The organism is Parabacteroides caeci, assembly GCF_023656795.1.
Lineage (GTDB): Bacteria > Bacteroidota > Bacteroidia > Bacteroidales > Tannerellaceae > Parabacteroides > Parabacteroides segnis.
Genome location: NZ_JAMOKT010000039.1, coordinates 1 through 57,671, shown reverse-complemented (window position 1 = coordinate 57,671; position 57,671 = coordinate 1). Strand labels below are relative to the sequence as shown.

Genomic DNA, 57,671 nt, shown 5'->3' with positions numbered 1-57,671 from the left:
CTCGTTTTTGATATTTCCGGTAAATTCATTACCCAAATCGGTAATTTAGGAAATGGACCTGGAGAATATCTAACACCTTCAAACTTCAATATTGACAAAGAAAAACAAACTATCACAATTGCAGATGTAGGTCAAAGTAAACTCTTATATTACGATTTAAATAATTATCAATACATAAATAGTCAAAAGGCATTCTATTTTTCTAATTGCAGCTGGTTACCAGATGGAAATATAGCTTGGGCAAAAGAAAATTGTTATGATTCAGGTAAAAGAGATCCACATTATGTAAAAATAACAGATTCTAATTTAAACACTGTCAATTTATTATATCCTACGGATTTTAAACCTGAGTACTTAATGGTTGCCGGATCATTCTTTTATACATTTAACCAAAACTGCTATCTTAATTTACCTTTCATTCCAACAATATATAAAGTAACTTCTCAAAAAATAACACCAGTTTATGAATTAGATTTTGGCAAACAAAAATTCGCATCAATGGAATGGTTAAAAAGGGAGGCTGAAAAAAATTATTATGGAACAATATCCAAAACAGAATATATATCTGCACAAACAGTAAAAGAAACAGATGACTATATTTGTGTCGTATATTATGTACAAGGTCTAAATGCATATATTGGTTTTTATAATAAAAAAAATGGCGACTCTTTTAGATGCAAAGGCTCCGATTTCACAAAATATACTGATGTATACGGAATTAGCCAAGTCAAAGGGACATATGATAATTATTTCTTATTCTCCATGTTAGCTTGTACACTAAAAACATATAAAAGTTCTCTACCGGAATTACAACCCATTATCAAAAATATAAAAGAAGATGATAATCCAGTCATTTGTTTATTAAAGTTCAATTAGAATTAAATAAAGGTTGTATATGATATATATATTATTATTTCCACTTCTATTATTAAATCTAAAACAATGAAAAAAGTATTTATAACAGGAATAAACATACTATTAGCCGTTTTTCTTATGGCTTGCGCTTCATCGGATAGTAAACGTCTGGAGCAAGCACTCTTGTTTGCCGGGGATAACCGGGGCGAACTGGAAAAGGTATTAAGCCATTATGAGAATAATCCGGAAAAACTGGAAGCTGCCCGTTTCCTGATCCGTAATATGCCCCGATGGTACGGATATGAAGGATGGCAACTGGATTCTATCAAACCGGTATTGATACAAAAAGATAAAGGAGAAGCCGTTCCTAAAGAGGTGATAGCAAAATGGCAACGGGTTTCTTTCTATTCACTGCCGAAAGTATATGACGCCAAAGTGATCACGGCTGATTACCTGATCGAGAATATCGACCTAGCCTTCGATGTATGGAAAAGGTATCCATGGAACCGGAATCTGGGATTCGATGATTTTTGCGAACTGATCCTTCCTTACCGGATCGGAGACGAACCGTTGTCATCCTGGCGGAAGCTGTACCATGATTATTATACGGCCATACTCGACTCGGCTTATCAGGGGAATGATGTGATTGAAGCCTGTAAAGCCGTCGATAAAGATCTGAAAAGAGTTTATTACCGTTGGAATACGGATTTTAGCATACCTCATCAAAGTGCGGACTTCCTGTTCTATCATCGTGTCGGTTTCTGTAGGGAGGCTTGCGATGTCACACTTTATGCCATGCGTGCCTGCGGTATTCCTGTCGCCAGTGAATATTTTGTTTATTCTCCTGAATACCAACATCCTCACTTCTGGACAGTGCTACGCGATACGACCGGAAAGTTCATCCAGTTCGGTTTCAATGAGTTTGAAGCATCCCGCATAAATCCGGGTACCGACGGTAGAAAAAGAGGGAAAGTCTACCGCTACTGCTTCGGAGCACAGGATGAACTGTTTTCCGGAATTACAAAAGATAATAAAGTGCCGGCCTTATTCAGGGATCGCTTTATCAAAGATGTGACAGCCAATTATTTCGGTGAGAATAAAGTATCCGTCTCCGTGCAGTCTGCATACGAAGATTATATCTATCTGGGCGTTTTCAGTCCGGGCGGATGGATTCCGGTCGATATCGCACACAACAACAAGGGAAATGTGACTTTCCGGAATCTGGAACCTGATGTTATTTACCAGCCTTTGATCTCGGACGGGCAAAACCACCGGGCGGCAGGTTTTCCGTTTATTTATAAGAATGAAACAGTTCATTTGCTAAAGCCGGATACGACTTCCATGAAAAAAGTTGTACTGAAAAGAAAAATGTCGCTTATGCCAACTATTGCCGAATTTCTTTATCGGGCCATTATCGGATCGAAAATAGAAGTGAGCACAGAGCTTTCTTTTACCCGACCGGATCTGGTATATCAGTTCAATGATACATTGAATTATAATTATTACGAACTGACTCCACCGGATATTAACAAGAAATACAGATACATAAAATATATCGCTCCATCAGGAAAACAAATGGAACTTAGTGAGCTTTCTGTTTTCAAAGATTCCTTATGCAAAGAACAGATTCCATTAAAACGAATGAATGATATAGAACCTGTACGGGCATTGGATCATATAACAGACGGAGACATACTCAGCTATTTTCAGGCAAGAGATACTTCTTGTTTTATCACATATGATCTGGGAAAAATGACAACGATTGGAAAAGTCGTTTTCTCACCACGAAATGATGACAATTATGTCTGGCCGGGAGATGAATACGAGCTCTTCTATCAGGACGGAGTAAACGGGTGGAAATCGCTCGGGGTTCAAACGGCTACCGGCTGGGAACTGAAATATCGTGCCCCGGACAATGCGTTGTTATGGCTGCGCGACCGGACCAAAGGACGGGAGGAACAGGTGTTTATTTATAAAGAGGGGAAACAGTATTTTACGGTTGATTTATGAAATACAGACAATATATAAGTTACTCACTGCTAGCCATCAGCGGAGTTTTTCTGCTGTGCACCGTTTTTGCCACAGACACAGGGTTGGCTAACGGGCTGGTCACAGGGAAAGTTCTTTGGTTTCATCTGGCGATGTTGTTGTTGGCAACATGTAGTCTCGTGGCAGCTATTCTGACGAAACCGGTAAAACCGTTTGTCTTTTCGGTCGCAGACGGATTGGTGTTGGTTTTGGCGGTTATCGTTGCACTTACTTATAACCGGCAACTGGATCCCGAACCGGAGAAAATGCTGTTTGGCGGGCAATTAGTCGTATTGTGGTTTCTGCTGCGGTTCCTATTGACCGGATGGCCGCAGTTACAGCTATTTTTCCTGGCGGTGGTTGTTGCGACCGGAGGGATTGAAGCCGTGTCAGGAATGCGGCAGTTACATGGATTCGAGGGATCTAACCATTCCTTGTTCAAGCTGACCGGGGATTTTTATAATCCGGGACCTTATTCGGGGTATCTCGCAATCGTTTTGCCGGTTTGCCTGTGGATGATTTTGGAATGGGGGAAGGAGAAGAGAGCGCACAGCCGTGCGTCTCTACGGTATTTGGGATGGATCGGTTTGCTGGCGATCATCGTCGTGCTTCCTGCCGGAATGAGCCGGACGGCATGGATAGCGGCTGCCGTCTCATGCGGATGGGTGTATTGGGTGCAACGGATCGGATGGGAAAAGACTAAAAGATACATGAATGGAAACCGGACCTTAACTATCGTATCTTCTATTTTGATCCTGATCTCCATAGCCGGTGCATTGGCGGGTATTTATCTGCTAAAAGCGGATTCTGCCAATGGCCGGCTACTTTTATGGAAAGTGACGGGGCAAGCTATCAGGGAACAGCCCTGGGCAGGAACCGGGACGGGTAGTTTTCCGGCTGCTTATGCAGAAGCACAGGCGGAGTATTTTACTTCGGGAAAGGCTTCGGAGACAGAGATGATGGTTGCCGGATGTCCTGAATACGGATTTAATGAATTCTTACAAATTGGTTTGGAACAGGGGCTGGTGGGTTTAATGGTTTTTGTATTGTTGTTAAGCTATTCTTTGTTCCGGGGGTAAAAAACAGACAGGCGGGAGCGGCCGGAGGGATATTGGCGCTGATGGTGTTCAGCCTGGCATCGTATCCGTTGCAGTTGCCGGAGTTCTGGGTGGTGTTGGTGGTGTTGATGGGGGTGGCTAATAGTAATACTCCGGTTGACGCTGACACACCCCCTACCCCCTCTCGAGAGGGGAGGAAGATACTTTCTGTCGCTATGATAGGGGTGCTGGCTATATGTTGCGGGTGGATTTTCCGGCAGCAGAAAGGGTATTATGAAGGATATAAAAAATGGAATACGTTGAAGATGTTGTATAATAGTAAGGCTTATGAGGCGGCAGGTGAAGGATATGAGGAACTGGTGCCGTTGATGGGACATAAACCGGAGTTGCTGTTCGAGGCAGCACAGTGCCTGAGCAAATCGGAACGGTTTGAAGAAGCGAACTGGTTGTTGGAACGGGCAATGAAATTGAGCGGTGATCCGATGATACATTATATGGCGGCAAAAAATGAGCAGTCGATGGGAAACTATCAAAAAGCGGAAAATTTATTGCTGCACGCGATCGACATGTTACCGGAACGGATCTATCCGTATTACCTGCTTACCAAACTTTACTCGGAACCAGGATTCTTTCAAAAAGACAAGTTCCTCAAAGCGGCAAATGCCGTACTGGAAAAGGAGCCAAAAGTGAAAAGCACGGCTATCCGGGAAATGCGGGAAGAGGTCAAGATATTAATTCAAAACAGAAAATAAATTTCATTCGGCATAATATTTTCAATAGGTAAGAAGTTTTTTATATCTTTACAAGCAAGGTGATTAAGCAAAAATACCTGAATTGAAATCTATCAGTGAAAATATAAGTGAAGAAGATAATCCGGTTATATGTTTGATGAAATTAAAGTAATATGAAAAGCATTTATACAATCTTAGTTATGTTCCTGACAATAATGGCTGGATGCGGTGGTAACAAAAAATCTGGTTGTCAAAAGGAAGACTCTGATGCTATTACTATACCGGATACTTTTATTACGATTGACGTTAGTAAAAAATATCCTCTAAAAGAGTTAATTCTTCAGGATATTATGGATGTGGAATATATTGCATTAGAATCCACGGACGAATTTCTTTGTCAAGGCATCGTACAAGCCATAGGTAAAGAAATCATATTAGTAAAAAATGTCATCAACGATGGCGATATCTTTATCTTCGACCGAAATGGCAAAGGTTTGAGAAAGTTTAACCGGAAAGGGCAAGGTTCTGAAGAATATATATTCAACCTAAGTGCTTTCATAGATGATAACAGCGGTGAAATATATATTGATGAAATAATAAGAAACGTTCTGGTATATGATTTTCAGGGGAATTTTTTAAAAAGTATCCCCAGAGACGATAACAAATGGATTAATGCAACGAATTACAACCAGGATTATTTGATTGCCAGGGAATCTCCTTCCATCCAGATACAAAATAAAACGGATAACCAACGTTTTGTTATCATTTCCAAACAAGACGGGAACATTGCCAAAGATTTTCGAATCTATTTTAAGAAGAAAGTAGAATGGGGAATAACCAACCGCGCAGGAAATGCAGGGGGTGCTCCTCGTCTTTATCCTATCGTTCCTTACGATGATAGTTGGTTGCTAACGGACCCCTCGTCCGATACGATATTCAAACTCTCACCGGATTACAATCTGACTCCTTTCATAGCCAGAACACCATCTATACAATCGATGAAACCAGCCGTATTCCTTTTACCATGTATATTTACCGATCGCTACTATTTTATGGAAACAGTAACGATGAATGCCGACATTTTAAGAAATGAGAAATTCCCAAAGACACATTTAATGTATGACAGAATAGATAATACATTATTCGAATATACTGTATTCAATGATGATTTTTCTGAAAAAGTCCCCGTGAACTTAACTATGCAGGAAACTACAAATAGTGAAATCGCCTTTTGTCAAAAATTAGAACCTCACGAACTTATTGAGGCTTACGAAAAAGGGCAATTAAAAGGGAAGTTGAATGAAATTGCTGCGGAGTTGGAAGAAGATTCAAATCCCGTAATTATGCTGGTAAAATATAAAAAATAACTTCTATACCCTTCCATTCCCTCCTATTCCCTTTTAAACCCATCTATCTCCATCTAAACCGTTTTTGTGTTTCGGCTGGAAGTTACTTTTGTAATGTTTTCGAAAACAGATGAAGTAATTTCTATTAACACTTAAAAAATTAAAATTATGTCAGTAAAGTATCGTTTAGTCGAACGTAACAACATGGGGAAAGACAAAGAAGAAACCCCGAAAAAGTTATATGCACAACCGGTTTATTCGGATTTGGTAGGATTTGAAGAATTATTGGGTGAGATCAGTGAAGCCGGTATTCCTTCTAACCAGGTAAAAGGGGTTATGGACCGTATGAACTACCTGATCAAAAAACATTTGGCAGCCGGACGACGGGTACAGTTCGGTGAATTCGGGAACTTCCGTTATGGAGTTGGTTCTACCGGAGCTGCTGAAAAAGAGGAATTTCAAACCAATATGATAAAAATTCCACGAATCATTTTCAGTCCGGGAGCGACCTTGCGTAAAGCTCGTAAAGATGCCAATTTCGAGAAAAAGGAAGAGATTGTTACCAAAAATGACGGCGGTGGCAACGGCGGCGGCGACAGACCGGAAATTGAATAGACGATCAGATTTCAAGTTGCTGTAATGTAAAAAGGGAGTGCTTCTACGTTTTGAAGCACTCCCTTTTCTTTATTCTTTTAATTGCTCCATAACCTTTTCCAGCTCTATACCCAGTTTATCTAATTCCTCCGAATAAGCATCCGTATCTTCGTTAAGCGATTTGGCTATCATCTCGTATATTCGGACACGAAGTTGGCAATACTCAATCAGTAATTTGTTGGATTTCACATACTCGGAAGGGATATCCGGGATTTCATTTGTTTCTTTTACCAAATCGATATTTTCTTTCCATTTGGGAATACCGGTTTCTTCTATAAATTCAACAACCTCCTTTACCGGTTTCTCTTCTATCATATCATAAAGCCTGATTGCCAGAGACTCATTTAGTTCAAACCGTTCCATCTTTGCATTATACCGGTCACTGTCCCAGTCTTTTGTACCCAGCCAAAGACCTCCCAATATGACCGCAATAAGTATTAAACAACAAACAGCCCCTACCCCGGTAGCCCGCCAGTTTGAATAAAACAGGCCATTCCCAGTTTTATGAGCTTTCAGCTCTTTCCCCTGCAATTTGTCTACAATCACATAAATAATGGCTGTATAAATTGTCGGAATCAAAGCATTCGGTACTTTTTCCATAGCAGACTCCGGTATCATTAAAATTCCGCCAAAAAGCAGAAATGTTGCAATAATACCGATTACCAGGGCATTGAATCCCTGTCTTTCATTGCCCAAAGCAATACAATTTTTCCGTATCAGGATACCGGCAGCAAAAGGACCACCGAAAAAGGTTGCCACAGCAATGGCATTCTGTGAGTAGAGTTTTTTGTTTTCTTCCATAATCCATTAAAATCAATGAGTAGCATTCGTTTTCAAAGGCAAAGATAAATTAATTTACCCAATTACACTCTTTCAATCAAAATAAGAATCATTTCCTTTGGCTTTGTCCTGATATTTACATACATTTGTTGGCAGTAACCTTGTTAGAATGAAGACTTTAGACAAAATCACATATTTATGAGACTACACTTATTCTATTTCGTTCTATGCTTCATCCTTTTGTCCTGCCAGTCTGATAAATATCACTGGAAAAACCAGGATGACAGAATGGTTCTCATGTCCGGAAAAACGGTTGTCGGAGAGTTGAACCCTTCCGTAACAAAAGGAATGGACCGTACAGATCAGATTGAAATGCTCGATTCCTGTACGTTTAAGATCACCTGCCAATACACAGCATTGGAAGACATGGAAACAGCCAGGATTAACCTGGATTTCGTACACAAATCCGCCTCCGATTACTGGATGATACCTTCCGTCTCTTACAACGGAAACAACTGGGGACGGGGAAAAGAGCCCAAAGGCGCACAGCAAAACGGGAAATGGCGAACTTATTCCTACCGCAGCACACCTATTCCCGGAGCAACCTACTCGGAAGGGACACGGTTTGCCGTTGCCATGTGGAGCGACGTCCCCCAGAATGAAAAAGAGAGTATCTCCTGTTCCCTGATGCCGGACAGGGAGACCACTACCCACCGGCTTATCTGGCCGGAAGAAGAAATGCCGGTCATGTATGCAGCCAGGGACCGCTACAAACCGGGATATCAGAAACAGGAAAAATTATCCAAAGGGGAAACGGTTACATTGACCGCTTATCTCTCCGTCTGCGACGTGCTGCCCCATCATTATGCCATGCATAACTTCTTGCACGAAACCTGGGAGCGTGCCGACAAACAAGAGACAGCTATTTATCCACCCGCCAAAATATGGGAACTGGGCCTCCGGTATGCTAAAGAATATCTTTGGACGAAAGAGGGTGCTTTCAGTGGATTTACAATCGGTTTCTCGCCGGATAAAAGCGGGGAATGGAGTAAACGGAAAGGATACGAAATAGGTTGGTGCGGACAAAATGCGTCTTTTGCCAATTCACTGCTTTTCGATTATATCAAACATAAAAACAAAGAATCTCTGGACAAAGGGGTAGCCACCCTCGATGCATGGGCAAAACTCTGCCGGCTGCCCAACGGACTTTTTATCACGAACTATGACCGTATCTCCGGCCAGAGAAGCCAGATCGACAATGTCGTCATAGATGCCTGCAACCTGGGAACGGCCGCCCTGAATTATTTCGAAGCGACTGAACTGGTGAAAGCCTGCGGACTGGAAAGACCGGATTATGAAAGCCTGGCTTTCGGTATCTGCGATTTCGTCAGAAACGACCAGCAGGACAACGGAGTATATGGCCGCGGCTGGTATCCGAACGGAGAATGTTTCTACCGGGAAGGGACTATCGGTTGTTTCATGGTTCCCCCCATGCTCGAAGCATTCACGCGTTCGAAAGACTCCACCTATTTATCTTCCGCAACCCGGGCTTACGATCATTATGTGAGCGAGCTGAAAACAAAAGGATATTCTACGGCCGGGGCTTTGGATACCTGGTGTATCGACAAGGAGTCATCCATTTCCCTCCTGCGCTCGGCTTTAATGCTGTATAACCTGACAAGCAACAAAGAATACCTCGATGATGCCGTTGCCGTCTCCTATTATCTGTCTACCTGGTTGTGGCATTATAACGGCGTTTATCCGGAAAACGACAACTTCACCCAATACAACTATAAGACCTTCGGTGCGACTTCTGTTTCCGTGCAGCATCATCACCTGGACCCATACGCTTTGTTCTGGGTGCCGGAATGGTTCGAACTGACGAAACTGACGGGAGACAGCCAGTGGAAAGAAAAAGCGATTGCCATCTGGAATAACGGTTGCCAACTGATATCCGACGGTACACTGGTGATTAACGGACGTGTCCGCCCTGTCGGTTCCCAGAATGAAGCCTATCTGCAAAGTCACTGGAACTGGGATGCCGCGCCTCATTTCGACCGGATCAATTCATGGCTGGTGGCCTGGCCCGGTGCTTTCAGGCTGGAAACTTTGAGGAAGTTGGATGCCATCGATACACCACAAATACAGTAAAAAGTGGAGAAAGGGCAGCTGAAAATCAATATTCCGGCGAAATCCATCGTTGTACTGGAAGTGAAGTGAATTTTTCAGGGTAAGGATATTTTATTTCGGCCGGCATCTCAAATCAGAAGAATATTATCTTGCCGTTCGTAAATAGTTTTCTACCTTTGTCAGCAAAATGAAAAATACACTATCTAATTAAAATAAAAGAATTATGAAACCTACATTATTTCTATTGGCAGCCGGTATGGGCAGCCGCTATGGAGGATTAAAACAATTGGACGGACTAGGTCCTAACGGAGAAACAATTATGGATTACTCAATCTATGATGCTATTCAGGCTGGTTTCGGAAAGCTTGTCTTTGTTATCCGTAAAGATTTTGAACAGGATTTTCGTGATAAGATCATCTCAAAATATGAAGGTCATATTCCTTGTGAATTAGTATTCCAGGCATTGGATAACCTCCCCGAAGGATTTACCTGCCCGCCGGAACGTACAAAACCGTGGGGAACAAACCATGCCGTAATGATGGGTGACGGTGTGATCAACGAACCGTTCGCTGTAATCAACTGCGACGACTTCTACGGCCGCGACTCTTTCCAGGTAATGGGTAAGTATCTGGCTGCACTGCCTGACGGTTCAAAAAACACCTATGCAATGGTAGGTTTCCGTGTAGGAAATACATTGAGCGAAAGCGGAACCGTTTCACGCGGTATTTGCGGTACGGACGAAAACCAACTGCTGACATCAGTCGTTGAGCGTACCAAAATCCAGCGTATAGATGGCGAAGTAAAATATATCGACGACAACGGCGAATGGACAGCTACTCCCGACACAACTCCGGTCAGCATGAATTTCTGGGGCTTTACTCCTGATTATTTCGCTTACAGCAATGAATTCTTCAAAACTTTCCTGAGTGATCCGAAAAACATGGAAAACCTGAAAAGTGAATTCTTCATCCCGCTGATGGTTGACAAACTGATCAGTGACAAAACTGCCACTGTAAAAGTTTTGGATACAAACAGTAAATGGTTCGGTGTCACATATCCGGAAGACCGCCAGGAAGTAGTCGACAAGATCCAGGCACTGGTTGATGCCGGTGAATATCCTGAAAAGTTGTTCTGATAAAACAGAAACATTACATAAAATTCCCGGTGGAATTACTATTTTTCAGTTATTCTGCCGGGAATTTCTTTTATTCTAGAAAAAAACGTAATATTGTCTCAAATTAGGAATTTGTGTACATGAACTTCAAAGAAAAGACAGACACAGAATTAGCCACACTACTCATTCGGGACAATGAAGCGGCTTTCAGTGAGTTATATGTGCGCTATAAAGATAAATTATACTATTTTTGCCTCCATCTGCTCAAATCGAAAGAAGAAGCGAACGACATTGTACAGGAAATATTTATCCGTTTGTGGGAATCGCGCTCCTTTATCAATCCGGAGTTGTCCTTTTCTTCTTTCCTTTATACGATGGCTCGGAACCGCATACTCAATTATTTCCGGGATATCGATATTGATGAGAAAGTGAAACAAATACTGTCTGCACAAAAAATTACGGAGGAAGAAGCGATTGACTCCAAAATCATCTATACTGAATATCAGATGATTCTCCAGAATGCAATCAGTCAACTCCCCCCGCAACGTCAAAAGATTTTTAATATGAGCCGTATCGAAAGTATGTCTCATAAAGAAATTGCTGCCGAATTAGGTATTTCAGTCAACACCGTACAGGAACATATTTCTGAGGCACTCAAATTCATAAAAGTCTATTTCAGCAAGCACGCAGGCATTTCTATAAGCCTGTTGCTAGCAGCTTTTATCCTATACAAATAATACTCAGTTTTTACTGAAAAAATCACCGGTCGTTTTCACTTCCTCCAGCTTTTCTTCTATCAGGGAGGTCAATTCCTTCACAACCTCCGGATATTTGGTTGCCAGATTATATTTCTCAGAAGGATCGGCATTAATGTTAAACAGTAACGGTAATTCTCCTTTAAAATAATCCAGTCCCAATTGGCTGTATGTTTTTACATGCAGCTTCCATTGTCCTTTACGTACCGCCATCAGCTGATGGTCGATACCAAAATAGAAATACGGAGTTTCCGGTTTCGGAACCACATTTTCGTATCCGAGATAAGAAGCTATATTCTTTCCGTCAATAACGCGGTCGGTTGGAATTGTTGCCCCTCCCATCCATACGGATGTAGCGAAAACATCCATGGAAGTAATAACTTCTTCATTCACCTGCCCATTCAAATGGTCGGGCCAGCTAACAAAACAAGGTACGCGGACCCCTCCTTCCCAGGTACTGCCTTTACCGTCACGGAAGATACCGGCCGAACCGCCTTCCTCGTTCCGGGGCAACCAGGGACCGTTATCACTCATAAACCAAACAATCGTATTCTTGTCTATTCCTTCTTTTTTAAGAGCAGACAAAATTTCTCCCACTCCCCAGTCGATTTCTTCCACAGCATCGCCGTAAGTACCTCTTTTGGATTTGCCTATGAAAGCTTTTCCGGGATATAACGGGACATGGGGCATTGCATAAGGAACATATACAAAAAAGTTTTCTTTCTTATGTTTCTTAATGAACGATATAGCTTTTTCCGTGTAAAGGGCCGTCAGTTCCGACTGGTCCGGATTCATTCTAAGCGTATCATTCCCACACATCAAAGCAATATCCGGATATTTCGGGGGAATCATATCATTGCTATACGGAAGGCCGACATATTCATCAAAACCATTCTGCAAAGGCAGATATTCTTTCTTCGTACTACCTAAATGCCATTTACCATAAATAGCCGTAGCATAACCTTGTTCCTTCAGAAGTTCGGCTATTGTCAATTCCCGAGGATGAATACCTCTCTCCGCATCCGGACTCAAGACCCACCGGAAACCGGCACGAACCGGATAACGTCCCGTCAACAAAGAATAACGGCTTGCCGTTGAAGCCGGCGATGCACTGTAATAATTCGTGAAGCGCATACCATCCAGAGCCATTCGGTCCAGATTGGGTGTTTTTATATCCGGATGCCCGGTCACTCCTATATCACCATACCCCATATCGTCACAATAGATAATAACGATATTCGGACGGTCATTCTTATTTTCTTTAGCTGCTGCCTGACACAAAGGTACCGACAGCAAAGCCAAACTTATTTTTATATGATTATTCATTCGTACTTTTATTTTTAGACGCGAGCTTCTCATGTTATTTGAAAACCTGTACCATCGGACGGCCGATCCATACCTGCGGTTGTTTCAGGTTAAAAATATGAGCGATAGTAGCGGCTGTATCAAACTGCATCATACTTTCTGTAAATTCATACCCATTCTTGATTCCTTTTCCGGAAATAATGAAAGCTGTTTCCATTTCCTGCATAGTCTTACCACCATGTCCTTTTTTGATTCCTCCGTGGTCGGATGTAACAATAAAGATCGTATCATCCAATATTCCGGCTTCTTTAACAGCTTCTACTATCTGGGCGATATAGCCATCCAGAACTTTCAACATATTATAGTATTCAGGAGTATCATGTCCGTCTGCATGCCCCACATGATCCGGATTATCAAAGATAACCGCACACAAGTTCGGTTTGGCCGATTTGATATAATTGACTGCATAACGGGCTGTCGCATCCGGTTCTTTCGATGCTTCCGCTACATGTTTGTCATAACTCAATGCCAGTGTATCTATCACATAACGAATACCTTTCCATTCGCAAACGCAACCGATCTCCGCTTTGGCATCCGATTCACGTAAAAGGCCGAATACTGTTGGAAATATGCCGTCTTTACTCAATACACGCGACGGCAGTTCAGGTGTCCGTGACCCCCATTCCGTATATCCGTGTAGTTCAGGACCGGCCCCCATAAACATAGAAGCCCAGTTCACTGCGCTGGAAGAAGGCAGCACGCTTCTTTTTTTCAAGGTATAGGAACCTTCAGCCATTAATTTCTTCACGGTGGGCATTTCAGCTTTTTCCACACTATAAGCGCCCCAACCATCAAGACCGATCAATACGACATGTTTAGCTTTCCATTTAGCAGCAAATGAAACATTGGCAAATAGAAAAATAAAAGCAACAATATATAAATATTTTCTAGTGTTCATAATATTTGTATTAAAGTATAAAGGTTGTCCCTATGACAACATTGTCCGGAAACAACCTTTAAAGTAGTAATTGATGTTATTTATTCAGCGGTTTCCCAACCGGGGTTCTGTTTTAGTTTAGGATTCAAGGCAATTTCCTGTGTTGGAATCGGTTCCAGATAATATTTTTCCAACCAACCTGATGGTTTGGCAAACAGGATAGAATATCCTTCATCAGCACCTCCAAGAATATTGAGTTTACTACCATAGTCACTGCTTTTTACCCATGCACCTAATGGTTGTTTATTCACATATTCTCCTTTCTTCCAGCGTTTCAAATCACGGAAACGGAAACCGTCACCCATCAATTCGATACGACGTTCACGACGAATTTCCCACAAAACAGGATCTACGCTCAAATCTCTGTTTAAATCAAAGGATGCATCTATTTCCGAAACATTCATAGCAGGAATAACCGCACGAACACGAAGTTTATTAATAGTGGCATCAGCTACAGATTGAGAGAATTCGCCCAATTCAAATTTAGCTTCAGCATAATTCAACATTACTTCTTCTATACCGAAAAGCAAATAATCGACCGTAGAGGAACGCAACGCCATATTATCGACGTGACGGTTATAATATTTCCAGAAATAGAAACCTAAGTGAGTAACCAGAAATCCCTGTCCGTTCGGATAGTTACGGAAGTGTGGAAAACCAGAAACCTGATAGCCGACGAAGTTAGAAACCGGCAAGCTCTTACCCGTTGCCGAACCACCTATTTCTTCCATAAAGTCAATATATTCACGATCGCTGGCCACTCCGGTATGCTCCCAACCGAATGATGTTCCGGCAGCACCAGTCAATTTCACTTTATACGGAGGAACTACCGTCCAATATAAACGACGGTCACGATGACGGAACTGAGCATTCAAATCTTTATCACCTTCATATACCTTACTGGTAGAAACCGGACGTCCGTCTGAACACAAATAGCTGTCAACTGCATCTTTTGTCAGGTCGACATACCAGGCTGAAGAACGGATAACACGTGTAATACTATGTGTTACCATATCCGTTTCATATTGTTTTGCCAGGATCACACCTGCTTTTCCGACCAATTCTTCGGAGTTGTAAAGGTCATCATAATTAGGCATGATAGAAGGATAAGCACTCATCAACTTTTCTGAAGCATTAGCACAAGCTCTTAAATACGTTTCGCTATCATTCAATCCATGATATTTACGCCAGGTACCTTCAAATAATCCGAAACGTGAAATTAGAGCTCTGACCACATGAACATTAATTGTATTTGTTCCTGTACCATCTTCTTTGATGTGTTCTTCCGCCCATTGCAGATCTTCCAGGATATGCTTAGCGACTTCGTCTCGCGGAGTACGTTCACAATAAAGATCCTCCGTATCCGTATCACTCAGCACTTTGTCGATCCAAGGCACATCGCCATAAGCAGCCATCATATCGAAATAACGTAACGCTCTGAAAAAGTAGCCGACACTTCTCCAGTGGTCTTTATCGACATCACTCATGGAAGAACCATCAATATTCTGCAACATTATATTAACACGACGGATATACGTAAAACTCCAGGAATCGCTAGTTGCCGGTAATTTCTTTAACTGATATGCATAATCAGACTCTCCTCCGGAATTAGCATAAATGATATTATCCGTATCATACTCACTCGATATATTAGCCGGAGTATACCCCCCATCGGTTGGAAATCCGTCGAAATATTCATATAATCCCCAGGCATACGTTTTGAAGTTATCACTCGTTTTAAATGCAGTAGCTTCAGTCTGCTGGTCCAAAGGGATTTTATCCAAAAAGTCACTTGAACATCCCGTCAATCCCAAACCGGTTAAAGCAATAACCGGTAATACGATATATTTTTTCAAATTCATATTCTCTCTTTTTAATAGTTTCATAATAATACAGAATTACAAGCTTACGCTGAAGCCAAAAGCATACGAACTCATAAACGGATAACCCAATCCGTTCGCTTTACTTTCAACTGCCGGATCCAACCCCTTAGGCATATGATCGAATGTAAACGGATTTTCTGCAGAAACATACACTCTCAGGTTATTGATACCAATTTTAGAAATAACACTCTGAGGAATCGTATATCCCAGTGTCAAATTCTTCACCCGCAGATAAGCACCGTTAGTCAGATACTTTGTCTGGGCACGCACATTCGCTGCATAGTTCGTATTTCTCATCCCTGTTTCATACAAACGCGGGAAGAAAGCTCCTGTATTTTCGGAAGTCCAGTAATCCAGTTGGTGTTCATAAATTGTACCGAATTCATAATAATACGGGAAGATCAAATCGTTGGTCAACCATTTATCACACTTTCCGACTCCTTGCAAAAGGAAGGAGAAACTGAAATTATTCCATGACAAGCCACCATTAATACCATATTGAAAACGTAATGAATTGTTTCCGATAATTTTACGGTCACCCGGATCATAAATCGTTTCATTTCCTGAATTAATGATACCATTGCCATCCAAATCTTTATACATCATATCTCCCGGATTCGGTTTCACGCCTTCCACGTGAGGAATACCGTCTTTCAGGGTACCATTTTTCAGGTTGGCATCCAAAGTTCCTTCGACAAAGTCATCGACCGTATACAGTCGATCAGTTACATATCCCCATATTTCCCCTAGCTGTTGTCCTTCCACATACGTTTTGTTATCAGAAGTACGAATCACACCAGCTACATTATTTTTAAACTTTGTGATATAGGCTTTGTAATCATACAAATTGAAACCTATATTATAATGCACTTTACCAATCTGGTCACGCCATGCTAATTCCAATTCGAAACCAGTAGATTTCAAATCAGCAACATTCTGTAAAGGAGCTGTTGCACCCAAAGTTGCAGGTAACTGTGATCCGCTAGTCAACATATCTTTCGTATCACGACGAAAAAGATCGAAGTTGGCAGAAAGACGATTCTTCAAGGCACTGATATCGAAACCGAGATTTAAAGTACGAACTGTTTCCCAAGTGAAATTTCCACTCACCAAACCCGGTTGCTTCAGAGTAATAGGCTGTGTATTATTATCTAGCCATTTTGACTTTTCAGATTCCATACTTGGCACAAACTGGTAAGGATCGATATTCTGATTACCAACCGTACCGATTGATCCTCTAATCTTAAATTCCGGAATATAATCGCGCAATGGCTCCATAAAACTTTCTTCCATCACTCTCCAGCCCACAGACAGAGAAGGGAAGAAGCCCCAGCGGCTACCCGACGGAAATTTAGAAGAAGCGTCATAACGCCCGTTCAGTTCAAGCAAATAACGATTTGCAAAATCATAATTCAAACGTCCGAAAAATCCCATCACCGTATATTCAGTAAACTTATCATACGCTTTCTGTACACCCACAGACTGAGATATCGAAGGCATATCATCATTGATCATATTTGAAGTTTCAGCCTTCAAATAATCATAATGATTGGATTCCTGATTGTATCCCAATAATAAAGAGAAATTATTATTGGCAAAACTTTTAGCGTATGAACCGTAAATGTTCAAAGCCGTATAATTTGTAATAGCACGTTGACGGCTATATGTTGAATAATCAGATGTGTATTCTTCCGAGAACTTATCAGAATTAGCAAAACGGGTACGTTTTGAATACTTTGTCTCGGTTTCATTCAGGTTATCGTATGTAAACTCTGCATTAAGAACCATATCCTTAATCGGCGTTGCTATCAATTTGGCAAAAACACGCGTATCAGAGATCGCATTCGTGTTCTGTCCTCCCAGACGAGTCAGGTTACCTGCCGTACCAGAATACAAATCCTCATCATTGATTGTAATCATTCCTGTCGGGTTGTAAGACGGTGCCCATACAGCTTTGGCATAATTTGCACCGCTGGGCATACCTTTATCCGACTTATAGAAACTAAGATCCAACTGTCCAGTCAACCAATTTGTTATTTTCGAACTGATAAAACCTTTCGCATTATAACGTTTATAACTATCCATATCGGTTGTCATAATACCATCGGACCCCGTATATCCCAAAGAAATACGGTATGAAGAACGCTCGGTCCCCCCACTCACAGAAAAATCATGTTTCTGCTGGAAACCTGTTTCCGATAAGAAATCCTTCATTATATCCGTTTGTGCCAACTGATAACGCATGCCACCGATCTCAGCATATCCATTCGCATAAGCAGACGGATTAGAGCCGTATTCATGAAGTAAATCCAGCCATGTATCGACTGTCTGACCGGAATAATAAGTAATATAACCCATATCGGAATATGCCTGAACGGTCTGAAGCGGAGTTGCTTTTACCGGCAAATTCGTTGGTTTTGAAAAAGAAAAATTATTACTGTATGTCAGCTGTACCTTCTGTTCTTTCTGAGCTCCTTTGGTTGTAATCAGGATAACACCAAAAGCAGAACGGGCTCCATAGATAGAGGCTGATGCTGCATCTTTCAGAACTGTAACCGATTCGATATCATTCGGATTGAGTAAGTTCAACGAACCGGAGAACGGGACATTATCGACAAGTATAAGAGGCTCACCTTCATTGATACTCGTTGTACCACGAATATTAAAATCCAAACCGCCACCAGGTTCACCGCTACCGGAAGTAACCTGTAAACCCGGAACCGCTCCCTGTAACAAAGCACCTGTAGTCGGAACCGGACGGTCTCCCATCACCTCATCCATTTTAACACTACTTACGGAACCGGTCAGATTAGCCTTCTTCTGTTTCGCAAAACCAACTACTACGACTTCATCTAAAGCCTGGGTGTCTTCAATCAATGCAACTTCCACATTTTGTTGTCCTTTTCCTATCGGCATTTCTTTTGTCAGATAACCAATATATGAGACAACTAAAGTGCCCTGCTCCGGAACTTCCAGGGAGAAATTACCATCCATATCCGTCACTGTACCACTCGTTGTACCTTTTACAAACACATTCGCACCGATAATGGGATCACCATGATTATCGCGAATAGTACCCGTTACTTTCTTCACTTTCTGTTCAACAGCCGGAAAAGAAGTTTTAGCTTGTCCCCTGCTGACCGATATGGTATTATTGATCTTTTTAAAAGACAGTCCCGTCTGACGGGATAATTCATGTAAAATAGTATCTATCGTACCTTCTTTAATTTGTACGCTTACATTTTTTAATCCTTTCAAGACTGATTCGTCATAAAAGAAATTAAAACCGGTGATTTTACTTAACTGTTCAAAAGCGTCACTGACAGACGTTTGTTTCACCACATACGTGATATCGTTTTCTTTAAGACTTTGCCCTAAAGCTCCTTCCGCACAGAGTAACTGAGACGACAGAGCGATAGCACAAACGGTTAACGAAGTTCGCATAAGAGTCTTGTTATAGATTAGATTATAATTCATACATTTGTAATGTTTTAATAAATGATGTTTGTTAAGACAGGCAGAAACACCTTACAACCCAGTGGCTCAATACTGTTTTAAAGGTTTCTGCTGAAATTTAGTGAAGGCAGTAGTGTAGCAGCACTACTGCTTTTTTCATATACGTTACTATCAAATGTTTATCATAGGCATTCTATTTTTTTTAGTGTTAGACTTTAATGTTTCTCATATAATATAATATTACCTCCTTCACGTTTATTTCGAAGTCCTGTTGTAAAACAGATAGCTTCAATAACAGCCTCAATGCTCTTGTTATCATGAGTACCAGTTATGCGATAATCACAATTTTTACATTGCAGAATCACTTTCCGGTTATATGTACGATTGATTGTTTTGATTACTTCACGGATCGGTTCTTTGTTAAAATATAAAGAACCATGTATCCATTTTATATAGTTATTTTCCTCTATGCTTTCCTTACGGACATTTCCATCTATTTTATTGATTGAAAGATGTTCATTCGGTGAAACGGCCAGTTGGAGATCTTGGTCGGCAACATTTACTCTGACTTTTCCTGTCGACACCGTCAGTTTAATGAATTCATCTTCTTTATAAGATTTAAAATCGAAAGAGGTACCCAATACTTTTACCCGGGCTTCCCCACTTCTTATAATAAAAGGTTTATCCGGATTAGGAGTCACATCGAAGAATCCCTCTCCTTCCATCTCTATAATACGTTCCTCTTTATTAAAATTGCTGGGGATTATTAGTTTTGTATCAGAGTTAAGGATTACTTTAGTACCATCTGCCAGAAGTAAGTTTTTCTTTTCGCCTTTTGCAGATATTTTCTCCGCATAAGTAACAACCGATTGCGGACGATCAAGGACTTTCAGTAAACCTAACGTCACACTGAAAGCAATAATTAAAATAGCTGCAACCCTGTAAAAACCGTTTAAACGGTTTTTACTTCTGACTCTGGAGTCAGAAGTAAACTTATTCTTTTGTTTTATTTCAGACAACAAGGAAGAAACTTCCCGGCGCAGTTCATTTTCTCTTTCTTCATTCGGATGAGACATATCTTTATCTATTGCATCCCAAAGCGGTTGTACAACCAAATCGAGATCAATATGGCTGTCCGGAGATTTCAACCATTGAAGCAAAGTACGCAACTCCTGCTCCGTACATTGATCTTTTATGTACTTCTGAAGAAGAGATATGATTACTGTGTCTTGCATATATTTCCTTAATAATAGTACCTTTTTCAGGTTCGTTTATAAAGGATACACACAACACCTTCCTATCTAGGGGTGCTTCGCATATATTTAACACATATTAATATTTTAGAAGTTTCTACCCTTATCCCACCATACTCTTGTCCCGGCATGATCGGGACCATCCAAAGCCTTTACAAGCGAGTTGTAGAGCGGAATATCCGTATCGATCAGATCGGCAGGAAAGTTCAAACGCCGGATCATAATTTCCGTATCGATACAACCGTCTTTACTATTATTTATTTTCACAGGGAAAAGACGGGGATAGCCGGTACGCCTCTGTTCCGCCCAGGCTTCGCAACCCTCCGGGAAGACCGCCAGCCATTTCTGGGTGATAATTTTCTCCAGTTTGATTTCATTTGGGGCCGTTTCAATCCATTTGGGAGAGACTTTGCATCGGGCTTTTATATTGTTGGAAGTGTCAAAGGCATCTATATAATCTGCACCGGTACGTTCAGACTGAAGATAATCCTCCAGACCGCCTGCTCCCCATTGGATAAATGAGGTCGATACTCCCTGGCGATAGTTATCCCCGGCATTCTCCGCCGTCCAGCCTCTCAATGCTGCTTCGGCACGTAAAAACCAAACTTCGGCGGCAGTCATCAATATGGGTTCGGTCGATTTATTCACATATATCTTCGAATGAGAAGCATATAATAAATGAGAGAAACAGGTACCCTGCCGTATTCCTTTGTATTTTCCATGCAGAACCGTTTCTCCGGTGTCTTCCGCACAGGGTTCAAAAAAGAACTCACGGCGAGGGTCTTCGTAACCATTCAAAACAGATTCCATGGATGCGTTCATATAGACTTCATTCCATATCCGGTTTATTTCTCCCAACGGATTCTGATAACCGTTCCGGGTTGAAACGACTAACCGGTCTTTTACCGTTTCGAAAACTCCGTAAGGATTATGGAACGCTTTCAGAAATTCATTGCGGGCCTTTTCTGGATCAGCCATTGCTATCCGTATCGTCAGGCGCATCCGTAATGAATTGGCAAACTTCAGCCAGGAAGTGTAGTTTCCGTCCAGCAGAATATCAAAATCCGAAAGGTCGGGAACAATCGTTTTGCTCCGGAGATGTTCGGTTATCAACCCGACCGCTATATCCAGATCCCGGAAGAAAGCATCATACGCTTCTTTTTGTGTATCGGCAGAATAAACACCGTCGTCGTTTCCGAATGTAGAATATATGATAGGACCATACATATCGGATATTCTGTGCATGACCTCCACTTTCAGAATTTTCGTTATTGCGTAGACTTCCGGGTAATTGACACGGGTAGAGTCTTCCAGTTTATCTATCTGAGGAAGGATATAGGCATAGGTATATCCCCAGTTCGTTCCATTCCAACCGTCCTGCAAGTTATAATCGGAATTGCTGCTTCCACCGTTATGGGGTTTATAATCGTGCATATACCCGCTGAACATATCGGCATTCAGATTCTGCATAATCTGGTAAGGCCAGTTCTTTCCTTTTCCAAAATCATAATTGAAATAGATTCCCTGCTGAATGATCCCCAACGGAATACCCAGATTATTGAAATCGACAGTCATATCCTCATCGGTGATTCCGGACTGGTCTGTATTCATCTCCTGGAAATGTCCCGTACAGGATGGGAAAACCAGGAAAAGAATAAAAAGGAAGGTTGCTATCTTTCTGTTTATCATCTGCATACTCCTGAATTAAAAATCACATTTTACACTGAAACCAAAACTCCTGGTGGTCGGCATACCGTAGACCTCTATTCCCTGATTATCATTTCCCGTTGAAAGAATCAAATCAGGGTCGAAAGGGGCTTTCTTATAAAGGAAAAAGAGATTACGAGCAGTGAAAGCCAGGTGAACCTGCCTGACAGCCTTCGTCGCCTCCAACCATTTCCCAGGCAAGGCATAGCCGAGCGAACATTCACGCAGACGGATATTGGTCGCATCGTACATATAATATTCGGTTACTCCCGCACGTCCTCCCACTACATTTTTATAAAAGCCTTTTACATCTTCTATCCTGTTTCCTTCCAGCATGACAAAACCGGCATTACGGGCATCAGCCGTTACCTGAGTCACACCGAACATATCCATATCGGCCTGCGTCTGCGACAAGACTTCACCACCAAAACGGCTATCTATCAGAAATGAAAGAGACAGGTTCCTATAAGTAAACGTGTTGTTCCAGCTCATTGTGAATTTGGGATTTGCATTTCCTACCTTAATCAGGTTTCCTTCGCCTTCCACCTGGGGCAGACCTTTTTTGCCGCCTTCCGTTTCATAAAGGATATGCTCGTTCTCATCACGGCGGAATGCTTTCCCATAAATATCCCCAAAAGAACCGCCCTCCACCAGCTTCATTGCATAACTGGAAGAGAATCCTCTCGGACCATAAATAAAGACAGGCAATTCTTCATGCAGCCGGACTACTTTATTTTTATTGGTCGAATAGTTCAGCGACGATTTCCATTCAAAATCTTTACCGACAACCGGCAATGCGGAGGCACTGACCTCCCAACCGATGTTTTGAATATCTCCTGCATTGACATAACGATAAGCATATTTGTCTCCCGACTTGGCGGGGAGTTTGAAGAACTGGTTACGGGTATTCGTCTTATAATATGTCCCGCTAAAACTGATACGGTCGTTCAGGAAACGCCATTCCGTACCCAGCTCCACCGAAGTTGTCATTTCGGGCTTCATATTTTCAAACGGGGCGGAATCGGCATATTCTATTTCACCACCGGCTCCCACATGCGAAACTGGGTTTGTTATATATAAAGGTATGTCGTTACCGACCTTGCTCCATACGGCTCTCAACTTGCCAAAAGAAATAAATTCCGGCAACCGGAACATCTTGCTCATCACCCAGGCCCCGCCTACCGACGGATAGAAAAAGCCTTTCTTTTCATTCGGAGTAAAGGCCAGCGTACTCGACCAGTCATTCCGGGCTGTCAGGTCGAAAAAGAAAATGTCCTTGTAACCGACCTGCACAGTAGCAAACAGCGACTGCAACTGACGGTGGGCATCGATCTGCTGGTCGATATAAGCTGAACCGTCCATAATGATATTCGCCACATTAAACACATTGGCATATTTCAATGATGCGGTTTTCGAATCATAACGCAGGGAGTTCACCAGCTTGTCGTTGATGCTCCCTCCTATCACACCGTTCAGGGAAAACTGTCCGAATTTCTTTTCAAAGGAACCGATAATATCCCCGTACAAAAGTGTCTCCTGATAATCCGCCTCGATATACCTGCCGTTCTGACCGGACAAAGCTGGGGCTGTGGAGGCATAAAACATCTGACGCACCTTATCCGACAGATAGTCGAGGCTGCCGCGTGCCTGTATCTTAAACCAGTCCGTCACTTTGAGTTCGGCATTCAGCGACAGGATCGTACGGGTACGGGAATCTTTGCTCCGGATACGGTTTATGACCCAATACGGGTTCTGTTCAAAATCCTGAGTATCGGAATGCCAGTTCTGTTCGTTAAGGTTCCGGGACGGGTTCCATACTTCAAAGTTCTCCTTGTATTCGGAAATATCCATCCCCCGCGGGAAACGATAAAGTCCCACCAAAGAATTCATATAGAAGCCACCGCTGGGATTACGGTTCTTTGTTGTTTGCCGAAGGAATGAGGCACTACCGTCCAGTTTCAGACGGTCGTCAAACAGAAAAGCCGTCTCTCTGAGAGATATATTATGTTTTGACAGGCTGTTATGTTCGATGATACCTTTTCCCGTTGTATTGGCATAGGAGAAATAAGTCTGGTATTTCTTGTTACCTGCACTTACGGAAAAAGAAGAGATAGAGGTCAGACCAGTCTTGAAGAATCCGCCCGCATTATCATATACCGGCAAGTCGGCTTTCTTTCCCCAGCTTTCCACGTTGTCGGACACTCCGTATTCGTTCTGGAACTCCGGCAGGCAAAAGGCTTTATCAAACATCAGGCTGGTTGAAAAGGATATCTTACGGATATCCGGATTGCCTTTCTTCGTTGTAATCAGGATAACGCCATTAGCCGCCTGGCTACCATACAAGGCGGCTGCCGGCGAGCCCTTCAGGATACTGATACTTTCAACGTCTTCGGGATTCAGATTAGAGATACCGTCACCGCCATCACGGTTTCCGGCATCGGCAGTACCGCCAATAGCGGAAAAAGCCTGTTCATTGGCAGAATTAAGAATAGGAACACCGTCTATGACATACAAAGGCTGGTTGTTACCTACCACCGAACGGATGCCACGCATCAGGACTTTAGAAGAACTGCCCAGGCCGGAAGCAGCCTTGTTTATTTGTACCCCCGCTACTTTTCCGGCAAGCGTATTAATCATATTCGGGTCTTTCACCCGGTTCAGTTCCTCGCCATCAACCTGTTCGACGGAATAGGTCAGCGAGGCTTCTTTTCTTTTTATACCCAAGGCGGTTACGACAACATTATCCAGAAACAATACATCTTCTTCCAACACGACTTCCAGAAATTGCTGTTCGCGGACAGGAATATGTTTGGTTTTATAACCGATAAAAGAGAAGATCAATGTAGCCTCTTCTCCCACTGACAGCGAGTAATTACCTCCCGCATCCGCTACGGCACCATTTGTCGTGCCTTCTTCCACCACATTTGTTCCCGCTAACGGTTTACCGCCGGAATCAACAACCCGTCCGGTAACTTTCTTTTCAAAAGGGAATGCTCCGGCCGCATCCCAAGTAGATGCAACCGGAGTATTCTCTCCTTTCGCATATATTGATAATAACAATAGCAGCGATAGAATCGCAAGCTGCCTCATCTGAAAATTCATATTGCCTCTTTAATTATCCCTCAATAGCCACAAAGGTATACAAAAAAGCAATATAACAAAGAGGCGCTTTGACTTTTAACGGTTTTACCTGTTCGACTAGAAACTATACTGTACTGCCAGATTCAGACGATTGGCATGGCGAGTCTGGTCGTTAAAGTCCGTGCGCCATCCTCTCAGATATTCGGCACCGACCTGCAAGTCGGGAGTGATATTCCAGAACAGGTTGGCTACCAGATATTGTCCGTAGCGGTATTGTTCGGAAGGAGTCGACGGATAATCGTTTTCACTATACAAACGTGACTGGCTGTAAGTACTCGAAACAAACACATTCGGAGTAATATTGTATTGCAAGCCGGCATACCATCCCATCATCGGAAGAACCTGCATATGTCCGGCTTTGTCGGGATCGGGAACAATATCCACATTCAGATTACTCAGATCGTTCATATACAGGCTGATACCCCGACCGTAAACACCTTGTCCGTACACCTGTACTTTACTGCAAAGATTGAATGTCGTGGAGAGCAACACGCCCCAGCCTGTTTCCGATTCCGCTTTATTGGCAACCAGGTTATCATACGTCATACTTCTGACGATAGCGGCGGCACGCAGATGGCTCTTAGAGTTCCAGCCATATTGCAGATAGGCGGGGAAGTTCGGCATGCGTTGCGAACCGATACTCAGGTTATCATTGGTCAGTCCATCCACCACCGGCATTTCCACACCGACACCGGCTTTCCATCCTTTCCCGAACGAACGTTCGTAACGGAACTGGGTAGCATGATAAATCGCCATCCCGTTCGGACCGGCAAAGTCGATCGTCGGAGGAATAGCCGCCAGGTCCATAAACGAACCATAGTCATATCCAAGTGTGAATCCCAGCAAGGAAGCATACGCATTTCTCAGTTCAAAGCCCTTACCGTTTCCACGGAAATTACCGGCCGTATAGACAACGAAGTCGCCCAGATGTTTGGTGTGTCCCACCAGTTTAAGGAAGACCGTACTGGTTGTTGCATCCATCTGGAACTGGTTTCTGACATGCGACGCACCTTTGTTGGGGATCAGTGCGGGATAGAAATCAATATCTTTGGAGATACCGCCAAAATCATATTCGGCTGTTGCCTTCACGTATCCTCCGATACCGAGAGCGAAACGCCCCTTACGGTCGGTCAGCAGAAAACGGGGAATGCCCGGTTCATGGAAACGCTGATTCTGGGTTTCGTTCAGTATCCGGATAATTTCATCACCCGCCTTATCACGGGAAATAAACAGGATTGAATTCGGCTCCTCATCTTTAATGATCACTTTCTGAGCCTGAGCATGGGTGGATAACAGTCCGACCCCGAGCAACAAAGCTGCTCCTTTAACAAATGCTTTCATAAATGTGTTTTGTTTAGACGTTTTACCAGTAAGGAACAAGCATTGCATGAAAAGGTTGTGTTAAAGGTTGCGTTAACGACTAAAAGTAACTATTTTTGTTGCCTTAATAACAAAATAAAACGAAGATGAAAAAGCTGTTTGCTATAGGTTTACTCCTAATCGGATTATTGTCATCCCTTCATTCGCAAGCGCAGGAAGTTGAGACCCTTGTTCAGATCGACACCGACATGGGAAAGATCAAAGTGAAGTTATTTAACGACACGCCCCAGCACAGGGATAATTTTATCAAAAATGTGAAAGAGAAGCGCTACGACGGCCTCCTGTTCCACCGTGTCATCAAACAATTCATGGTACAAGGCGGAGACATCAACTCGAAAGATGCACCTATCGAACAGCATCTGGGGGACGGCGACCCGGGTTACACCATCCCGGCAGAGATCGTCTATCCGAAATATTTCCACAAACGCGGTATGCTCTGTGCCGCCCGTACCAGCGACGACGAGAATCCGGAACGCGCCTCATCGGGTACACAGTTCTACATCGTTACCGGAAAATTTTATACGGAAATGGAGCTGGACAAGATGGAGGAAAAAGATAATAAAACCTTTACTCCCGAACAACGGGAAGCCTATATGCTTGAAGGGGGCGCTCCCCACCTGGACGGGACCTACACCGTCTTCGGCGAAGTAATAAAAGGTATGAAAGTTGTCGATAAAATCCAGTTTGTCGAAACAAATGAGGACGACAGGCCGTTAAAGAATATAAAGATAAAGACAATGACGATTGTCGATAAATAATCATTAAACGAAACGAAAAATGGAAACAAACGAAACACAGGTTCTGATGAAGACCAGCCTGGGTAACATCAAACTAAAATTATACAACGAAACACCGCAACACCGCGACAACTTTATCAAGCTGGTAAAGGAAGGCACTTACAACGGCCTACTTTTCCACCGTGTCATCAAGGATTTCATGATTCAGGGTGGCGATGTCACCTCTAAAGATACTCCGATGAGCAAACAACTGGGTGCCGGCGACTTGGGATATACGGTCCCTGCCGAGTTCGTTTATCCGAAATATTTTCACAAAAAAGGAGCACTCTCAGCAGCCCGTACTAGCGATGAAGTGAATCCGGAAAGAGAATCTTCCGCTTCCCAATTCTATATCGTAACCGGAAAAGTTTATTCCGACAGCGAACTGGCCCAGATGGAAAAGCAGAAAGAAGGCCGCCTGAAACAGTCTATTTTCGCCCGTCTGCAAAAAGAGAATGCTGCGAAGATCAAAGCAGCTTACCAAAGTGGTGACAAAGCCGAACTGGCCATCATCCGCGATACCCTGGTCGGAAAAACAGAACTGGAAGCTGAAAAGCGCAAAGAGGAAGCCAAGTTGACTCCGGAACAGCGCGAAGTATACAAAACAATCGGCGGTGTTCCTTTTCTGGATAACGAATATACGGTATACGGCGAAGTGGTAGAAGGACTGGACGTAGTGGACGCCATCCAGAACGTAAAGACCAACCGCCAGGACCGCCCGTTGGAAAATGTGGTTATCGAGTCTGTAAAAATAATTTAATACGATCCTTTTCCGGAAAATACACAACATCTTTCCGGAGAATATCCAATGTTTTTATATTTAGAGGTAGGTCTAAATCAATTTAGAGGTACGTGTAATTCAATTTAGACCTACCTCTAAATTAAATTAGACCTACCTCTTTCTGAAAACTCATCAGATACTTACCACTCTTTTGTGCTGATGAACCGACTAAAAGAATGCAATGATACAACTCTCTGCTTACAAAGAACATTATAAAGAAACAATCCGTCTGGGTGTCCCGATCATGCTGGGGCAGCTGGGCATTATTATTGTCGGTTTTGCCGACAACATCATGGTGGGACATCACAGCACAGCCGAACTGGCCGCCGCTTCTTTTGTCAATAACTTCTTTAATCTGGCTTTTATCTTCGGGATGGGTTTCTCATACGGCCTCACTCCTATTATCGGCGGTTTACATGCCAACAAAGAATATCACAAAGCCGGAGAGACATTGAAGAACAGTCTTTTTATCAATTTCATCGTCGGAGTATTATTAAGTACTTTGATGCTCCTGCTCCTGTTGAACATCGATATTTTAAAACAGCCGGAAGAGTTGATGCCATATATCGTTCCCTACTATATCTTACAGCTTTTCTCGGTGATATTCGCCATGCTGTTCAATTCGTTTAAGCAGTTCAGCGACGGTACGACCGATACGGTTACTCCGATGTGGATCATGCTCGGGGCAAACGTGTTGAATATTATAGGGAATTATTTTCTTATCTATGGAAAATGCGGCGTTCCGGAGATGGGACTGACCGGAGCAGGTATCTCCACACTTGTCAGCCGTATCCTTACATTTATCGTTTTCTGTGTTTTATTTGCCCGAAGGGAAAAATATAAAGAGTTCCTGACCGGATTCAAAAACGGAGTCGTAAACCGCCTGAACCTCTCCAACCTGATACGTTTAGGCTTTCCGGTGGGATTGTTAATGGGGGTTGAAACGGGTTCATTCAGTCTGAGTGTTATTATGATGGGATGGATCGGGAGCACCGCACTGGCCGCCCATCAGGTGTTAGGCGTAATCACGACACTCGGATTCATGGTCTATTACGGGATAGCTGCCGCCGTTACAATTCGCGTAAGTGTATTCAAAGGATACAGTGACTGGCTGAATATCCGTCAGGCTTCTTTTGCCGGACTGCATCTGATTATGGGAGTGGCTGTTCTGTTTGTCCTGTTCATCCTCGCCTTCCATAAAAACATGGGATATTTGTTTACTCCCGAACATGATGTGGTGGCAATGGTTTCCCTTCTGTCGTGGTCGGTTATCCTGTATCAGTTCGGGGACGGACTGCAAATACTGTTTGCCAATGCATTACGCGGCATAGCCGATGTGAAGTATATGGCTTACAGGGCTTTCTTCTGTCATTTCGGGCTGGCTTTGCCGATCGGATACATCTGCGGATTCATCCTTGACTGGGGAGCGATAGGTATCTGGTGCGGTTTTCCTGTCAGCCTGACTACGCTAGGAATATTACTTTGGAGAAGGTTCAATAAATTGTATTATCTTTACGCCTTCACCAAATCAGGTTCCTGATTTCACTATGCAAATACGGATAAATAGCTAGAAATACAACTTATAACTGATGTTGGGGATCAAACCGGTTCCCTTTTCTCTTTTGATCTTGTTAGTTTTCTCGTTATACTCATAATAATGCATACCGGTACGCATCCCGACATTGAGCATTTTCAACGAGAATTCATGGGATAACTTTCGTTTGTTTATTCTGTAATTGAGCGATACATCCCCGTTCAGTACCGGACTGAATTTCCTGCTGAAAGCTTTCGTTTCGTCAAACAGGACATCCTGCTCTTCATTCGATCTTTCTTCGTCGACAGGCGTATAACGGTCGCCGCCATGAAAGAACAGGCGAACGTTTATATTAAACATATTCTGTTTCTGTTTACCTACCATCCACTCTTTTCCGGCAAGCGCATTCAACAGGAAACCTCTGTCCATCCTTGTATTCCGCCAGATATTATCGCCTCCTTTATATTTTGATTTGAAAAGAGAACCGGTCAGCATGTAGTAAAATCCGTTTGTCATGTATTGTTCCAGCGTTACATCGACGCCGTAGTTTTTACCCGAACCGTTATTTGTCAAAACTCTATCCAGGTAGAAATCCTGAAGATTAATCAGGGAGAAAGAGATATGATCCTCGACAGGAATGTTATATAGATATTGATAATAAGGTTCTATCTTCACATGCAGATTCGGTTTGACAGTCCAGTCGTAGCTGAGTCCGGCATGATGCGCATACGAGAAGTCCAGATATTTGTTGGAGGCAGATTGCCCTTCGACGTTCCGTTCTACAAAATAGTAATCAAGCCTTTCTCTACGGCTATGCAGGCCATAGGCTAGGGAGAAAGAATGCCGGGCAGCCGGTTTCCATTTCAGGGCGGCTCGCGGTTCCAAAGACCAGTTGTTATTGAGTGCAAAATAAGAAGAAGTAATTCCCAGGCTGACCGTTATACGGCGGTTTATGTCGATCACCGAACTGCTGAAAGCCGAAAGAACCATACTTTTACCCTTCCCTTTTGAAAGCTGTTCCATGGGCTTATTCAAACCAAAATTAGGACTGATCTTGTAATCGAGATCGTAATTCAACCCTGTAATTGTAATACCGGTTCTGTTGGTATGTGCACGGCTGAACTTCTTATTGATGTATGCGTTGAACAGGATATCCCATTTCCGGTTTTGAATATCTCCGACATGTACAGAGTTGCCGTCCGGGATTTGTTGATCGGCCAATATATGATCCTGGGAATAAGTGGCAGACAAGGAGGAACGCAGGTAAGTATTCCGGTCGAGGAAATAGGTATGAGTAATTCCCCCGACCAGTTTTTCGAGGTTGTTTCTAGCCGATTGCCGGTCGGCTTGTGTTTCCCAGTCAGAAGGATCTTCTGCATCCGCTTTATTCCGGTCTATTAATCCCAGTCCCCAGATAGAAAATGTTCCGGCTTTCGAAGTCGGGAAATGCAGCTTGAATGATACATCCTGATATTTCAGATTAGCACTGCCATTCGTTGCAAGTGAAGTCGTCGAGAAGCGATAGTTGAAGAGGTAAGAACTACCCTGCTTCTTATTGATCGGGCCTTCCGATGCCAGGTCGATACCCATTAATCCGACCTGAAAGGCATGTTCGTACTCCCGGTTATTCCCGTTACGCATATGCATATCGAAAACTCCCGAAAGAGCATTGTTATATTCAGCCGGAAAAGCTCCGTTATAAAAGTCAGAATTACCGATCACCTGCGTACTCAATGCCGAAAGAAAACCACCACCCAAACCGGAGAGATCAGCAAAATGGGTGGGATTGGGAATCTCGACACCCTCCAGTCGCCATTGCGTATATTGCGGAGAGTTGCCCCGGATGGCAACGGCATTTGTTCCTACTTCGCCGGCTACACCCGCAAAGGCGGAACTCAGACGAGCCGGGTCATCGAAGCCGTTGGCAAAACGGCTTGCCTCTTCCATACTTATCATGCGTCCTCCGGTGATAGCCATCGGATTAACCGTTTCAGACTTCTTCACTTCGGGATGCACGACGATCTCACTGAGAAGATGAATGTTTTCGTTCAACGATATATCCAATTGTATTTCTTTGGAGGAAGTTACAAGTACTTCATTGACTATATGGGTATTATACCCCATATAGGATATCTGTATGTCATAGCGTCCGACAGGCACTTCTTTCATATGGAAGCAGCCCAGACTATCGGTAACAGCCCCCAGGGAGAGTTTACCTAAAATACTTACTGTCGCATACTCGATCGGAGTATTGCTTTTGGAATCAGTGACGACTCCCCGTATCGACTGCACGAACCTGTTTGTTTCTTTTTGCCGGCCGGCATATTTTCCCGGAGATAAAATGATATGATACCCTTTTATCCGATAAGTGTATTGTCCGTCTTTCAATATTTCTGCCAGAGCCTGATCGACATCTGCCTCTTTGAGTGAGAGGCGGACCATTTTATTCAGGTCTAAAGCCGCTTGTTCATAAGCGATACTGTAACCTGTTTGTCGTTCGATAGCGGCGAGAGCTTCTTTGACGGATATGCATTTGTTTTGTATAGAGATTGTTTTTCCTTTGTTCTGAGCGATGCTCACGAAAGAATGGAAAACAAGAGATAAGAAAACGATAATCCGGTAAAACCGTCTTGATTTGATCCGATCCATCAGGTTTTATTTGTATTGTTTACTTAATACGATAGTTGCACCTTGCTGTCGATAGGTAAAACCGACAACATCCTTCAACACATTGAGTATTTCATCCAGTGTTTCACCTTTCAGGAATTTAACAGTATATTGCTTGGATGCCGAGATAGCTGTTTTATCATCAATCGTAACATTAAAATGCCTTTCCAACGTCTGTATCATCTCTCCGAAAGAGGAATTGATGAATAAGATTTGTCCGGAAAGCCAGGCATCGGTTTCTGCCGGTGATACCTTTTCAATATTCAATACGGAAGTCTTGATATTATAAATTAGTTGCTCGTTGGGCGCAAGGGTTTGGGGGGCTTGTGATTGGGGGCTGACTTCTACTTTTCCGCTTGTCAGTGTTGCAGTTATGCATTCATCGTCCGGATAGGCTTTGACATTGAATTTCGTGCCAAGCACTTTTACCGAGAGTTGTTCTGTTTTCACAATGAAAGGTTGAGCCGGGTTCTTTCTTACGGAGAAATAGGCTTCTCCTTCCAGATAGACCTGTCGCAAACTGTCGTCGGTAAATGTTTTCGGAAACTTTACGTTTGAACCCGCATTAATCCATATTTCAGAGCTGTCGGGCAGGAATAGATGTCTGGTTTCTCCGTAAGCCACGGTAATCTCTATCAGTTTATGCTGCGTATAATAGAAGTATCCGCCGGTAATCAGAAACAGAGGTATGAGTACAGCTGCAATCCGAAGTGCTTTTTTATAGAATAGGGTATCGGCCGGTTGCCTTTCGGAATATCCGATTCGGCTGTTGACACGCTTCAAAGCAGCATACGTATCCGGGGTGATTTTCGTTTCCAACTCAGTCCAATAGGCCAACGAGGCTTCCTCTTTCTCTTTCATATGCTTATCAGCAATAATCCACCGCTGAATCCTTTCTTCAGTTTCCTTCGGAAAGCGTTTGCTTAGATATTGCCGGACGATTCGCGATATATTACTATTCTCCATTTGATTACTTTTTATAATATACAATTAAAGGGAGGAAAACTCAGTAAGAAAATGAATATTTCATGAATATCCCCAGTTATTTTTACAGTGTGGGGAAAATACCCCACATAGGTGGGAATACTTCCCCATCATAGTGGGGATTTTTCCCCATACGAGTGGGAATATGATTTTCCTATTGTTTCCTCACGCACAAATTCCCCACTGTTTTTTGATAACAATCCACTTTTCTTATTGAGCTTTTGTCCTCCAGTTTGTATATTAATAGACAATAACAAAAGAAACGAAACTAAAATGAATGCTTGATATGAAGATATTATTCACTATTACCTTCTTGCTGATGCTTTTTTCTAACGAAACTGTATGTGCACAAAATGACTCAATAGCCAAAACAAAAGTACAAATATCTTATAATCATCCCAAACGGTATAAGATTGCCGATATTAAGGTGACGGGTATTAAGAATTATGATGATTTCGTGTTAATAGGCTTCTCCGGGCTGTCGGTTGGCGACATGGTGACAATCCCTGGCGATGAAATTACAACAGCGGTAAAGCGTTTTTGGAAACATGGATTGTTTTCGGATGTAAAGATACTGGCAACTAAGCTAGAAGGCGACGAAGTCTGGATGGAAATCCGGTTGAAACAACGTCCCCGTATATCGGAAGTAAATTATCATGGCATCAAGAAAGGAGAGCGGGAAGACCTCGAAGCCAGGCTGGGCTTGAAGAAGGGCTTCCAGGTAACTCCTAACCTGATGGATCGGGCAAAGATTGTTATTCAGAAATTCTTCGACGGCAAAGGTTTTAAGAACGTAGATGTGGATATCGTTCAGCGCGACGATCTGTCGAAAGAAAGCGAAGTGATTGTCGATATCAATATCAATAAAAACGAGAAGACAAAGATTCACCGTATCTACTTCAAAGGAAATACAGCGCTGACTACCGGAGTGCTGAAGAAGGCGATGAAGAAAACAAACGAGAAATTCAGCCTCCCGAACGACTGGAAAAGCAGCATACTGGAAGCCTTCAGCACGAAAAAGTTTACCTCCGAAGAATATGAGAAGGATAAACAGAACATCATCGCCAAATATAACGAACAGGGTTATCGTGATGCCGTCTTACTCTCAGACAGTGTTGTTAATTATAATGAGAAGCTAGTAGATATCTTTCTGAAACTGGAAGAAGGCAACAAATATTACCTGAAAGATATTCGTTTTGTAGGTAATACACAATATGATTCCGATTATCTGGAAGCGATACTGAGTATGAAGCCGGGGGAAGTTTACAACCAAAAGAAACTCAACGAGCGTTTGTCGTTGGACGAAGACGCCGTGTCTAACATTTATTACAACAACGGTTACATCTTCTTCAGTGCCGACCCGGTGGAAGTGGATGTGGATAACGACTCTATCTCGCTGGAAGTTCGTATTCAGGAAGGCCCGCAGGCGACTATCAACCGTGTAATCATTAATGGTAACGACCGTTTGTATGAAGATATCGTGCGTCGTGAGCTGCGTACCAAGCCGGGCACGTTGTTCAGTCGTGAAGATCTGATGCGTTCAGTCCGTGAAATTGCACAGATGGGACACTTCGACCCGGAGAATATGGATCCCAAACCGCTGCCCGATCCGGAGAACGGAACGGTAGATATACAGTATAACCTGACTTCCAAGGCAAACGACCAGATCGAGTTCTCAGCCGGCTGGGGACAGACAGGGGTGATCGGTAAGCTAAGTCTGAAGTTTACCAACTTCTCCATGAAGAACTTTCTGAACCCGAAGACATATAAAGGTATCATCCCGCAGGGGGAAGGACAGACATTGACATTGAGTGGCCAGACCAATGGACGTTATTATCAGGCATACAGTATTTCATTTATGGATCCGTGGTTTGGTGGAAGACGACCGAATACGCTTTCTGTAAGTGCCTACTTTTCCAAACAAACAGCTATCAGTAGTAGCTATTATAATAACAATCTGTCGAATTACGGTAGTTATTATCCCGGTTATGGCAGCGGCTACGGTAATATGTACGGCTATGGCAATAACTACAACAACTACGAACTGGCCTACGACCCGGATAAGTCGATCATGATGCTTGGTGTTGCTGTCGGTTACGGTAAACGACTAAACTGGCCGGACGACTACTTTCAGTTCATGGCAACATTGAATTATCAGATGTATATTATGCACGACTGGGCCTACTTTCTCGTGCAGAACGGTACCAGCCATAATGTCAATCTGGAATTGATGTTGCAGCGCAACTCGATCGACAACCCGTTGTACACTCGTCATGGTTCGCAATTTTCAGTGTCGGTAAGCGCAACTCCCCCTTATTCTTTGTGGGATGGAAAGGATTATACCAGCATGAGTGATAGCGACCCGAATAAGTTTAAGTTTATCGAGTATCATAAATGGAAATTCAAAGCAAAGCTATTCTCTCCATTGGCTCCGGTAGCGGTGAAGCGTACGCCGGTATTAATGACGCGTGTTGAATACGGATTCCTGGGATCATACAACAGCCATAAACGTTCACCGTTTGAAACCTTCTACATGGGTGGCGACGGCATGAGCGGATACTCCAGCACCTATGCTACCGAAACGATTGGTTTGAGAGGGTATGAAAACGGAAGTATTGCCGGTAATGCCGGTTACAGTTCATACGGGTATGCCTACTCTCGTTTGGCAATGGAGTTGCGCTATCCGTTCCTGCTGGAACCGTCTTCTACCATCTACGGATTGGTATTTGCAGAAGCCGGTAACGCCTGGAAGGATTTGAAGAGTTTTAATCCGTTCGATCTGAAACGTTCTGTGGGTGTAGGTGCACGTATCTTCCTGCCGATGATCGGTTTGATGGGTATCGATATGGCTTACGGATTTGATAAGGTAAATGGAAAAAGAGGAGGCTGGCATCCTCACTTTATTATCGGACAGGAATTTTAATAATAATAAGAAAAAGAAGAATGAAAAGTATATTCATATGGCTATTTGCATGTATCGCGCAAATAGGACTATCTCAGGAAGTCAGAGAATTAACGTCAACAGAAAAAGAGAAGGACTTTCTCTTTCTGGTAGAAACACTAAAAAGCAATTATCCCTATTTCAGCCTGTATGAACGTGTATACGGAAAGTCGTGGTTATCTCAAAAGGATTCTTTTCTGAAGAAAGTGTGCAACACAAAGAATAATAAAGAATATATATTGCTGCTCGACTCCATCGTAAAAAGCCTGCATGACAAAGAAGTCGATCTCTCCCCTACTGTGTACTGGAGCCACTACCGCACAAAATACGGAGAAGCTTGCTTAATAAATCCGGGATATATACCCTGGGTAAATACATTGAACCAATCGGACAAAGAGATGGGGTATTGGAGTAAATTATTAAAGAAAGGTAATACAAAAGAAACCGTTTCAAAGAACAATTCACAGTATAAAGATTCGATCATTCCTTCACGTAAGATAGGGATCTTACACATATCGTCATTCGATCCGGAAAGCCGGGAGGATGATTTTCAGCGAATAAATGAATTTCTTTATAGGATTAGCAACTACAACTATCTCATCATAGATATACAAGGTAATAAAGGAGGGAGCAGCTCTTACTGGATGGAAGGGATCGTGAAACGGCTGATATATGCACCCGCCTGCTTCCAGCGTTACTTCGCGATCAAAAAGGGAAGGCACAACAGTTTATTCTTTTCACGCTATCTGAACAGTGATGTCACCATAGATGTATCTTCACAATTTATATCACCACCTTTGGAACTTTCAGAACAAACATTTAAGGTAACGAAGGAAACAACCATCATCTATCCGTATTTACCTATCCCTTTTAAAGGGGAAATAATCATCCTGACAGATTCAGGCGTCTTTTCTGCGGCAGATGAATTTGCTTGTTTTGCCCAAAGCACCTCCTGGGCTACTGTTGCCGGCCAGACAACTGCCGGTGGCGGTATCGGAAGCGATCCGGTAGTGATACGGTTGCCGGCTAGTGGTATACTCGTGCGTTACCCGGCATTGGCAGGATTAAATCCTAACGGTAGTCTGCATACAGAAGATAAAACAATTCCCGACACAGAGATAAAAGGAAACAAACCGGATGAAAGATTAAACAACCTGATCGACCGATTAAACGACAGTTTGTTGTTCATATAACGATGCAGACGGAGCGCGGCGTAACCGGGGAAAACTATAACAGAGCAAGGATGAAGGCGAATATAGCTTTACGAATCTCTTTCAGGGCGAGGCTTAGCTGACTTTCAACGTTTCTTTTGCTCGTATGCAGCCGTTCGGCTATTTCGCCGTTACTGAGTCCTTCGTTGCGGCTGAGTATGTAAATCTGCTTACGCTGTTCCGGCATTTTGTTTACGAGATCATCGATTAACAAGCCCAGTTCTTTTGCGATAAGATCTTCTTCTGATGTAGAACCGGCTTCATCCGGTTGGAAATTATTCGTATAAGCCAGATGGATGTATTTATGGTTGAGGTAGTTTATAGCGGCATTGCGGGCAATCGTATATAAATAGGCGTCGAAAGATTTGGCGGTGTTGATAGCTTGCCGGTTGATCCAGAGGTTTACAAATAAGTCTTCAGCCAATTCCTCGGCGTCGGATTCCGATTTTACATATCCGTAGATAAAAGCTTTCGTCTTATTATAATAGGTAAGAAATACCGTTTCAAAAGCCTTATGATCTCCATTCCATAAGCCTTCAATCGTTTTTATGTCAATACTGCTACCTGCCATGAATCAACTTCTTAGTATCGGGAGACAAAAGAAGTAATTATTTGCGGGATAGAAAATATCTTTTTGAAATCTTAATGTAAATAGCTATTTATATACAAAATTAAAATGTTTTATGGGAACTAGGGGCATCGTTGCAGTAGCCGGTAACGAATAAGCATCGGTATGCAAATGAGTAGTTACTCGTTTAAATGCCGATGCTTATCCGTTTAGCACTATAAGGCTGGCGAGCTGGCTTGCCTGTGTCGCCAATTCAACACAGGCAAGCCACTCTTCCAGCACAAGCAGGCTGTTATTTCTTCACCCACCGATCCAGCCATTCAAAGAATGTGCGCTGCCAGAGTACACCGTTCTGCGGTTTCAATACCCAGTGGTTTTCATCCGGATAGATTAACAATTCAGCAGGAACACCGCGTAGCACGGCTGCATTGAAGGCCGCCATTCCCTGACCGGCAAGGATACGATAGTCTTTTTCTCCGTGGATACACAAGATTGGCGTATCCCATTTGTCTACGAATAAATGCGGAGAGTTGGCAAATGTGCGTTGTGCCACCGGATTATTCTTTTCCCAGTAAGCGCCGCCCATATCCCAGTTGGCAAACCACATTTCTTCCGTTTCCAGATATTGCATTTCCATATTGAAGATACCGTCATGGGCAATGAATGCTTTGAAACGTTTGTCATGATGACCGGCTAACCAGTAAACGGAGAAACCTCCGAAGCTGGCTCCGACACAACCCAAACGATCGTTATCCACATACGGTTCTTTCGCCATTTCATCAATAGCCGTGAAATAGTCTTTCATACACTGACCACCGTAATCACCGCTGATTTGTTCGTTCCATTCCATGCCGAAGCCCGGAAGACCGCGACGGTTCGGAGCGACAATGATATAATCGTTAGCCGCCATAATCTGGAAGTTCCAACGATAAGACCAGAACTGGCTGACCGGACTTTGTGGGCCACCTTCGCAGAACAGCAAAGTCGGATATTTCTTGTTCGGATCGAAATTAGGCGGATAGATTACCCAGGTCAACATTTGCTTACCATCGGTTGTCTTCATCCAGCGTCCTTCTACCTTACCCATGGTCAGCTGGTCGTAAATCTGCTTGTTTTCAGTAGTCAGCTGAGCTACCTTATTATTATCGGCCAGGTCGATAGAATAGATTTCATCGCCCATACTCATAGAGTGGCGCTTAACAATCAACTTGTTTTCTCCCAGCAAGTTCACTGAATCATAATCATACGTACCGGAAGTAAGCTGAGTCAGTTTATTGCCGTTGTCCAGTTCTATCTTATATACCTGCGATTCACCATGCCATACTCCCGTAAAGTAAAGCGTACGGGCATCGGCACTCCAACAAAAACCGTCTACATTTGAATCGAAGTCCTTGCTGACAAATGTCTTTTCGCCCGTCTCCAGATTCATAACCATCAGGCGGTTCTGATCCGATTCATACCCGTCGCGTTCCATACTCTGCCAGGCAATATATTTACCGTCAGGCGAATACTGCGGATTGGTATCGTATCCCATAATACCTTCGCTGATATTTACGGTCTGCTTGGTATTCAGGTCATATACATAAATATCCGAATTAGTGGAAAGAGCATATTCCTTACCGGTCTTCTTACGGGAAGTGTATGCAATCTTATCGGAGGTCGTATTCCAGGCCAGCTGCTCGATACCACCGAAAGGTTTCATCGGTGATTCGTACGGTTCACCTTCCAACACATCAATCGGACTGCCGACCTTATTTCCGTCAAAATCAGCAATAAACGGATGGGGAGCTGTCGTTACCCATTCATCCCAATGCTTATACATCAAATCCGTCACAATGATACCGCTGGCTTTGTCCAAATCCGGATACTTGTCTTTTGTGCTCGGAACCGTCTTTACCTGCGAAATAAACAAAACCTTCTTTTCATCCGGAGAGAAAGCGAAGCCTTCGATATCGCCGTCATAATCGGACAACTGCTTCCGTCCGGTTCCGTCCGGATTCATTTCCCAAAGCTGGCTGCTTCCGCTTTCGCCGGAAAGGAAAGCAATCTTTGTGCCCCCTTTAATCCAGGTTGCTTCATTTTCAGAAAAGGAAGTGTGGGTAATCTGTTTGTTATCAGTACCATCGGCGTTCATGACGAACACTTCACGGTTGCTGCTGTTGAGAGGTACACTGTAATAAGCTACCGTGTAAACTACTTTCTGTCCGTCGGGCGAAACATTCATGCCGCCGATACGTCCCATGGCCCAAAGCGCCTCGGGCGTCATCCGACCGTCGGCAATCTTGATTTCCGAACGTCCGATAACTGGCTTTGTGTCTTCTGCTTTCTTAGCTTCCTGATTACAAGCACCTAGTAATACGGATGTTGCCATAACCATTGTTGCAATAGATTTATTCATGTACATTATAATATATTATATTCTGTGTGCGAAATTAGTAAATATAATTTATATCTTTGCACAAGTAATTTAAGAACTGAACAGTATGAATAAGATTTGGTTATTTGGAGCCGCTATAAGTATGGTATTAGCATTCGGCTCATGTAAACCTAAACAGAGTGCTTATAAGGCTGCTTACGAACAAGCCAAAGAAAAAGAGTCTACAGCTCCTGTTGAGGTAGTAGAACAAGAAGAAGAGATTGTTGAAGAGGTTGCCCCGGTTTCCAAACCCAGAACTTCTACAGCAACGACTCGCTCGGAAAGAATCAGCGCTGCACAAGGCGAAGACGCCAGCCGTCTGAAACGTTACAGTGTGGTTATCGGTAGCTTCAAGAACAAGACAAATGCTTACTCTTTGAAAGAACGTATGCAGAATGCAGGCTACAACGCTGTATTAGGTGAAAACGAACAAGGCATGTTGCGTGTAATCGTTGCCAGCTTCGATGATAAAGCTGATGCTGCCGACAGTCGCGATGCTATCAAAGCTAAATATGCACCTGATTTCCAGGATGCCTGGTTGTTGGAAAGACAATACTAATAAGACGTCTGTTAGTAAAACAGGCAAACATTATTATCGATACATGAAAAGGGATATCCTTCGGGATAATCCCTTTTTATGTTTTCTCCTTAACACACAAAAAGGCCCGGCAATGCCGGACCTTTTAATCAACCTAAATTAAAAACCTAAAACTAACCATCTTTTTGCCTTAAACAATTAACCTATACATATATGAGTTTCTTCTATTTCTTATTCGTAAGCCGGCCATGCTCCCTTATGGGAACAAACAAAAGCCGATATTTTTACAGCACATTCGTGGGCTTCTCTCAATGTCTGCCCTTTCAATAACGACATCACCAAGGCTGCCGAAAAAGCATCTCCTGCTCCTACCGTATCCGCTACATCCACTTTTGGAGTAGCTAAGGTAGAGACTTCGTCGGGGGTGTAAACCGTACTGTAATCAGCACCCGCCGTCAGAACAACCATTCGCAGGTTATAGTTCTCCATAAACCAATTAGCCACCTCTTCTTCGGTTCCTTTCAAACCGAACAGGTTTTTCAGCTCCGACATTTCATCATCATTCATTTTCAGTACGTTCGCTAGGTACAGAGATTCTTCAATCAATACCTTATTATAATAATGTTGCCGCAGGTTAATATCAAACAACCGGTACGCCGAATCGGGAGCAAACGAAAGAATAGCCTGAATCGTTTCACGGGATTGTTGACAACGCTGTCCCAAAGCACCGAAGCAGATAGCATCCGCACGTTCTGCCAGGTCTACTGCATCGGAGGTAGGCGACATATGATCCCAGGCTACACGTTCCGTTATTGTATAATGGGGAATACCGTCATCCTCTATATCCACATGTACCGTTCCTGTAGGATATGGCAACTTTTCTATTAAATACTGAATTTTGTACTTATTCAGTTCGCTCAATATATCCCTTCCGTTATCATCATCACCAATGGCACTGATAGCATACCCTTCCGCTCCCAAACGGGAAGCATGGTAAACAAAATTAATCGGTGCGCCGCCTGCCGTCTTACCCGTGGGAAGCAAATCCCAAAGAAGTTCGCCAATACCGACCACTACCGGTTTTTTATTTTGTTGCTTCATCTGTTCCATGATGTAGTAATTCTTTGTAATACGAGATTTTTGTTCCTTATGTTGATGATGCAAAACTAAGGAACGAAACAGAAGCAGACGATAACGGATGCTACAAAAAGGATAACATTCGTTACATAAAAGGTTTATTTTCAACAGGCTTATATTGTCGTTACATAAATGTAACGAGTGTTATCCTTTCTCCTGATATTCGGTTGGTGTAATATTATACACCGCCTTAAAGCATTTGGAGAAATAAGGAGGGGAACTGAAACCGGTTGCATAAGCGGCCTCATTGACATTACAGTCTTTCTGACGCAACAAGGCAGCGGCTTGCTTCAAACGGTAGTTACGGAGGAAATCGGTAGGCGTCACTCCTGTCAGTTCTTTTACTTTCCGGTAGAGATGCACACGCGACAGGCCTAGCATTTCACTCGCTTTTTCGATACTGAAGTTTGAATCCGGATAAGATTCCTCAATCAATGCCATGAACTTGCGCATAAACAATTCGTCCATACTTTCCGCCTTATCCGTTTTCAATCCGGAAGCGGCAGGCGATTGAAGTTCCTGGGCAAATGCATTCCTCAGCCGGGCACGTTCTTCCAGCAGACGGACGATACGGAGTTTTACTTCTTCAATATTAAACGGTTTCTGGATAAACTCATCGGCACCGCTGGCAATACCATACATCCGCTGTTTATCATCGGAAAGGGCGGTGAGCAATATAACCGGTATATGGCTGAAAACAATATCCGATTTAATCCGCTTACACAATTCATAGCCATTCATTTCGGGCATCATCACGTCACTGATTACCAGCGACACATTTTCTTTTGCCAGTATATCCACTGCCACCCGACCATTCTCTGCCGCCAGGATACGGAAATTCGGTTTCAGTTCTTTTTGCAGATACGCATTAATATCCGGATCGTCTTCAACAATCAGGATCGTATAATCGTAGGTACGGTTTACAATCTCATCCATTTCACGGGTATCCAGATTAGCCACGCCGCTCGACAATTCTGTCACGGAAGGCGCAAACACACAGGATTCATCAAAGTGAGATTTTCCTTTGGGCAACTCGACAAAAAAGACGGTACGTTTCCCCGGTTCACTTTCCACACGGATACTTCCTTTATGCATACCGACAAACTCATGAGTCAGGTGCAGGCCGATTCCCGTCCCGGTAAGATGGTCGGCGGTAAAAAACTGATCGAAAACGGAAGACAGGTTCTGCGGTTGGATTCCTTTCCCATTATCTTCTACCGAAAGGATAACATATCCCGCATGATCCTGCAAACGAATTGTGACGGTTCCTCCGTCGGGTGTAAATTTAAAGGCATTCGACAACAGATTGGCCAGTATCTTTTCCATCTTATCCGTATCCACCCACAACATTACGGAAGAGACATCATGTTGAAACGAGTATTGTATCTGTTTGCTCTGTGCCATATTATCGAAATAGGAACTGACATCTTCGATAAAGGTAATCAGATCTATTTCCGTCACCCGCATATCCATCTTGTTACTTTCTACCTTACGGAAGTCGAGCAGCTGGCTGACAACACGTTTCAGGCGGTCGGCATTCTTCTTTATGATATGTATGTCGTCGGCAAGCGGAGAATCGGGAGGCAACTCTTTCGATAGCTTATTCAATGGCCCGAGTATCAGTGTCAGCGGTGTTTTGATCTCATGGGACACATTCGTGAAGAACTGGAGCTTGCGGGTAGTAGCCTGTTCGATCTTCCGGTTGGCAATAGCCAGTTCTTCGCGTTGTTGTTCCACTTGTATATTGGTTCGCTTCAACTCATGGTTCTTACGCTGTACCTTGCGGAAGATGTGTATTACATAAAGAGCCAGTAGGCCCACTACTCCCAGCAACAACAGGATCAAACCGACTGAATTTTGTAAAAAACGGTATTCTGAAAGCATCTCTTCCAGATTATTCCGCTGTTTCTCGATCTGTTCTTGATAATCAGCCAACTGTTCAGTCTGCAAATATAATGTACCGGCATTCTCCTTGTCGATCAGGGCCGATGTCAGTGCATATTGTTTGGAAACAGGCTGCCCGTTCAGTATCTGCCAGGCAACCTTTATCGCGGTAGTCCCTCCGGTCGGATATACGAAAGAGGCAGTCAGATAGCCGTTACTTACCGCTTCAATTCCTTTTCCTTTCCCCGGCAAAGCATCTATGCCGATAAACTTTATCCTTTTTACTGCCAGCGGATCTATTTCCATAATAGCTTCCCGCGCAGCCAAAGCCATCACATCGTTATGTGCATACACGATATCAATATCATCAAACAGGCCGAGTGCAGCTATATTCTCTTTTGTTTCTTTCGAATGCCAACGCCCGTAAACAGTTTTCAGAATCACATTATCATTATGAATAAGGGCATCACTAAAACCGTTATGTCTGTCGCGGGCAGAAGAAGAACCTTCGCGCCCCCACACTTCGACAATCGTTGTCTTCTCTTTCTTCAACAATGAATTGATAAACAATCCGGCTGCACGGCCAATCTCATAATTGTCCGCACCGATAAAAGTCGTATATTCTTCCGAATAAATCTTCCGGTCTATTATAATAGTAGGAATCCCCGCCCGGAAAGCCTCTACGGCTGCGGTTGTGACAGGCTCCGATTCGTTGGCAGATATAATGACAAGGTCTACCCGTTGTTTGATAAACTCACGTATCTGTTTGATCTGAGTGTCATTGTCTTCACCGGCATCTTTTATTTGCAGAGTCAGTCCGGGATACTCAGAAGCTTTTACCTGCATATCCAGCATCATCGCCTTCCGCCAGCTATCATTGATAGAACTATGGGAAACGCCCACAACAAATTTCTTTTCTCCTTCCTGTTTACAGGATATTGTTAGAGACAAGATACATATCAACAGACAAAAGCGGTATATAATGGGTTTCATGAAGCAGCCGATTTTCAGGGTTTCGTACAAAAGTACGGATTATCGGCATAACAGACAAAATTTATTTTGTACATTCGTCCCTCAAATAATTGTTGCATAACATGAAAATAATAAATAAACAACTACTCGACGAGACCAGCGAACGTGCCAAACAGTCACCTCGTCTGCGCATGAATTACAACTTCCATGAACAACTGGACGATCCTGTAAACCGTCTGCTGAATGCCATGGAGCCGAATACTTATATCCGCCCTCACCGTCATCTGAATCCGGATAAAGACGAAATTTTCCTGCTGCTCCGTGGGAAAGCCATGCTATTTATCTTTGATAATGACGGAAATATCACAGAAAAACTTCTGCTCGACCCGCTTGCCGGATCGTATGGCGCAGAAATCAAACCCGGTATCTGGCATAGCCTGCTCGTATTGGAATCGGGAACAGTTATTTATGAAGTGAAGCCAGGGCCTTTCGCGCCTTTACATCCTGAGAATATGGCTCCGTGGAGTCCGGAACCGGATGACGAAAAAGGTATCAAAGAATATCTGATTTATCTATCCTCGCAAATCGAATAAAATCCGCTATAAAATGAAAAATTCCCGTATAATCAGACAAACCGGAAAGCGATTGGTTGCATTGACAGCCTTTCTGCTCTGTACTTTCATAGCTTCCTCACACATCAATTCACCGGAAGAAAATACTTATCCGACAACAGAAAGGCTTTTCCATATCGCCCGGAGTGTCAATAAAAATCTGGTCTGCTATGATGTTAATCTGGAAAACGGCAAATTGAATACCAAAACGCCCCTCAATGTCTATTGGGTAAACCGGGAAGAACGACCGGGGGAAACAAACAGTTTAAGCTACTTCCAACGAAAAATGGCATACGGCTATAAACTGGTTTCGGAAGGGAATGATTCCAGCGAAGTTACTTTGAGCGCATATCCGGATAAAAAGCTGACTATTTGCAAAAAAGACTCCAAATATGTATGCCTGACAACAATCGAAAACCATCCGGCGATACTTGAGTCACTATATGTCAAAGCGAAGTCCGGCAATCCTCTAAGTGTAGAATATGTCGAGTTGCAGGGAGTGGCTACAGATACAGGGACAAAAGTGACCGAAAGAGTAAAGAAATAAAAAAGGGACTGTGTCAAAATCCTGTTTCGTCATGGCGGATCAAGTCCGGGATGACAGGACAATGAATTTTGACGCAACCCCTTTTACTTTATTTACAAAGTTCCTTATACCAACTTGTGAATAACCAGTCCCGAACGCAATTTCGGTTCGAACCAGGTTGTCTTAGGCGGCATGATATTTCCGGTATCGGCAATATCCATCAATTGCTTCATAGTAACCGGATACAAGGCCAGGGCCACTTTCATTTCTCCGCTGTCGACACGGCGTTTCAACTCACCCAAACCACGGATACCTCCGACAAAATCTATACGTTTATCCGAACGCAGGTCTTTGATTCCCAACACTTCATCCAGAATCAGGTTTGAAGAAATTGTAACATCCAGGACTCCAATCGGATCATTATCATTATAGGTACCCGGTTTAGCTGTCAATGAATACCATTTGTTTCCCAAGTAAAGAGAGAAGTTATGCAGACCAGTTGGTTTGTATATCTCCGTTCCTTTATCTTCTACAAGAAAGTTTGCAGCCAGCTTTGCCAGAAATTCCTCTTCGGTAAGTCCGTTCAAATCCTTCACCACACGGTTATAATCGATAATAGTCAACTGATTTGCCGGGAAGCATACAGCCATGAAATAGTTGTATTCTTCATCTCCGCGGTGATTCGGATTTTGTTTGGCTTTTTCCGCCCCCACCAAAGCTGCTGCCGCAGAACGGTGGTGTCCGTCAGCTATATACAAAGAAGGCATAGCTTCAAACAGTTCAGTAATACGAGTAATATCATTATCATCATTGATGATCCAGAACGTATGACCGAAACCATCCAGTTCGGCTACAAAATCATATTCAGGAGCGTTTGCCGTATATTTCTTTACGATAGCATCCAACTCGGCATTGTCAGGGTAAGCAAAGAAAACCGGTTCGATATTAGCATTGTTGACACGCACATGTTTCATGCGGTCTTCTTCCTTATCACGACGAGTCAACTCATGTTTCTTAATATTCCCCTTCAGATAATCATCCACATAGGCACAAACTACCAACCCATATTGTGTACGTCCGTTTATCGTTTGGGCATATACGTAATATTGTTCTTTCTGATCCTGAACCAACCAGCCGTTATCCTGAAATTTCCGGAAATTCTCCGCTGCTTTTTCATAGACAGCTGGATCATGCTCGTCTGTTCCTACCGGAAAATCAATTTCCGGCTTGATTATATGATATAATGATTTTTCATTTCCTTTCGCTTCTTCGCGTGCTTCTTCCGAGTTCAACACATCATAAGGACGCGAAGCAACTTCCTTTATTAAATCTTTCGGCGGACGAATGCCTTTAAAAGGTTTAATTTTTGCCATGGTAGTAGATTTATTTATTGACTCTAAACTTTTCGTTACCGTTCTGCAAGAAATCAACGATTTGTTTTGCAGCAGCAATACCGGCATTGATGTTGGCCTCAGCAGTCTGGGCACCCATCTTTTTCGGTGTACCGAAATAGCGGTCCGGATATTTGGCAGCCAGGTCTGCATCGATAGCCGGTTTGATATCCGTGATATATTTAAAGTCAGGACGTTCTTCCAGCATCTTTGCCAAACCGGCTTCGTCGATCACCTCCTTACGGGCTGTGTTTACTACGATAGCGCCTTTAGGCATAGAGTTCATCAATTCAAAATTGATAGAACCTTTTGTTTCGGCTGTAGCCGGGATATGAAGAGATACGATCTGGCAAGCCTTGAACAGGTCGGCAGTGGAAGCAACCGCTTTTACACCATCTTTTTCAATCACTTCTGCCGGACAGAATGCATCATAAGCATATACATCCATATCGAAACCTTTTGCAATACGGGCTACATTACGTCCCACATTACCATAAGCCAGGATACCCAGCTTCTTGCCCATCAATTCTGTTCCGGAAGTTCCGTTATAGAAGTTTCTGACAGCATATACCAACATACCGAAAACAAGTTCGGCAACCGCATTGGAATTCTGTCCCGGCGTATTCATTACACACACATTGTGGGCAGTGGCAGCAACCAGATCCACATTGTCATAACCGGCACCGGCACGAACCACAATCTTTAATTCTTTGGCAGCATCCAACACCGGAGCATCAATGATATCACTACGGATAATCACCGCATTGGCATCTTTCACAGCATCCAGCAATTGAGCTTTGTCCGTATATTTTTCCAGAAGAGCCAGTTCATAACCTGCACCTTCAACAACTTCACGGATACCTTTCACTGCTATCGCAGCGAAAGGTTTATCGGTAGCAACTAATACTTTTGTCATGATCAATGCTGTTTTTCAAATTCTTTCATTGTAGCAACCAACGCTTCCACACTGCTCTTCGGCATTGCATTATAAAGAGAAGCACGGAATCCGCCCACTGAACGGTGCCCTTTGATACCTACCATACCGGCAGCAGAAGCAAATTTATTGAATTCGTCTTCCAACTCCTTATATTCATCGTTCATTACGAAGCAAACGTTCATGATAGAACGGTCTTCTACGGCAGCAGTACCTTTGAACAATTTGTTACGGTCGATTTCATCATACAGGATAGCTGCTTTTTCAAGATTCATCTTTTCAATAACAGCAACACCACCTAACTCCTTATACCATTTCAATGTCTGCAAAGCGGCAAAGATCGGGAACACAGGAGGCGTGTTGAACATAGAGTCCTTCTTTATATGTGTATTGTAATTCAGCATTGTAGGAATAGCACGGTCTACATGTCCTAAAGCATCTGTACGGACAATAGCCAATGTTACACCAGCAGGAGCCAGATTTTTCTGTGCACCGGCATAAATTACATCATATTTAGAGATATCGATCGGACGGGAGAAAATATCAGAAGACATATCGGATACCAGACGTACATTCAGATCGGGATCATAACGCATTTCCGTACCATAGATCGTATTATTAGATGTAAAATGGAAATAGTCTGAATCTTCTGCAACTGTATAATCTTTCGGAATATAAGTATAGTTCGCCTCTTTTGAAGATGCTACAACATCAACATCTCCGAATAATTTAGCTTCCTTGATCGCATTAGAGGCCCATGTCCCCGTATCCAGATAAGAAGCTTTTTTGTTCAACAAGTTGAAAGGAACCATACAAAACTGCATGCTGGCACCACCACCCAGAAATACAACCTCGTAACCAGCCGGCACATCCAGTAACTCTTTGATCAAAGCTCTGGCCTCGTCGTTTACTGCAACAAATTCTTTACCTCTATGAGATACTTCAAGAATTGATAACCCTGTACCTGCGAAATTTTCAACAGCTGCTGCTGCATTCTTAATCGTGTATTCGCTCAGAATAGAAGGTCCTGCAGAAAAATTGTGCTTCTTCATATCAATTTCTTTTTAATGTTATATATTATTTAAGTAACGTATTTTTCGAAAACAGGCGGCTAATGTACGAATTTAATTGAAATTTGAAAACTGAATAGTGAAAATTATTAGCAAAAAGCCACTTTTTCCACTCATCCGACAACTTTATTCCAGTTAATCATCAATTTTCAATTATTAATTGTCAATAATCAAAACCGGTCTCCCCATAATTTCCTCATATGTTCGACCAGTTTTTGCTCAGCCGGATTATTTTGCCCTTTCCAAAAGTGCTGATCCTGTACTTCCTTAGGCAAATATACCTGTTCAACAAAGTTGTTTTTATAATCATGTGCGTATTTATATTCCTTCCCATAATCCAACTCCTTCATCAAAGTCGTCGGAGCATTCCGCAAATGAAGCGGAACCGGGAGGTTACCCGTACGTTCAACCAATGCCAATGCGTCATTTATCGCCATATAAGCCGAATTACTTTTAGGGCTACAAGCCAGATAAACCGTAGTTTCCGCCAATATAATCCGTCCTTCCGGCCAACCGATCTTTTTCAAGGCATCAAAACAGGCATTCGCCAGCAATAACGCATTCGGATTAGCCAATCCTACATCTTCCGAAGCAGAGATAACCAACCTGCGGGCAATAAATTCAGGGTCCTCCCCTCCTGCCACCATACGGGCCAGCCAATAAATAGCTCCATCCGGATCGCTCCCCCTGATCGATTTGATAAAAGCTGAAATAATATCATAATGCATCTCTCCGCCTTTATCATAAGCTGCCGGATTTTCCTGTAACCGGTCAACGACTTTTTGATCCGTTATCTCGATCTCATCCGTTTCTTCTGCCGAAATAACCAGCTCCAATATGTTGAGCAGCTTCCGGGCATCTCCGCCGGAATAACGCAGCATGGCATCTGTCTCTTTCAGGACAATATCTTTATCCTTCAGTACGATATCCTCTTTAATCGCCTTATTTAATAATGTAAGCAAATCATTTTTATCCAATGATTTCAGTACATACACCTGACATCTGGACAAGAGCGGACGGATCACTTCGAAAGAAGGGTTTTCCGTTGTAGCTCCAATCAACGTCACCACACCCGTTTCCACCGCATTCAGCAAGGAATCTTGCTGGGATTTGCTGAAACGATGTATTTCATCAATAAACAATATAGGAGATACGGTATTAAAAAAGCGATTGCTTTTCGCTTTTTCAATCACATCACGCACATCCTTCACACCCGAATTAATAGCACTCAATGCATAGAAAGGAGCCTCCAGCTTATTGGAAATGATCTGTGCCAATGTTGTTTTGCCAACACCCGGCGGTCCCCAAAGAATAAAGGAAGGGACACGACCTGCATCTATCATTTTCCTTAACACGGCTCCTTGCCCTACAAGGTGTTTTTGTCCGATATAATCATCCAACGTTTTCGGACGTAATCTCTCTGCTAAAGGTTGATTCATCATGCAGACAAAAGTCGGATATTTTATTTACTTTTCAAAGTATAACCAGCTGAAAAATTCACTTACAAATAAATGTTTGAGAACAGAATTCCACAACAAAAAGAAAGTCATAAAGAGCCAAAACCGGAGTAGCACTCCCAGCAGACTAACATTTTGTCAATAAAAACATTAGAGAACTCAGAAAATTCCTCATAATCTCCTCACGTTCCCTAATGCCCTTATCCAATATCATTTAATATTTGACAAACTCGAAAGATCACGTACTACTGTCATATCCATAATATTACTGTATATCTCCGTCGTACGTACACTTTTATGCCCTAAAAGCTTCTGTACAGTTGTTATATTCGCGCCATTATATAATAATAACGTAGCATTCGTATGACGGGCGGTATGGAAAGATACTTTCTTATCTATATTCGCCATTTTACAAATCCGACGGAGTTGTTTGTTCACATTCGAATTTGAAGAAGCCGGCATATCGAACAAGGTCCACGGATTATTCTTATAACGTTCATAAATCGGAAGAGATTTTCCGTCAAACAATAAGAACAAGGGCAAACGAACATTGACATCCGTTTTGATAGATGAATAGATTAACCAAACCTTATCATCAATAATGAGAAAGTTCTCCCTCGTGATACTGACTATATCCGAAAAACGAAGTCCGGTATAGCAACTGAACAGGAACATGTCCAATGTCCGTTGTAATGTCCTGCGCCCTTTCAGGTTCAAACTCTCCAATTGCCCCAACTCTTCCGGAGTAAGATGAGTTCTTTTACTTTCCATATATTTGATCTTGTACTTACGGAAAGGATAGCGATGCAAATCAAACAGATCCTTATTGATCGCCAGATTGATGTAACGCTTCAAATGCTTCATATGTTTGGCAATCGTATTCCGGTGATATTTATTTACCAACATATAATGCTCAAGATCGCAAAGGAAATTAAAACTCAAATCATTAAAACTCACATCCGTTTTAAATGAAGAGAGAACCTGCAACGTCGAAAAATGATTCTTCAACGTTGACGGTTTCAGATTACTTTGGGTAATCTCATTTTTCATAAACAGAGAAAAAGAAGTCTGACCTGCTTCAGGTTTCTCTTTCAGATCATTCAACGAAAATTCCTTACCGGTATGTACAATCTCCAATTCCAGCTGTTCTAATTCTGCAATAAAATTAGCCAGATACTGATTTAAAGAGTCCATATTAGGATGGTTCTTCACTGCTTTTCTCTTTGCATCCCACTGGAAAGGCTTGACATAGACCTTTGTCGAAAAATACTTTTTCTGCTTATTCAAGTACGCTTCTACCTGAACCAAAGCTTTACCTTCTGAGTTTAACTGCTTCTTGCGGTTAAATACCAAGTTATAAATTACTTTTTCCATGATATATATTTATTTTCTGAATGAAACACGAAGGAACAATAATTAGTTCTTTCTTATGTCCAAGACAAATTAAAAATTTGTTATTACTTATTTACCGGAGTTCCGAAGAGACAAAATCCCCACCTTGACTTGCCTTAAAAAACAATTGATCCGAATAACTCATTTCTACTATGAGTCTGCAAAGATAAAAGAGACTTACTAATCATAAAAAACAAAAAACAAGAAGAAGCTTTCCGAAATGGATACAAAAAAGCCTTTTTTACTCAATCTGTTCAGAAAGTGAAACACAAAGAATCTATTTTTTTGATGATTGAAAGAAAAAATAAAAAGTGTAGCGTTTACCAATATCCCCATTAAAGAAAACAGTTTTAGCCAAGTTGACAGCCGTGAGTGAAGCATTGAAGAAAAAGAGGAAGCGCCACTCCTCTATACAAAGATAATCAAAGAGTAAGAGTCAAAAGATGAAGAATGACACCTAAATTCATAAAACATAAATTTGTATGAATAAGCAGGAAATGAGAAACGGGTAGACATCCGTTCGCCATTCCCTGCCTATCCGTTGGAAGATAAGCGTATGTTTTTTTTTCCAAAAATACGTACGGCTTTTTCCCTGACTTAGTTGCGCTATCATGCCAGTACTACTATGTCATCTTGCTGGCGTAGTAGTGTCAGTACCATTAACTCTACTATGTGAAGGTGGGTGACACTATAATGCTACCTATTGCATCCTTTACCCCAGACAGATTGAGAGAGATGAATGTAAAAAGAAAGGCTGTACCGTAAAACATAATTACGACACAGCCTTTTATAATTTGTTACCAGTAATTTTATTTACTTATGGTTCATTTTTACCATTCAATCATCAAAAAACCGATTCTGTATATTCTATCATATTCATAATACCCAAAGAGAATCCTTTATCGGATTAATATTGCGGATTCTGAATCAAAATAGAAGGAGCTAAGTCTATCTCTGCTTGCGGAATCGGTAATATTGTACGATAATCATTGTATTTGATTTCTCCGACATATGGATTGACGACAGACTTTTTATTTCTCCAATAATCGAATGACATACTATTTTCTGCCATTAATTCAATACGACGCTCGAACAATATATCATCCAATGTTACACTTTTTACTTCTACATAATCTGAAATACGATTTTTACGCAATGTATTTACATACGAAACTGCATCCCCGTTGGTTTTCAATGCCGCCTCTGCTGCAATCAGGTAAACCTCGGATAAACGTATGATCTTGGGATTGTTTACATAAATATTGTTGTCACGTCCCGGATATTTGGCTGGATATACTCCAGGGTTTGCACCCTCTTCTTGATTATCGATCAAACCAGAACGAATATCTTTAGGATTTGCAATCAAATATTTATACAAATCGCTGGATTCTTCAAAGGCGCATTCTCCATAACCATCAGAAGAACAATAATAACCAACAGCATTACGCTGTGCATTATAGTTGGTAGTGATAGTCATTTCAAACAATGATTCGGTAGTGTAAGTCAATCCCCATGATTTCAAATAATTATCAATTGTATAAAGAGAGTATTCTTTACAAGCGATAACCTCATTTGCATCTTTCAATGCCGCTTCGTTGTTTCCATAATAAAGATTTGCACGAGCACGAAGAGCCAGCGCAGCCCAATAGTTGATATGCCCGTTGTTTGCTTCTTTTGTCAACAAAGGAATAGCCGTATCAAAATCTTTCAAAATCTGGTCGTATGTTTCTTTCAATGTTGTACGTGGAGCAACATATCCAGGTTCATACACTTCAAGAGACAACACAAGCCCCGTATTACCTGCATTAATATCATCGGATATTGTCGGAATCTGGCAAAACATACGAGCCAGATCAAAATGAAGTAATGCGCGCCAAGCATACAACTGACCTTTATAATCATTGAATGTAGCCTCATCTTCTTCTGCCACGACTAAAACATCGGCAGCAGCTAAAGCCTTATTTACATTAGCGATTGCTTTGTAAAAATAATAATAAGCCCAATCAGGAATATCATCTTTTTGAGTAATCGTGTAACGAGATAACGGACCGGCTTGATTGTTATTACTTAATGCTTTAAAATCCGAACCTCTCAAATCGGCATAGATCGCAAAATCGGCACTGTATGTCATACGGTCTTCCGACATCAAATAATAAATTCCATTTACAGCATTGCCAAAATCATCTAATGAAGTAATTGCCTCTTCAACAGGTAGAGATGTTGATGGGTTTTTCTCCAAGAAGTCGCTGCAAGATGTAAATATACTACTGATGAAAGCACCTATTAATAATATCTTTTTCATATACATTTCTTTCTTTTTAATTATAATTCAAAGTTCAAGCCAAACATAAATGATCTTGTCGGCGGTGTATCGACTTGCCGATAACCATTCACATCTACATCCGGGTCAATATAATCGCTCGCACAATAAATCAAGAATGGATTGTTGGCTTTAAAGAATACACGTAGGTTATTGATGTATTTCTTGGAAACAGGAACCTTATAACCGAATGTGATATCACGCATACGAATATTGTTTGTTGATTTAATTGTACGCGAAGAGAAACGGTCTGACCGATATGGGTTGTTATATATCGGTCTCGGGTTGTCTACCACATCACCAGGAGCTTTCCAATAGTTTCCTGCAACCTCTTTTGACACACTGAAGTTTCCGATACGCATACCATCACTCTGTGACAAGAAATAAGCCGGATAATCAAACAAGCTTGCACCGGTTTGGAATGAAATCATAAAAGATAAATCAAAATTCTTATAGACGAACGTATTTGTCATACCACCAATCCAGTCCGGAATAGCTTTCCCTACAATCGTATTTCCGGCTTTTGTGTAATAGTTCGTTACATTGCCATCTTTTACAACCTGACCGTCTACGACCGCATCACGGCTGTTTAATGAAGGATCAATGTAGAATTCTCCTAAACCAGTTTCCGGATTAACCCCTAACCACTGTGGCAGATAGAATGTGTGCATAGATTCTCCTTCGCGGAGCAGATACATGTTACCATCACCATACATGATGTCATTACCTTCAGGCAGCGACTTTATTTTATTATTTTGTTTAGTTACGTTGAAATCGGTAGTCCAAGTAAAATCTTTTGTCTGAATATTGGTAGAGCCGATTGTAAGTTCTATACCGTTATTTTTGATTTTACCAAGATTTTGCCAGTTAGTACTGAAGCCGGTAATATATGAAGTCGGTACTCTAAAGAGCAAATCGGTTGTTGTCTTGTCATAATATTCAAGAGACACATTGACACGATTATATAAGTTCCAGTCAATACCGATATTGAAGTTTTTGGATTTTTCCCAACCCAGATTAGAGTTACCTGCACTACCCCAATAAATAGCACTGGCATCACCATAACCGCCACCAAAAGAGTAAGTAGCCAAATTGGCGTAATAGTCGCTGGGTAAGTTACCATTTGTACCAAAAGAGGCACGTAGTTTCAAATCACTGAATAGAGGATTGTCAGACAAAAAGTCTTCTCCACTAATTCGCCATGCACCAGAAACAGACCAAAAGTTAGCCCAGCGGTTATTCTTTCCTAAGCGAGAAGAACCGTCACGACGGAAACTTCCAGACAGATAATATTTGTTGTCGAAATCATAATTTACATTGGCAAGTACAGACATGATAGACGAACCGTATGTCGAACTTGATACGTTATAAGGTTGTCCGTTTGCCAATTCCGGAAGTTTGTCTGTCGAATATGATTTGGCTGAAGCCACTGTCAGCAACAGACTACGGTCTTCAATTTCGTAACCAACCAATGCACGGATGTTGTGTTTGTCGAAGTTGCCATTGTAATTTAAAGTGGTAGAGGATGTCATTGTCTTATTCGTATAGTCTGTTCGGTATCCTAAACCATTCAAAGAAGCCCCATTTACACTACTCGGCGCCCAAAATTCACGTTCCTTATTATCAATATAGTCATAACCAAAGATAGTCTTGGCAGAGATTCCATAAGGAAGAGAAACTTCCGCTTCAAAATTTGTCATACTTCGTAACATTTCAGAAGTAACCGTTTCTGCGTTAGGACCGGTTGATTCACCTAACATCAGGTTGGGATTTGAAATATTTGATTTCAAACCTGCATTCGGATTATATGAACCGTCTTCCAATTTGTTTACAGCTGTTGGGTCCATAGAATACAGGATAGAAAGAGGAGAGCTTGTCCCCATTCCTTGCTCCTGATCATTTTGGTCGCGAAAACCATTGGTATTTGTAAATGATAACATTTGACGAGCGTTTATGCGTAGCCAATCGAAAGCCTGGTGGTCAATATTGATACGTCCACTATAACGTTCAAAATCACTGCCGGCAACGATACCTTTCGTCTTATTGTATCCGAAACCAGTGTAGAATTTTGTTTTCTCATTACCACCGCTAATAGCGACTTGGTGGTCTGTGATCATACCGTTTCTATATACTTCTTTTTTCCAATCTGTATTAATATCGGAATCATAATTCCAAAAGAAATCAGGCGTATTTTCGTTAGAAAAGGCATTAGCGTCTGCTTCGTTCATGCCGCCTCTGAATATTGCATAGTTCTTGATGCCTTCCCAATAGTATTCTTTTAATTCGGCTGCATTCATCAGGTTGTATTGATTTTTTACTGCCATATTGGTCCAGCCGGTTTCCATATTGTAGGTAATTTTTGTTTTACCTTGTTTACCCTGTTTAGTTGTAATGATTATTACACCGTTGGCAGCACGGGACCCATACAAAGAAGCAGCAGCGGCATCTTTCAGTACCGTTAAGTTTTCAATATCATCCGGATTGATGGATGATAATACGGATTGAGATTTCAACCCGGAGGTGACATCATCATTTACAATGGCGACTCCATCAATGACATACAGAGGCTGGCTGGATGCACTGATCGAACTGATACCACGGATTTGGATTCTTTGGTCAGCACCAGGATCACCGGTTGATCCTCCGACACGAATACCTGCTACTTTCCCTTGTAAAGATTTTACAAAAGACTCTTTTTGTGCTGACAATTCCTCAGATTTGACAACAGAAGCAGATCCGGTGAAAGAAGCCTTTTTCGTAGTACCATACGCGACCACCATCACTTCATCAAGCTGTTGGTTATCACTTTCCAATACAATCTTTAATATTGGCTTAATTACAACCTCTTGGCTTTTCATACCGACGTACGAAATCACCAGAGTCTTTGCAGAACTAAGTCGGCTGTAACACATTGATTGTTAGCTACTTACAAATATTAGGCAATTCGGTTATTTTTACTATAATAAGCTTATTCAATCTCTTTTTATC

Annotated in this window: 37 protein-coding genes and 1 pseudogene (1 of these 38 running past the window's edge); 16 read left to right on the top strand and 22 right to left on the bottom strand. The window is 42.4% G+C overall.

Annotation, left to right across the window (positions count from 1 at the left end; all coding sequences use genetic code 11):
- From NBH15_RS18385 to NBH15_RS18360, 5 genes and pseudogenes are all read left to right on the top strand, one after another.
- Window positions 1-876, top strand: the 3' portion of a protein-coding gene (locus NBH15_RS18385; RefSeq protein WP_128133888.1) for a 6-bladed beta-propeller. It extends 240 nt beyond the left edge of the window; the window shows 876 of its 1,116 coding nt (coding positions 241-1,116); the start codon falls outside the window, past its left edge; the stop codon is at window positions 874-876.
- A 66-nt stretch (window positions 877-942) separates the two neighbouring features.
- Window positions 943-2,865, top strand: a complete 1,923-nt coding sequence (locus NBH15_RS18380; protein WP_250823262.1) for a discoidin domain-containing protein — start codon at window positions 943-945, stop codon at window positions 2,863-2,865.
- A pseudogene (locus NBH15_RS29520) lies at window positions 2,862-4,693 on the top strand (O-antigen ligase family protein). Before NBH15_RS18380 ends, NBH15_RS29520 begins: the two are co-directional and overlap by 4 nt.
- A 152-nt stretch (window positions 4,694-4,845) precedes the next feature.
- Window positions 4,846-6,039: a DUF4934 domain-containing protein gene (locus tag NBH15_RS18365; protein ID WP_250823260.1), complete on the top strand. Its 1,194-nt coding sequence runs from the start codon at window positions 4,846-4,848 to the stop codon at window positions 6,037-6,039.
- Window positions 6,040-6,186: 147 nt separating this feature from the next.
- Window positions 6,187-6,633, top strand: coding sequence for an HU family DNA-binding protein (locus tag NBH15_RS18360; protein WP_128134469.1), 447 nt, complete (start codon window positions 6,187-6,189; stop codon window positions 6,631-6,633).
- 69 nt (window positions 6,634-6,702) lie between these two features.
- Here NBH15_RS18360 and NBH15_RS18355 read toward each other — a convergent pair whose 3' ends face one another.
- Window positions 6,703-7,473, bottom strand: coding sequence for a hypothetical protein (locus tag NBH15_RS18355; RefSeq protein WP_250823259.1), 771 nt, complete (start codon window positions 7,471-7,473; stop codon window positions 6,703-6,705).
- Window positions 7,474-7,650: 177 nt separating this feature from the next.
- On the opposite strand from NBH15_RS18355, the gene NBH15_RS18350 reads away from it, so the two are divergent.
- From NBH15_RS18350 to NBH15_RS18340, 3 genes are all read left to right on the top strand, one after another.
- Entirely contained in the window at window positions 7,651-9,603 is a 1,953-nt protein-coding gene (locus NBH15_RS18350) for a hypothetical protein (protein WP_250823258.1), read from the top strand.
- A gap of 202 nt (window positions 9,604-9,805) precedes the next feature.
- Window positions 9,806-10,717, top strand: a complete 912-nt coding sequence (locus NBH15_RS18345; RefSeq protein WP_007652694.1) for a glycosyltransferase family protein — start codon at window positions 9,806-9,808, stop codon at window positions 10,715-10,717.
- A 119-nt stretch (window positions 10,718-10,836) separates the two neighbouring features.
- Window positions 10,837-11,433 (top strand): RNA polymerase sigma-70 factor, encoded by a 597-nt coding sequence (locus NBH15_RS18340; protein WP_128134471.1) that lies wholly within the window; start codon window positions 10,837-10,839, stop codon window positions 11,431-11,433.
- 3 nt (window positions 11,434-11,436) lie between these two features.
- Here the strand turns inward: NBH15_RS18340 and NBH15_RS18335 are convergent, their stop codons facing one another.
- From NBH15_RS18335 to NBH15_RS18300, 8 genes are all read right to left on the bottom strand, one after another.
- Window positions 11,437-12,777 (bottom strand): sulfatase family protein, encoded by a 1,341-nt coding sequence (locus NBH15_RS18335; protein WP_244051237.1) that lies wholly within the window; start codon window positions 12,775-12,777, stop codon window positions 11,437-11,439.
- Window positions 12,778-12,811: 34 nt separating this feature from the next.
- The gene (locus tag NBH15_RS18330) at window positions 12,812-13,714 is read right to left on the bottom strand and encodes an alkaline phosphatase family protein (RefSeq protein ID WP_244051238.1); all 903 of its coding nucleotides are present in this window, start codon (window positions 13,712-13,714) and stop codon (window positions 12,812-12,814) included.
- A gap of 80 nt (window positions 13,715-13,794) precedes the next feature.
- The gene (locus tag NBH15_RS18325) at window positions 13,795-15,615 is read right to left on the bottom strand and encodes a RagB/SusD family nutrient uptake outer membrane protein (RefSeq protein ID WP_186961428.1); all 1,821 of its coding nucleotides are present in this window, start codon (window positions 15,613-15,615) and stop codon (window positions 13,795-13,797) included.
- Window positions 15,616-15,651: 36 nt separating this feature from the next.
- The gene (locus NBH15_RS18320) at window positions 15,652-19,113 is read right to left on the bottom strand and encodes a TonB-dependent receptor (protein WP_443146947.1); all 3,462 of its coding nucleotides are present in this window, start codon (window positions 19,111-19,113) and stop codon (window positions 15,652-15,654) included.
- A gap of 194 nt (window positions 19,114-19,307) precedes the next feature.
- Window positions 19,308-20,327, bottom strand: a complete 1,020-nt coding sequence (locus tag NBH15_RS18315; protein WP_250823256.1) for a FecR family protein — start codon at window positions 20,325-20,327, stop codon at window positions 19,308-19,310.
- Window positions 20,328-20,432: 105 nt separating this feature from the next.
- Entirely contained in the window at window positions 20,433-22,034 is a 1,602-nt protein-coding gene (locus NBH15_RS18310) for a SusD/RagB family nutrient-binding outer membrane lipoprotein (RefSeq protein ID WP_250823267.1), read from the bottom strand.
- Between the two features lie 15 nt (window positions 22,035-22,049).
- Window positions 22,050-25,154, bottom strand: coding sequence for a SusC/RagA family TonB-linked outer membrane protein (locus NBH15_RS18305; RefSeq protein WP_250823255.1), 3,105 nt, complete (start codon window positions 25,152-25,154; stop codon window positions 22,050-22,052).
- Between the two features lie 96 nt (window positions 25,155-25,250).
- Complete coding sequence (locus tag NBH15_RS18300) at window positions 25,251-26,534, bottom strand: DcaP family trimeric outer membrane transporter (RefSeq protein WP_250823254.1); 1,284 nt, start codon at window positions 26,532-26,534, stop codon at window positions 25,251-25,253.
- A gap of 125 nt (window positions 26,535-26,659) precedes the next feature.
- Between NBH15_RS18300 and NBH15_RS18295 the strand changes: the two genes are divergently transcribed.
- The 3 genes from NBH15_RS18295 to NBH15_RS18285 all read left to right on the top strand — a co-directional run bounded on the left by NBH15_RS18295 (window position 26,660) and on the right by NBH15_RS18285 (window position 29,670).
- Window positions 26,660-27,331, top strand: coding sequence for a peptidylprolyl isomerase (locus NBH15_RS18295; RefSeq protein ID WP_250823253.1), 672 nt, complete (start codon window positions 26,660-26,662; stop codon window positions 27,329-27,331).
- A gap of 19 nt (window positions 27,332-27,350) precedes the next feature.
- Window positions 27,351-28,109 carry a peptidylprolyl isomerase gene (locus tag NBH15_RS18290; protein WP_250823252.1) on the top strand — a complete coding sequence of 253 codons (759 nt, stop codon included), beginning with the start codon at window positions 27,351-27,353 and terminating at the stop codon, window positions 28,107-28,109.
- 202 nt (window positions 28,110-28,311) lie between these two features.
- Window positions 28,312-29,670: an MATE family efflux transporter gene (locus tag NBH15_RS18285; protein ID WP_186961434.1), complete on the top strand. Its 1,359-nt coding sequence runs from the start codon at window positions 28,312-28,314 to the stop codon at window positions 29,668-29,670.
- 27 nt (window positions 29,671-29,697) lie between these two features.
- Here NBH15_RS18285 and NBH15_RS18280 read toward each other — a convergent pair whose 3' ends face one another.
- Window positions 29,698-32,313: a TonB-dependent receptor gene (locus NBH15_RS18280; RefSeq protein ID WP_250823251.1), complete on the bottom strand. Its 2,616-nt coding sequence runs from the start codon at window positions 32,311-32,313 to the stop codon at window positions 29,698-29,700.
- Window positions 32,314-32,319: 6 nt separating this feature from the next.
- Window positions 32,320-33,297 carry a FecR family protein gene (locus NBH15_RS18275; RefSeq protein WP_250823250.1) on the bottom strand — a complete coding sequence of 326 codons (978 nt, stop codon included), beginning with the start codon at window positions 33,295-33,297 and terminating at the stop codon, window positions 32,320-32,322.
- A gap of 295 nt (window positions 33,298-33,592) precedes the next feature.
- Between NBH15_RS18275 and NBH15_RS18270 the strand changes: the two genes are divergently transcribed.
- The gene (locus NBH15_RS18270; protein WP_481354040.1) at window positions 33,593-36,238 is read left to right on the top strand and encodes a BamA/OMP85 family outer membrane protein; all 2,646 of its coding nucleotides are present in this window, start codon (window positions 33,593-33,595) and stop codon (window positions 36,236-36,238) included.
- Window positions 36,239-36,258: 20 nt separating this feature from the next.
- Entirely contained in the window at window positions 36,259-37,449 is a 1,191-nt protein-coding gene (locus NBH15_RS18265; RefSeq protein ID WP_250823249.1) for a S41 family peptidase, read from the top strand.
- Window positions 37,450-37,483: 34 nt separating this feature from the next.
- Here the strand turns inward: NBH15_RS18265 and NBH15_RS18260 are convergent, their stop codons facing one another.
- Together NBH15_RS18260 and dpp5 are read right to left on the bottom strand one after the other, a co-directional pair.
- Window positions 37,484-38,038 (bottom strand): RNA polymerase sigma-70 factor, encoded by a 555-nt coding sequence (locus NBH15_RS18260; RefSeq protein WP_128134479.1) that lies wholly within the window; start codon window positions 38,036-38,038, stop codon window positions 37,484-37,486.
- 289 nt (window positions 38,039-38,327) lie between these two features.
- Window positions 38,328-40,433, bottom strand: coding sequence for a dipeptidyl-peptidase Dpp5 (dpp5, locus tag NBH15_RS18255; protein WP_250823248.1), 2,106 nt, complete (start codon window positions 40,431-40,433; stop codon window positions 38,328-38,330).
- A gap of 85 nt (window positions 40,434-40,518) precedes the next feature.
- On the opposite strand from dpp5, the gene NBH15_RS18250 reads away from it, so the two are divergent.
- Window positions 40,519-41,010: an SPOR domain-containing protein gene (locus tag NBH15_RS18250; protein WP_007652658.1), complete on the top strand. Its 492-nt coding sequence runs from the start codon at window positions 40,519-40,521 to the stop codon at window positions 41,008-41,010.
- Window positions 41,011-41,220: 210 nt separating this feature from the next.
- On the opposite strand, the gene NBH15_RS18245 is transcribed toward NBH15_RS18250, so the two are convergent.
- Both NBH15_RS18245 and NBH15_RS18240 read right to left on the bottom strand, forming a co-directional pair.
- Window positions 41,221-42,099, bottom strand: a complete 879-nt coding sequence (locus NBH15_RS18245) for a carbohydrate kinase family protein (protein WP_250823247.1) — start codon at window positions 42,097-42,099, stop codon at window positions 41,221-41,223.
- 171 nt (window positions 42,100-42,270) lie between these two features.
- Entirely contained in the window at window positions 42,271-45,003 is a 2,733-nt protein-coding gene (locus NBH15_RS18240) for a hybrid sensor histidine kinase/response regulator transcription factor (protein WP_250823246.1), read from the bottom strand.
- Window positions 45,004-45,104: 101 nt separating this feature from the next.
- Between NBH15_RS18240 and NBH15_RS18235 the strand changes: the two genes are divergently transcribed.
- Window positions 45,105-45,575: a WbuC family cupin fold metalloprotein gene (locus NBH15_RS18235; RefSeq protein ID WP_250823245.1), complete on the top strand. Its 471-nt coding sequence runs from the start codon at window positions 45,105-45,107 to the stop codon at window positions 45,573-45,575.
- A gap of 13 nt (window positions 45,576-45,588) precedes the next feature.
- A complete protein-coding gene (locus NBH15_RS18230) occupies window positions 45,589-46,140 on the top strand; it encodes a DUF4833 domain-containing protein (RefSeq protein ID WP_128134734.1) in 552 nt (183 codons plus the stop codon).
- A 104-nt stretch (window positions 46,141-46,244) separates the two neighbouring features.
- Here the strand turns inward: NBH15_RS18230 and NBH15_RS18225 are convergent, their stop codons facing one another.
- From NBH15_RS18225 to NBH15_RS18195, 7 genes are all read right to left on the bottom strand, one after another.
- Window positions 46,245-47,492 carry a DUF1015 domain-containing protein gene (locus NBH15_RS18225; protein WP_250823244.1) on the bottom strand — a complete coding sequence of 416 codons (1,248 nt, stop codon included), beginning with the start codon at window positions 47,490-47,492 and terminating at the stop codon, window positions 46,245-46,247.
- 10 nt (window positions 47,493-47,502) lie between these two features.
- Complete coding sequence (locus NBH15_RS18220; RefSeq protein ID WP_128134736.1) at window positions 47,503-48,426, bottom strand: NAD(P)-dependent oxidoreductase; 924 nt, start codon at window positions 48,424-48,426, stop codon at window positions 47,503-47,505.
- A gap of 2 nt (window positions 48,427-48,428) precedes the next feature.
- On the bottom strand, window positions 48,429-49,496 hold the full coding sequence (gene serC / locus NBH15_RS18215) for a 3-phosphoserine/phosphohydroxythreonine transaminase (RefSeq protein WP_128134737.1): 1,068 nt from the start codon (window positions 49,494-49,496) through the stop codon (window positions 48,429-48,431).
- Window positions 49,497-49,684: 188 nt separating this feature from the next.
- The gene (locus NBH15_RS18210) at window positions 49,685-50,956 is read right to left on the bottom strand and encodes a replication-associated recombination protein A (protein WP_244051243.1); all 1,272 of its coding nucleotides are present in this window, start codon (window positions 50,954-50,956) and stop codon (window positions 49,685-49,687) included.
- A gap of 225 nt (window positions 50,957-51,181) precedes the next feature.
- The gene (locus tag NBH15_RS18205) at window positions 51,182-52,345 is read right to left on the bottom strand and encodes a site-specific integrase (protein WP_128134738.1); all 1,164 of its coding nucleotides are present in this window, start codon (window positions 52,343-52,345) and stop codon (window positions 51,182-51,184) included.
- A gap of 925 nt (window positions 52,346-53,270) precedes the next feature.
- Window positions 53,271-54,665, bottom strand: a complete 1,395-nt coding sequence (locus tag NBH15_RS18200; RefSeq protein WP_128134739.1) for a RagB/SusD family nutrient uptake outer membrane protein — start codon at window positions 54,663-54,665, stop codon at window positions 53,271-53,273.
- Window positions 54,666-54,685: 20 nt separating this feature from the next.
- A complete protein-coding gene (locus NBH15_RS18195; protein WP_284706477.1) occupies window positions 54,686-57,595 on the bottom strand; it encodes a SusC/RagA family TonB-linked outer membrane protein in 2,910 nt (969 codons plus the stop codon).
- Between the last annotated feature and the right edge of the window lie 76 nt (window positions 57,596-57,671).

Coding starts and splice junctions, on each gene's coding strand:
- NBH15_RS18380 (WP_250823262.1), top strand. CDS start 943: ATGAAAAAAGTATTTATAACAGGAATAAACATACTATTAGCCGTTTTT.
- NBH15_RS18365 (WP_250823260.1), top strand. CDS start 4,846: ATGAAAAGCATTTATACAATCTTAGTTATGTTCCTGACAATAATGGCT.
- NBH15_RS18360 (WP_128134469.1), top strand. CDS start 6,187: ATGTCAGTAAAGTATCGTTTAGTCGAACGTAACAACATGGGGAAAGAC.
- NBH15_RS18355 (WP_250823259.1), bottom strand. CDS start 7,473: ATGGAAGAAAACAAAAAACTCTACTCACAGAATGCCATTGCTGTGGCA.
- NBH15_RS18350 (WP_250823258.1), top strand. CDS start 7,651: ATGAGACTACACTTATTCTATTTCGTTCTATGCTTCATCCTTTTGTCC.
- NBH15_RS18345 (WP_007652694.1), top strand. CDS start 9,806: ATGAAACCTACATTATTTCTATTGGCAGCCGGTATGGGCAGCCGCTAT.
- NBH15_RS18340 (WP_128134471.1), top strand. CDS start 10,837: ATGAACTTCAAAGAAAAGACAGACACAGAATTAGCCACACTACTCATT.
- NBH15_RS18335 (WP_244051237.1), bottom strand. CDS start 12,777: ATGAATAATCATATAAAAATAAGTTTGGCTTTGCTGTCGGTACCTTTG.
- NBH15_RS18330 (WP_244051238.1), bottom strand. CDS start 13,714: ATGAACACTAGAAAATATTTATATATTGTTGCTTTTATTTTTCTATTT.
- NBH15_RS18325 (WP_186961428.1), bottom strand. CDS start 15,615: ATGAATTTGAAAAAATATATCGTATTACCGGTTATTGCTTTAACCGGT.
- NBH15_RS18320 (WP_443146947.1), bottom strand. CDS start 19,113: ATGAATTATAATCTAATCTATAACAAGACTCTTATGCGAACTTCGTTA.
- NBH15_RS18315 (WP_250823256.1), bottom strand. CDS start 20,327: ATGCAAGACACAGTAATCATATCTCTTCTTCAGAAGTACATAAAAGAT.
- NBH15_RS18310 (WP_250823267.1), bottom strand. CDS start 22,034: ATGATAAACAGAAAGATAGCAACCTTCCTTTTTATTCTTTTCCTGGTT.
- NBH15_RS18305 (WP_250823255.1), bottom strand. CDS start 25,154: ATGAATTTTCAGATGAGGCAGCTTGCGATTCTATCGCTGCTATTGTTA.
- NBH15_RS18300 (WP_250823254.1), bottom strand. CDS start 26,534: ATGAAAGCATTTGTTAAAGGAGCAGCTTTGTTGCTCGGGGTCGGACTG.
- NBH15_RS18295 (WP_250823253.1), top strand. CDS start 26,660: ATGAAAAAGCTGTTTGCTATAGGTTTACTCCTAATCGGATTATTGTCA.
- NBH15_RS18290 (WP_250823252.1), top strand. CDS start 27,351: ATGGAAACAAACGAAACACAGGTTCTGATGAAGACCAGCCTGGGTAAC.
- NBH15_RS18285 (WP_186961434.1), top strand. CDS start 28,312: ATGATACAACTCTCTGCTTACAAAGAACATTATAAAGAAACAATCCGT.
- NBH15_RS18280 (WP_250823251.1), bottom strand. CDS start 32,313: ATGGATCGGATCAAATCAAGACGGTTTTACCGGATTATCGTTTTCTTA.
- NBH15_RS18275 (WP_250823250.1), bottom strand. CDS start 33,297: ATGGAGAATAGTAATATATCGCGAATCGTCCGGCAATATCTAAGCAAA.
- NBH15_RS18270 (WP_481354040.1), top strand. CDS start 33,593: ATGCTTGATATGAAGATATTATTCACTATTACCTTCTTGCTGATGCTT.
- NBH15_RS18265 (WP_250823249.1), top strand. CDS start 36,259: ATGAAAAGTATATTCATATGGCTATTTGCATGTATCGCGCAAATAGGA.
- NBH15_RS18260 (WP_128134479.1), bottom strand. CDS start 38,038: ATGGCAGGTAGCAGTATTGACATAAAAACGATTGAAGGCTTATGGAAT.
- dpp5 (WP_250823248.1), bottom strand. CDS start 40,433: ATGAATAAATCTATTGCAACAATGGTTATGGCAACATCCGTATTACTA.
- NBH15_RS18250 (WP_007652658.1), top strand. CDS start 40,519: ATGAATAAGATTTGGTTATTTGGAGCCGCTATAAGTATGGTATTAGCA.
- NBH15_RS18245 (WP_250823247.1), bottom strand. CDS start 42,099: ATGGAACAGATGAAGCAACAAAATAAAAAACCGGTAGTGGTCGGTATT.
- NBH15_RS18240 (WP_250823246.1), bottom strand. CDS start 45,003: ATGAAACCCATTATATACCGCTTTTGTCTGTTGATATGTATCTTGTCT.
- NBH15_RS18235 (WP_250823245.1), top strand. CDS start 45,105: ATGAAAATAATAAATAAACAACTACTCGACGAGACCAGCGAACGTGCC.
- NBH15_RS18230 (WP_128134734.1), top strand. CDS start 45,589: ATGAAAAATTCCCGTATAATCAGACAAACCGGAAAGCGATTGGTTGCA.
- NBH15_RS18225 (WP_250823244.1), bottom strand. CDS start 47,492: ATGGCAAAAATTAAACCTTTTAAAGGCATTCGTCCGCCGAAAGATTTA.
- NBH15_RS18220 (WP_128134736.1), bottom strand. CDS start 48,426: ATGACAAAAGTATTAGTTGCTACCGATAAACCTTTCGCTGCGATAGCA.
- serC (WP_128134737.1), bottom strand. CDS start 49,496: ATGAAGAAGCACAATTTTTCTGCAGGACCTTCTATTCTGAGCGAATAC.
- NBH15_RS18210 (WP_244051243.1), bottom strand. CDS start 50,956: ATGATGAATCAACCTTTAGCAGAGAGATTACGTCCGAAAACGTTGGAT.
- NBH15_RS18205 (WP_128134738.1), bottom strand. CDS start 52,345: ATGGAAAAAGTAATTTATAACTTGGTATTTAACCGCAAGAAGCAGTTA.
- NBH15_RS18200 (WP_128134739.1), bottom strand. CDS start 54,665: ATGAAAAAGATATTATTAATAGGTGCTTTCATCAGTAGTATATTTACA.
- NBH15_RS18195 (WP_284706477.1), bottom strand. CDS start 57,595: ATGTGTTACAGCCGACTTAGTTCTGCAAAGACTCTGGTGATTTCGTAC.